General features: G+C 70.8%; 52 protein-coding genes, 5 tRNA genes and 1 pseudogene (1 of these 58 running past the window's edge). 31 read left to right on the top strand and 27 right to left on the bottom strand.

Translation table 11 applies throughout. The features are described 5' to 3' along the window. Together OQ02_RS00285 and OQ02_RS00280 are read left to right on the top strand one after the other, a co-directional pair. Positions 1–1,046 carry the 3' portion of a cysteine desulfurase-like protein gene (locus OQ02_RS00285; RefSeq protein WP_033436156.1) on the top strand. Its footprint begins 154 nt before the window's first position, so the window shows 1,046 of its 1,200 coding nt (coding positions 155–1,200); its start codon lies beyond the left edge, outside the window; it ends in the stop codon at positions 1,044–1,046. Positions 1,047–1,073: 27 nt separating this feature from the next. Further along, complete coding sequence (locus OQ02_RS00280; RefSeq protein ID WP_231499811.1) at positions 1,074–1,715, top strand: class I SAM-dependent methyltransferase; 642 nt, start codon at positions 1,074–1,076, stop codon at positions 1,713–1,715. On the opposite strand, the gene OQ02_RS00275 is transcribed toward OQ02_RS00280, so the two are convergent. Further along, positions 1,712–2,683: an NAD(P)H-quinone oxidoreductase gene (locus OQ02_RS00275; protein WP_033436154.1), complete on the bottom strand. Its 972-nt coding sequence runs from the start codon at positions 2,681–2,683 to the stop codon at positions 1,712–1,714. The genes OQ02_RS00280 and OQ02_RS00275 overlap by 4 nt on opposite strands. A gap of 175 nt (positions 2,684–2,858) precedes the next feature. Here OQ02_RS00275 and OQ02_RS00270 point away from each other — a divergent pair, with 175 nt between their 5' ends. Continuing rightward, positions 2,859–4,388 carry a M28 family metallopeptidase gene (locus OQ02_RS00270; protein ID WP_033436858.1) on the top strand — a complete coding sequence of 510 codons (1,530 nt, stop codon included), beginning with the start codon at positions 2,859–2,861 and terminating at the stop codon, positions 4,386–4,388. A 191-nt stretch (positions 4,389–4,579) separates the two neighbouring features. On the opposite strand, the gene OQ02_RS46575 is transcribed toward OQ02_RS00270, so the two are convergent. The 6 genes from OQ02_RS46575 to OQ02_RS00240 form a co-directional block, all read right to left on the bottom strand. Then, entirely contained in the window at positions 4,580–5,122 is a 543-nt protein-coding gene (locus OQ02_RS46575; protein ID WP_033436153.1) for a DapH/DapD/GlmU-related protein, read from the bottom strand. A gap of 73 nt (positions 5,123–5,195) precedes the next feature. Further along, positions 5,196–5,549 carry an HIT family protein gene (locus tag OQ02_RS00260; RefSeq protein ID WP_033436152.1) on the bottom strand — a complete coding sequence of 118 codons (354 nt, stop codon included), beginning with the start codon at positions 5,547–5,549 and terminating at the stop codon, positions 5,196–5,198. Between the two features lie 75 nt (positions 5,550–5,624). Continuing rightward, complete coding sequence (locus tag OQ02_RS00255) at positions 5,625–6,020, bottom strand: hypothetical protein (RefSeq protein WP_033436151.1); 396 nt, start codon at positions 6,018–6,020, stop codon at positions 5,625–5,627. A gap of 138 nt (positions 6,021–6,158) precedes the next feature. Beyond that, positions 6,159–6,413, bottom strand: coding sequence for a hypothetical protein (locus OQ02_RS00250; RefSeq protein WP_033436150.1), 255 nt, complete (start codon positions 6,411–6,413; stop codon positions 6,159–6,161). A gap of 292 nt (positions 6,414–6,705) precedes the next feature. Next, positions 6,706–6,790: transfer RNA gene (locus OQ02_RS00245), tRNA-Ser, on the bottom strand. A gap of 17 nt (positions 6,791–6,807) precedes the next feature. Continuing rightward, positions 6,808–7,278: a MarR family winged helix-turn-helix transcriptional regulator gene (locus OQ02_RS00240; protein WP_033436149.1), complete on the bottom strand. Its 471-nt coding sequence runs from the start codon at positions 7,276–7,278 to the stop codon at positions 6,808–6,810. 134 nt (positions 7,279–7,412) lie between these two features. Here OQ02_RS00240 and OQ02_RS00235 point away from each other — a divergent pair, with 134 nt between their 5' ends. Both OQ02_RS00235 and ypfJ read left to right on the top strand, forming a co-directional pair. Beyond that, positions 7,413–9,143, top strand: coding sequence for a bifunctional metallophosphatase/5'-nucleotidase (locus OQ02_RS00235; RefSeq protein ID WP_033436148.1), 1,731 nt, complete (start codon positions 7,413–7,415; stop codon positions 9,141–9,143). A 552-nt stretch (positions 9,144–9,695) separates the two neighbouring features. Beyond that, positions 9,696–10,598 (top strand): KPN_02809 family neutral zinc metallopeptidase, encoded by a 903-nt coding sequence (ypfJ, locus tag OQ02_RS00230; protein ID WP_033436147.1) that lies wholly within the window; start codon positions 9,696–9,698, stop codon positions 10,596–10,598. Between the two features lie 51 nt (positions 10,599–10,649). On the opposite strand, the gene OQ02_RS00225 is transcribed toward ypfJ, so the two are convergent. Continuing rightward, complete coding sequence (locus OQ02_RS00225) at positions 10,650–11,084, bottom strand: MarR family winged helix-turn-helix transcriptional regulator (RefSeq protein ID WP_231499810.1); 435 nt, start codon at positions 11,082–11,084, stop codon at positions 10,650–10,652. An 81-nt stretch (positions 11,085–11,165) separates the two neighbouring features. Here OQ02_RS00225 and OQ02_RS00220 point away from each other — a divergent pair, with 81 nt between their 5' ends. Further along, the gene (locus OQ02_RS00220) at positions 11,166–12,122 is read left to right on the top strand and encodes an SMP-30/gluconolactonase/LRE family protein (protein ID WP_051771412.1); all 957 of its coding nucleotides are present in this window, start codon (positions 11,166–11,168) and stop codon (positions 12,120–12,122) included. 178 nt (positions 12,123–12,300) lie between these two features. Beyond that, positions 12,301–13,050, top strand: coding sequence for a sulfite exporter TauE/SafE family protein (locus OQ02_RS00215; protein WP_033436855.1), 750 nt, complete (start codon positions 12,301–12,303; stop codon positions 13,048–13,050). Between the two features lie 28 nt (positions 13,051–13,078). Here OQ02_RS00215 and hisC read toward each other — a convergent pair whose 3' ends face one another. Further along, positions 13,079–14,146: a histidinol-phosphate transaminase gene (gene hisC, locus OQ02_RS00210; RefSeq protein ID WP_033436146.1), complete on the bottom strand. Its 1,068-nt coding sequence runs from the start codon at positions 14,144–14,146 to the stop codon at positions 13,079–13,081. A gap of 121 nt (positions 14,147–14,267) precedes the next feature. Between hisC and OQ02_RS00205 the strand changes: the two genes are divergently transcribed. Then, positions 14,268–14,945, top strand: a complete 678-nt coding sequence (locus OQ02_RS00205) for a dienelactone hydrolase family protein (RefSeq protein ID WP_033436145.1) — start codon at positions 14,268–14,270, stop codon at positions 14,943–14,945. Positions 14,946–15,266: 321 nt separating this feature from the next. Here OQ02_RS00205 and OQ02_RS44635 read toward each other — a convergent pair whose 3' ends face one another. Beyond that, positions 15,267–15,587 carry a hypothetical protein gene (locus OQ02_RS44635; protein ID WP_033436144.1) on the bottom strand — a complete coding sequence of 107 codons (321 nt, stop codon included), beginning with the start codon at positions 15,585–15,587 and terminating at the stop codon, positions 15,267–15,269. On the opposite strand from OQ02_RS44635, the pseudogene OQ02_RS47075 reads away from it, so the two are divergent. The 7 genes and pseudogenes from OQ02_RS47075 to OQ02_RS00170 form a co-directional block, all read left to right on the top strand. Continuing rightward, positions 15,558–15,920 (top strand): annotated as a pseudogene (locus tag OQ02_RS47075) (hypothetical protein); the annotation flags it as partial. The gene OQ02_RS44635 and the pseudogene OQ02_RS47075 overlap by 30 nt on opposite strands. Then, on the top strand, positions 15,883–16,353 hold the full coding sequence (locus tag OQ02_RS00195) for a hypothetical protein (protein ID WP_033436143.1): 471 nt from the start codon (positions 15,883–15,885) through the stop codon (positions 16,351–16,353). The pseudogene OQ02_RS47075 and the gene OQ02_RS00195, both read left to right, overlap by 38 nt. Beyond that, complete coding sequence (locus tag OQ02_RS00190) at positions 16,353–17,738, top strand: PPE domain-containing protein (protein ID WP_033436142.1); 1,386 nt, start codon at positions 16,353–16,355, stop codon at positions 17,736–17,738. The genes OQ02_RS00195 and OQ02_RS00190 overlap by 1 nt, the downstream gene beginning before the upstream one ends. Further along, a complete protein-coding gene (locus OQ02_RS00185; protein ID WP_033436141.1) occupies positions 17,735–18,499 on the top strand; it encodes an ESX secretion-associated protein EspG in 765 nt (254 codons plus the stop codon). The genes OQ02_RS00190 and OQ02_RS00185 overlap by 4 nt, the downstream gene beginning before the upstream one ends. 59 nt (positions 18,500–18,558) lie before the next feature. After that, positions 18,559–20,556: an acetoacetate--CoA ligase gene (locus tag OQ02_RS00180; RefSeq protein WP_051771409.1), complete on the top strand. Its 1,998-nt coding sequence runs from the start codon at positions 18,559–18,561 to the stop codon at positions 20,554–20,556. 128 nt (positions 20,557–20,684) lie between these two features. Further along, positions 20,685–20,774, top strand: a tRNA-Ser gene (locus OQ02_RS00175). A 38-nt stretch (positions 20,775–20,812) separates the two neighbouring features. Next, positions 20,813–20,888 (top strand) — tRNA-Arg (locus tag OQ02_RS00170). Positions 20,889–21,308: 420 nt separating this feature from the next. Here the strand turns inward: OQ02_RS00170 and OQ02_RS00165 are convergent. From OQ02_RS00165 to OQ02_RS00145, 5 genes are all read right to left on the bottom strand, one after another. Beyond that, positions 21,309–22,715 (bottom strand): DUF4407 domain-containing protein, encoded by a 1,407-nt coding sequence (locus OQ02_RS00165; protein WP_051771406.1) that lies wholly within the window; start codon positions 22,713–22,715, stop codon positions 21,309–21,311. Next, a complete protein-coding gene (locus OQ02_RS00160) occupies positions 22,712–24,109 on the bottom strand; it encodes a hypothetical protein (protein ID WP_033436140.1) in 1,398 nt (465 codons plus the stop codon). The genes OQ02_RS00165 and OQ02_RS00160 overlap by 4 nt, the downstream gene beginning before the upstream one ends. A 13-nt stretch (positions 24,110–24,122) precedes the next feature. Next, positions 24,123–26,120, bottom strand: a complete 1,998-nt coding sequence (locus OQ02_RS00155; protein ID WP_051771401.1) for a hypothetical protein — start codon at positions 26,118–26,120, stop codon at positions 24,123–24,125. Then, positions 26,117–26,866: a hypothetical protein gene (locus OQ02_RS00150; protein WP_051771399.1), complete on the bottom strand. Its 750-nt coding sequence runs from the start codon at positions 26,864–26,866 to the stop codon at positions 26,117–26,119. Before OQ02_RS00150 ends, OQ02_RS00155 begins: the two co-directional genes overlap by 4 nt. 95 nt (positions 26,867–26,961) lie before the next feature. Further along, positions 26,962–27,573, bottom strand: coding sequence for a Crp/Fnr family transcriptional regulator (locus tag OQ02_RS00145; protein ID WP_051771396.1), 612 nt, complete (start codon positions 27,571–27,573; stop codon positions 26,962–26,964). Positions 27,574–28,198: 625 nt separating this feature from the next. Between OQ02_RS00145 and OQ02_RS00140 the strand changes: the two genes are divergently transcribed. From OQ02_RS00140 to OQ02_RS00130, 3 genes are read left to right on the top strand one after another with little or no spacing between them, the layout of a single operon-like run. Continuing rightward, on the top strand, positions 28,199–28,621 hold the full coding sequence (locus OQ02_RS00140; RefSeq protein WP_033436139.1) for a hypothetical protein: 423 nt from the start codon (positions 28,199–28,201) through the stop codon (positions 28,619–28,621). Next, positions 28,622–28,846, top strand: coding sequence for a helix-turn-helix transcriptional regulator (locus OQ02_RS00135; RefSeq protein ID WP_033436138.1), 225 nt, complete (start codon positions 28,622–28,624; stop codon positions 28,844–28,846). It abuts the gene before it with no gap. Next, positions 28,843–29,805: an NAD(P)-dependent alcohol dehydrogenase gene (locus tag OQ02_RS00130; RefSeq protein WP_033436137.1), complete on the top strand. Its 963-nt coding sequence runs from the start codon at positions 28,843–28,845 to the stop codon at positions 29,803–29,805. The genes OQ02_RS00135 and OQ02_RS00130 overlap by 4 nt, the downstream gene beginning before the upstream one ends. On the opposite strand, the gene OQ02_RS00125 is transcribed toward OQ02_RS00130, so the two are convergent. Together OQ02_RS00125 and OQ02_RS00120 are read right to left on the bottom strand one after the other, a co-directional pair. Continuing rightward, positions 29,795–31,813, bottom strand: a complete 2,019-nt coding sequence (locus OQ02_RS00125) for a glycosyl hydrolase family 28-related protein (RefSeq protein WP_033436136.1) — start codon at positions 31,811–31,813, stop codon at positions 29,795–29,797. The two genes, OQ02_RS00130 and OQ02_RS00125, sit on opposite strands and share 11 nt — an antisense overlap. 149 nt (positions 31,814–31,962) lie before the next feature. Next, positions 31,963–32,781, bottom strand: a complete 819-nt coding sequence (locus OQ02_RS00120; protein ID WP_033436135.1) for a serine hydrolase domain-containing protein — start codon at positions 32,779–32,781, stop codon at positions 31,963–31,965. 17 nt (positions 32,782–32,798) lie between these two features. Here OQ02_RS00120 and OQ02_RS00115 point away from each other — a divergent pair, with 17 nt between their 5' ends. Beyond that, on the top strand, positions 32,799–33,683 hold the full coding sequence (locus tag OQ02_RS00115; protein ID WP_033436134.1) for a ribonuclease Z: 885 nt from the start codon (positions 32,799–32,801) through the stop codon (positions 33,681–33,683). 243 nt (positions 33,684–33,926) lie between these two features. On the opposite strand, the gene OQ02_RS00110 is transcribed toward OQ02_RS00115, so the two are convergent. Next, positions 33,927–34,838, bottom strand: coding sequence for an NAD-dependent epimerase/dehydratase family protein (locus tag OQ02_RS00110; RefSeq protein ID WP_231499809.1), 912 nt, complete (start codon positions 34,836–34,838; stop codon positions 33,927–33,929). Positions 34,839–34,915: 77 nt separating this feature from the next. Between OQ02_RS00110 and OQ02_RS00105 the strand changes: the two genes are divergently transcribed. Next, the gene (locus OQ02_RS00105; RefSeq protein ID WP_033436132.1) at positions 34,916–35,128 is read left to right on the top strand and encodes a hypothetical protein; all 213 of its coding nucleotides are present in this window, start codon (positions 34,916–34,918) and stop codon (positions 35,126–35,128) included. Between the two features lie 150 nt (positions 35,129–35,278). Then, complete coding sequence (locus tag OQ02_RS00100; RefSeq protein WP_033436131.1) at positions 35,279–36,709, top strand: hypothetical protein; 1,431 nt, start codon at positions 35,279–35,281, stop codon at positions 36,707–36,709. Here the strand turns inward: OQ02_RS00100 and OQ02_RS00095 are convergent. Further along, positions 36,699–37,487, bottom strand: coding sequence for a hypothetical protein (locus tag OQ02_RS00095; protein WP_033436130.1), 789 nt, complete (start codon positions 37,485–37,487; stop codon positions 36,699–36,701). The genes OQ02_RS00100 and OQ02_RS00095 overlap by 11 nt on opposite strands. Before the next feature lie 83 nt (positions 37,488–37,570). Between OQ02_RS00095 and OQ02_RS00090 the strand changes: the two genes are divergently transcribed. From OQ02_RS00090 to OQ02_RS00080, 4 genes are all read left to right on the top strand, one after another. Beyond that, positions 37,571–38,782 carry a DNA cytosine methyltransferase gene (locus OQ02_RS00090; RefSeq protein ID WP_033436129.1) on the top strand — a complete coding sequence of 404 codons (1,212 nt, stop codon included), beginning with the start codon at positions 37,571–37,573 and terminating at the stop codon, positions 38,780–38,782. A gap of 392 nt (positions 38,783–39,174) precedes the next feature. After that, positions 39,175–40,392, top strand: coding sequence for a Cys-Gln thioester bond-forming surface protein (locus tag OQ02_RS00085; RefSeq protein ID WP_033436128.1), 1,218 nt, complete (start codon positions 39,175–39,177; stop codon positions 40,390–40,392). A gap of 163 nt (positions 40,393–40,555) precedes the next feature. Continuing rightward, entirely contained in the window at positions 40,556–40,729 is a 174-nt protein-coding gene (locus OQ02_RS42060; RefSeq protein ID WP_081915302.1) for an antitoxin, read from the top strand. Then, complete coding sequence (locus tag OQ02_RS00080) at positions 40,726–41,349, top strand: putative glycolipid-binding domain-containing protein (protein ID WP_051771393.1); 624 nt, start codon at positions 40,726–40,728, stop codon at positions 41,347–41,349. The genes OQ02_RS42060 and OQ02_RS00080 overlap by 4 nt, the downstream gene beginning before the upstream one ends. Positions 41,350–41,417: 68 nt before the next feature. Here OQ02_RS00080 and OQ02_RS00075 read toward each other — a convergent pair whose 3' ends face one another. The 5 genes from OQ02_RS00075 to OQ02_RS00055 all read right to left on the bottom strand — a co-directional run bounded on the left by OQ02_RS00075 (position 41,418) and on the right by OQ02_RS00055 (position 48,982). After that, positions 41,418–42,602: a thiolase family protein gene (locus OQ02_RS00075; RefSeq protein WP_033436127.1), complete on the bottom strand. Its 1,185-nt coding sequence runs from the start codon at positions 42,600–42,602 to the stop codon at positions 41,418–41,420. A 13-nt stretch (positions 42,603–42,615) separates the two neighbouring features. Continuing rightward, on the bottom strand, positions 42,616–44,418 hold the full coding sequence (locus OQ02_RS46570; RefSeq protein WP_033436126.1) for a fibronectin type III domain-containing protein: 1,803 nt from the start codon (positions 44,416–44,418) through the stop codon (positions 42,616–42,618). 66 nt (positions 44,419–44,484) lie between these two features. Next, a complete protein-coding gene (locus OQ02_RS00065; RefSeq protein WP_033436125.1) occupies positions 44,485–46,254 on the bottom strand; it encodes a fibronectin type III domain-containing protein in 1,770 nt (589 codons plus the stop codon). A gap of 9 nt (positions 46,255–46,263) precedes the next feature. Continuing rightward, positions 46,264–47,214 carry a prephenate dehydrogenase gene (locus OQ02_RS00060; protein WP_033436848.1) on the bottom strand — a complete coding sequence of 317 codons (951 nt, stop codon included), beginning with the start codon at positions 47,212–47,214 and terminating at the stop codon, positions 46,264–46,266. A 532-nt stretch (positions 47,215–47,746) separates the two neighbouring features. Then, entirely contained in the window at positions 47,747–48,982 is a 1,236-nt protein-coding gene (locus OQ02_RS00055) for a M20 metallopeptidase family protein (RefSeq protein WP_033436124.1), read from the bottom strand. An 89-nt stretch (positions 48,983–49,071) separates the two neighbouring features. Here OQ02_RS00055 and OQ02_RS00050 point away from each other — a divergent pair, with 89 nt between their 5' ends. Together OQ02_RS00050 and OQ02_RS00045 are read left to right on the top strand one after the other, a co-directional pair. Then, on the top strand, positions 49,072–49,560 hold the full coding sequence (locus OQ02_RS00050) for a tRNA adenosine deaminase-associated protein (RefSeq protein ID WP_051771717.1): 489 nt from the start codon (positions 49,072–49,074) through the stop codon (positions 49,558–49,560). A 23-nt stretch (positions 49,561–49,583) separates the two neighbouring features. Then, complete coding sequence (locus OQ02_RS00045) at positions 49,584–50,018, top strand: nucleoside deaminase (RefSeq protein ID WP_033436846.1); 435 nt, start codon at positions 49,584–49,586, stop codon at positions 50,016–50,018. Between the two features lie 230 nt (positions 50,019–50,248). On the opposite strand, the gene OQ02_RS00040 is transcribed toward OQ02_RS00045, so the two are convergent. Further along, positions 50,249–50,333 (bottom strand) — tRNA-Ser (locus OQ02_RS00040). A gap of 281 nt (positions 50,334–50,614) precedes the next feature. Between OQ02_RS00040 and OQ02_RS00035 the strand changes: the two genes are divergently transcribed. After that, on the top strand, positions 50,615–50,866 hold the full coding sequence (locus tag OQ02_RS00035) for a WGxxGxxG family protein (protein WP_051771390.1): 252 nt from the start codon (positions 50,615–50,617) through the stop codon (positions 50,864–50,866). A gap of 547 nt (positions 50,867–51,413) precedes the next feature. After that, positions 51,414–53,864 (top strand): endonuclease/exonuclease/phosphatase family protein, encoded by a 2,451-nt coding sequence (locus OQ02_RS00030; protein WP_156076817.1) that lies wholly within the window; start codon positions 51,414–51,416, stop codon positions 53,862–53,864. A gap of 72 nt (positions 53,865–53,936) precedes the next feature. Here the strand turns inward: OQ02_RS00030 and OQ02_RS40665 are convergent, their stop codons facing one another. Then, positions 53,937–54,560, bottom strand: a complete 624-nt coding sequence (locus OQ02_RS40665; protein ID WP_156076816.1) for a hypothetical protein — start codon at positions 54,558–54,560, stop codon at positions 53,937–53,939. A 321-nt stretch (positions 54,561–54,881) separates the two neighbouring features. Here OQ02_RS40665 and OQ02_RS00015 point away from each other — a divergent pair, with 321 nt between their 5' ends. Further along, positions 54,882–55,304 carry a nuclear transport factor 2 family protein gene (locus OQ02_RS00015; RefSeq protein WP_033436123.1) on the top strand — a complete coding sequence of 141 codons (423 nt, stop codon included), beginning with the start codon at positions 54,882–54,884 and terminating at the stop codon, positions 55,302–55,304. An 80-nt stretch (positions 55,305–55,384) separates the two neighbouring features. Here the strand turns inward: OQ02_RS00015 and OQ02_RS00010 are convergent. Beyond that, positions 55,385–55,469 (bottom strand) — tRNA-Ser (locus OQ02_RS00010). A gap of 95 nt (positions 55,470–55,564) precedes the next feature. On the opposite strand from OQ02_RS00010, the gene OQ02_RS00005 reads away from it, so the two are divergent. Beyond that, positions 55,565–56,488 carry an iron-siderophore ABC transporter substrate-binding protein gene (locus tag OQ02_RS00005; RefSeq protein WP_033436122.1) on the top strand — a complete coding sequence of 308 codons (924 nt, stop codon included), beginning with the start codon at positions 55,565–55,567 and terminating at the stop codon, positions 56,486–56,488. The last annotated feature ends 115 nt before the right edge of the window (positions 56,489–56,603 follow it).

Raw genomic sequence — 56,603 nt, 5'->3', positions numbered from 1 at the left:
TATTCCCCGCTTCACAACGTGCCGAGGCGATCGTCGACGCGGCCCGCCGGGCGGTGGCGGACCTGGTCGGCGCCGATCCCGCCGGTGTCGTGCTCGGCCCGAGTTCGGCGGTGCTGCTGCAACGCCTGGCCGACGCGCTGTCCGAAGGCTGGTTCCTCGGCGACGAGGTCGTCGTGTCCCGGCTCGACCACCCGGCCAACATCGCGCCGTGGCAACGGGCCGCGCAGCGCACGGGCAGCGTGGTCCGGTGGGCCGAGGTGGACATCGAGACCTGCGAGCTGCCCGCCTGGCAGTACGACGACCTGATCACGCCCAAGTGCAAGCTGGTCGCCGTCACCGCCGCGTCCGGCTCCGTCGGCACCCGCCCCGACCTGCGCAAGATCGCCGAAGCCGCCGGTCGCACGGACGCGATGGTCGTCGTCGACGCCTCGTCCGCCGCGCCGTTCGTGCCGCTCGACATCACGTCGATGGGCGCCGACGTGGTGGCCGTGTCGGCGAACAACTGGGGCGGCCCGCCGGTCGGCGCGCTCGTGTTCCGCGACCCGTCCGTGCTCGACATGCTGCCCTCGGTGGCGGTCGAGCCCGGTGCGCGCGGCCCGGAGCGGCTGGAACTCGGCCCGCACGCCTACCCGCTGCTGGCCGGCCTGGTCGCCTCGGTGGAGTACCTGGCCGGGCTGGACGACGCCGCCGTCGGCCCGCGGCGCGAGCGCGTGCTCACTTCGCTGGGTTCGGTGAAGGCCTACCAAGCCGGACTTCTGGCTAATCTCATCAACGAACTGCGATCGCTCCGTCACGTCATGGTGATCGGCGACGCCATGCGCCGCGTGCCGGCGCTGGCGTTCACGGTGGCCGGCGTGAAGGCGACCGATGGCGTCGAGCACCTGTCCGAACGCGGTGTCTGCGCGTTCGCCGACTCGGGGCAGCACGGCGTCTTCTCGGTGCTGGGGGTGGGCGAGGTCGGCGGCGCGATCCGCGTCGGCCTGGCGCACTACACGAACGCGGTTGAAGTGGACGAGCTCGTGCGGGCGGTCGCCGAGCTCGGCTGATCGGTTGCGCTGAGACTGGGGGGTTGGGTGGACGACCTGTTATCCCGGGAGCTCGCCGACCTCGCCGCACTGCACCGCCTCGCACCCCTGATGTCGGAGTACCTGCCCAACACGGCGCACGAACTGCGGCCCGCCGCGCTCGCGGCCGTGGTGGACGAGGTGCTGCTCGGGTCGCGGACCGTGCTGGTGGAGTGCGGGTGCGGCGCGTCGTCGGTCGTGCTGGCGAGGCTGCTGGCGCGGCGCGGGTTCGGCCACCTGCTGTCCGTCGAGCACGACGAGCGCACGGCGGCGTTCGTGGCCAGCCAGCTGCGCCGGGAGGGCCTCGGGCACGTGGCGCGCGTCGTCCACGCACCCCTGACCCCGCACCCCGCCGCCCTCGGCAACGCCCACTGGTACCACCCGCAGCTCGTGCACGACGAGGTGTCGGCGTTCGTCGAGCGGTACGGCCTGGTCGACCTGCTGCTGGTCGACGGCCCCCTGCTGGGCGACGCCCGCTACCCGGCGCTGCCGGTCCTGCGCGGTGTCCTCGCGCCCGGCGCGGCGGTGCTGGTGGACGACGCCGAACGGCCGGGCGAGCAGACCGTGCTGGTGCGGTGGGCGGAGGAGTTCTCGTTGCGCTTCCGCACCACCCCGCGAACCTCCCTCGCCACCGCGAACGCGTTGGACTAGGAGACCGCGAGCACGAGCTTGCCGAACACGCCGCTGCCCTCCAGCGCGCGGTGGGCGTCGGCGGCGCGTTCGACCGGCATCACCTCGTGCACGACCGGCTTCACCTTGCCGGCGGCGATCATCGGCCACACGTGCTCGCGCACCTCGGCCACCACGCGACCCTTGCCGCTCGGCCCGTCGACGGGGCGGAACCGCAGGCCGGTCGCGCTCACGCTCGCCCGCTTCGCCAGCAGCTTGCCGATGTTCAGCTCGGCCTTCACCCCGCCCTGCATGCCGATGACGACCAGCCGGCCGTCCGGCGCGAGCACGTCGATGTTGCGGTCCAGGTAGGCGGCGCCCATGTTGTCCAGCACCACGTCCGCCCGGCCGACCTCGGCGACGAAGTCCTGCCGGTGGTAGTCCACCAGCACGTCCGCGCCCAGTTCGGCGCACCGCGCCAGCCGTTCCGCCGACCCCGCCGTGACGGCGACCCGCGCGCCCAGCGCCTTGGCGACCTGGATGGCGTGCGTGCCGATGCCGCCCGCGCCACCGTGGACGAGGAACGTCTCACCGTTCTTCAGGCCCGCCAGCATCACCACGTTCGACCACACCGTGCACGCGACCTCGGGCAGCGACGCCGCCGTCACCAGGTCGACGCCGTCGGGCAGCGGCAGGAGCTGGGCGGCCGGGACGACGACCCGTTCCGCGTAGCCGCCGCCGGCGAGCAGCGCGCACACCTCGTCACCGACTTCCCAGCCCGTGACGCCCTCGCCGAGCGCCGCGACCGTGCCCGAGCACTCCAGGCCGAGCACGTCCGACGTGCCCTTCGGCGGCGGGTAGTGGCCCTGGCGTTGCAGCAGGTCGGCGCGGTTCACCGCGGTCGCGGCCACGTCGAGCAGCACCTCGCCCGGTCCGGGTTCGGGGTCCCGAACCTCCGTCCACGCCAGCACGTCCGGGCCGCCGGGTTCACGAATGGTGATCGCGCGCATGGGTCGACGGTAATCCGGTCGCCGCGCGGACGCGTGATTCCCGCCACGAGTCGGGTGTGGGCGGTATCACACCGTGCCTGTGGCTGCTCATCAGCGAAAGACCCTCCGACTGACGGATTGCGTTCGACCCCGTGACTTGTGAGGGTGCGGCATCCGAGTGAAGGGGAACTCGCTCATGTCAGGTAGAACCCGGATTCGACGCGCGGCGATCCTCGCAGCGTCCGCATCCCTCGCGCTGGTGGCCGTTCCGGTGGGCAACGTCGCCTCGGCGGCGGGGCTCGACGGTCCGAAGCTGGCCAAGAACCTCACCAAGAACGTCACGCTGGAAGGGGTCAACCGCCACCTGATCGCGTTCCAGCGCATCGCCGACCGCAACGACGGCAACCGCGCCGCGGGCACGACCGGGTACGACGCCAGCGTCGAGTACGTGGCGGGCAAGCTGCGCGGCGCGGGGTTCGACGTGTCCACGCCGGAGTTCACCTACCCGGTGCAGATCACCGACGCGGCGACCGCGACGGTCGGCGCCACGACGTACGAGAACATCCCGCTGGAGTTCTCGCCGCTGACGCCGGCCGGCGGCGTCACCGGTCCGCTGCGCGTCGTCCCCGAGGACGCGACGCCGGGCTGCGAGGCGGAGGACTTCGCCGGGCAGGACTTCACCGGCTCGATCGCCCTGATCCGCCGCGGCTCCTGCACGTTCGACGTCAAGCACCGCAACGCGGCTGCCGCCGGCGCCATCGCGGTGATCATCTCGAACAACCGCGAGGGCACGCTGGAGGGCGTCACGCTCGGTTCGCCCGGCGTCGTCCCGACCGGTGGCGTCACGCAGGCCGACGGCACCGCGCTGGCCCAGCTCGGCGGCCAGCCGGCGACCGTGGACCTGCGGTACCACACGGAGGAGCGCCTCTCGCGCAACGTGATCGCGCAGACCCGGACCGGCCGCACGGACAACGTCGTGATGGCGGGTGCGCACCTCGACAGCGTCGAGAACGGCGCGGGCATCAACGACAACGGCACCGGTTCGGCCGGCCTGCTGGAGACCGCGCTGAAGCTGGGTGGGTCGCCGAAGGTGGAGAACGCGGTGCGGTTCGGGTGGTGGGGCGCGGAGGAGCTGGGCCTCGTCGGGTCGACGAAGTACGTGCAGTCCCTGACGTTCGAGCAGCAGCTGGACATCGCGCTGTACCTGAACTTCGACATGATCGGGTCGCCGAACGCGGCGTACTTCGTGTACGACGGCGACAACTCCGACGGTGACGGCGCGGGCGCGGGCCCCTTCGGGTCGGCGCAGATCGAGCAGGCGTTCATCGAGTACCTGACCGTCGAGAAGGGCGTGCAGACCGAGGGCACGGACTTCAGCGGGCGTTCGGACTACGGCGAGTTCATCGCGCAGGGCATCCCGGCGGGCGGCCTGTTCACCGGCGCCGAGGGCGTCAAGACGGAGGCCCAGGCGGCCAAGTGGGGCGGCACCGCGGGCGTCGCCTACGACCCCAACTACCACGGGTCGGGTGACACCCTCGGCAACGTCGACCGCACCGCGCTCGACCGGAACGCCGACGCGCTGGCGTGGGTGACCGCGTCGTACGCGATGAGCACCGAGAGCGTGAACGGCGTGCCGTCACGTGCCAACCGCGCTGAGGCGCGTGCGGCTTCGATGCGTTCACTGCACGTGGAGGAGCACGTCCACTCGCACGCCGACGTGGCGTAAACACCTGCACCTGTTCCTGTTCCGACCGGGGCCGGCCTCCCACCGCGGAGACCGGCCCCGGCTCGTCGGACCGTTCACCGGCTGTCCACGCTGGAGCAGTCCCGTTCGGTGCCCACGACCTCTTGCTCGAGATGCGGCTGATCAAGGCCGCGGCACATCCGGTCGGTCGCATCGGCGGTCCAGGGCGGTCGTCACCACTGGTGGCGCACGGCGGCCTTGGTGCCGGTCACCAGGCTCGCCGGTGGAACGTCGTCGGCCACGACCGCTCCCGCGGCGATCACGGCGTCACGGCCGATGGTGACACCGGGCAGGATCGTGGCGCCGGCGCCGATCCACACGTTCTCCGCCACGTCGATGGGCCCGCCGCTCAGCCACTCCCGTCGTTCCACCGGGTCGACCGGGTGCCCCATGGTGATGAACGTGGCCTTCGGGCCGATCATCACGCGCTCGCCGATCCGGATGCCCGCGTAGTCCAGGAACGTGCAGTTCTGGTTGATGAACACCCGTTCCGCGAGGTCCAGGTTGAGCCCGTGGTCGGTGTAGAACGGCGGGTAGATCGCCACCCGCTCCGGCAGCGGCCGGCCGAGGATCCGCTCGAACAACTCCGCCTTGCCCGCTTCGTCGTCGAAGGGGAGGACGTTGAGGCGGGACGTGAGCTCCGTGGCCCGCAGGACTCGCTCGGACATGGCCTTGAACTCGGCGCTGTGGATGCGCATGAGGCGGTCGTCGGGCATGACTTGGACCTTCTCACGCACGCTGCCGCGCCGGCCGTCCCGTGCCGGCTCACCCGTCCTGACGAATCGGTGGCTACCCCTGCGGCGGCGCGACCGTGACGAAGCGGGCAACCCCGTCACCGGCCGCGATGTGCCAGTGGAGGTGCTTGTTGTGCTGCTCGTTCCCCAGGGTCGTGAGCACCTGACAGCCCCCGTGCCGCGCAACGGCTTCGCCGCCCACTTCCTGGAGAACGGCGAGCATCTCGGCGGCCAGATCCGGCGTCAGCTCCAGCAGGGACGACACGTGGACCTTCGGGACGACGATGATGTGCTCACGGCTGAACCCCGGTCGAGGTGGCCGGAAGGCGAGCACGGTCGCCGTCTCCGCCAGCACGTCGACCACGACCTTGCCGGGAATCACCTCATCGCAGTACCAGTCCTGGCGCACCCACCGACCGTAACCACTGGATCGGCCCCAGTCCCGCCCAGGGCCTGCGGTCCATCGCCCGGAAAGCGGCTGTCACTATTCTCCGTCGCCTATTCCGATCGTTTTGAGCATCTCAAGCAGTTCGTCCACACCCGTGAGTCCCAGGAAGGTGAATAAGGCTCCGGCGATGCCGGACAATATGACCCAGTACGCTTCCCAGGACATTTTGTCCCGAATCACCTCTTTGCGGCAAAATTCACCGATCTTGTAGAAGAAGACGGGAGGGGCGAAGAGGGTGGACAGCATCAACAGGCCCTGCCCGGTCGACAGCTTTTCGTGCGGAGAGATGTCGGCTGCTTCGGCCCACTTCGCCAACAAGGCAACCCCGGCCAGACAGCCCAGAACTGCCCAGATCAAATCGATGAGGTCATTATCGCCGTCTTTGTTGCTCTCATCCGTCACGTACAGCCCCTTGTCCGCGTCGGCAACCACTGTTCCAAGCCTTGCGCAGTTCAGGTCGTCCTTGGCCGGCTGTTCAGGTCCGTCCGGTTCGAGCCGTTCCCGCAGCTCACTGCCTCGCGGCCGTCCATGCCCGTCCGCACCGGTTCACCCTCGTCGCGACACAGGTAGCTACGCCTGTGTGGTGCGGGCCTGTCCTTCCTCGGCCCGCCGCTGCTCCTCGGCCAAGGCGTGCTCGACCCAGTCGAGGAACGCGGGAAGTTGGCTGTCGGCGCTGAAGCAGTCCCGCTCGGTTCCCACGATCTCGTGTTGAAGATGCGGCCACTCCAGCCGCAATGCGTTGTAGTGGGCCTGCCCGACCCGTTCATCGGGGTGGCGGCGCATGTGCTCGTCCACCAGGTCGAGGTACCGGCTGATCATGTCCATGACACCCCTTCGCCGTGAACGCCGGCCGCCCCACCTCCGTTGGCCGCCGGCGCGGAGCGACTGCGGGCGTCGGTCGCCGTGTCCGGCCCCGCCGAAGCTGCCACGAAATGCGGATGCAGCATTCAGATGGTTCGCCGGCGCATCAACGCGAGTCGGCTTCAAGCCGGCCGGCGCGGGTGTCCGTCGTGAAGATCCGCGATTACCAGCAGGCTGGAAGGCGTTGCTACACCCGTCGCTGCACCGGGGGGGTGTGACCGACCTGCGAAGGACAGCCACACTCCCCTCTGACCAGCGGAAGCGGAGGGATTTGAACCCCCGGACGGTTGCCCGTCTCCCGCTTTCAAGGCGGGTGCATTCGGCCGCTCTGCCACGCTTCCCGGCGTGCCGGAGCAGGTTACCGGTCCACCTGCCGCAGGTGTGTGATGACCCGGGTGAACACCGTGGCCAGCACCTCCTGCTCCTCCCGCGACAACAAGTCGATCATGTGCTCCCGCACGCCCTCGACGTGCGTCGGCGCCGAGGCCTCCAGCAGCGCCATCCCCTTGTCCGTCAGCTCCGCGAACACCCCGCGCCCGTCCTCAGGGCACTCCAACCGCCGCAGCAGCCCTTCCCGCTCCATCCGCGCCACCTGGTGCGAGACCCGGCTCTTGGACGACGCCACCTCGTCCGCCAACTGCGACATCCGCATCCGCCGCCCCCGTCTCTCGGACAGCCGCACGAGCACCTCGTAATCGGGCAACGACACCCCGTGCCCGTCCTGCAACTCCCGGTGCAGCCGGTCGGCGAGCATCGACGCCCCGACCACGTAGTTGCGCCAGGCGCGCATCTCCTCATCGTCCAGCCACCGCGGCTCCTGCTCAGTCACCCCCCAAGGCTATGCCGCACATCTCCGTTAACTGACGATCCACGGGCATGTCTGGTGCCGGTCAGCTTCGGAAGGCAAACTCCTGCGCCGTACCGCGCCCTCCCCCCGGGGCGCCGCAGGAGGGAACCCACCCCATGACCTCGTTCAGACGCACCGCGCAGCGCTCCGCCGCGCTCGCGGTCACCGCGGCGGCAGCGCTGGCGGTCACGCTCGTGCAGAACCCCGCGCAGGCCGACAACGACAAGCCGGTCCGCACGGTCGACGTCCGCCTGATCGGCATCAACGACCTGCACGGCAACATCGAGCCCCCCAGCGGTTCCTCGGGCCGCGTCACGCTGTCCGACGGCACCCAGGTCGAGGCGGGCGGCGCGGCGTTCAACTCCACCCACATCAAGGGCCTGCAGGCGGAGGTGCGCAACTCGGTGATCGTCGGCCAGGGCGACCTGATCGGCGCGTCGCCGATCGTGTCCGCCCTGTTCCACGACGAGCCGACGATCGAGGTCCTGAACCACGTCGGCATGGACACGTCGGCAGCGGGCAACCACGAGTTCGACGAGGGCTACCAGGAGCTGCTGCGCATGCAGCGCGGCGGCTGCCACCCGGTCGACGGCTGCCAGTTCCGCGACAGCTACGAGGGCGCGGAGTTCCCGATCCTCGGCGCCAACGTCACCCTCGCCGCGAACGACCGCCCCGCGCTGCCCCCCTTCTGGGTGGAGTTCCGCGACGGCGTCCCGATCGGTTTCATCGGCATGCCGCTGAAGGACGTGCCGATCCTGGTCGACCCGAACGGCATCAAGGAACTCGAGTTCGGCGACGAGGTCGCCGCCGCCAACCGGTACGCGGACCTGCTGAACCGGCTCGGCGTGAAGTCGATCGTGCTGCTGATCCACCAGGGCGACAACACCTCGGGCGGCGGTCCGGACGAGTGCCGCACGGTCGCCGGCGGCCCCGGTCGCAAGATCGCCGAGCAGGTCAGCCCGAAGATCGACGCGGTGTTCTCCGGCCACAGCCACCAGCACTACAACTGCACGGTCACCGACCCGGCGGGCAACCCGCGCCCGTTCATCGAGGGCCTGGCGTTCGGCCGTGAGCTGTCCGTGGTCGACATCAAGATCGACAAGCGCACCCGCGAGGTCATCCGGTCGGCGACGGTCGCCCGCAACCACGTGGTGACCCGGACCGTCACCCCGGACCCGGAGATCCAGGCGATCATCGACCTGGCCAAGACGAAGTCCGGCCCGATCGCGAACCGCCCGGTCGGCACCATCGCGCAGGACATCCTGCGGGCGCAGAACCCGGCCGGCGAGTCCGCGCTGGGCAACCTGATCGCCGACTCGCAGCTCGCCGTCACCACGGACAACGGCGCGGTCCTCGCGCTGATGAACCCCGGCGGCGTGCGCGCCGACCTCACCTACGCCTCCTCGCCCGCGGGTGAGGGCAACGGCGTGGTGACGTACGGCGAGGCGTTCACCGTCCAGCCGTTCGGCAACATCCTCCAGACGGTGACGTTGACCGGCACGCAGATCAAGGCGGCGCTGGAGCAGCAGTGGCAGATCGTCAACGGCGCGCAGCGGCAGATCATCCTCCAGCCGTCGAAGGGCCTGACCTACACGTGGTCGGCGTCCGCGCCCATCGGCTCGAAGGTGTCGGCGATCATGCTGAACGGCGCGCCGCTCGACCCGGCCGCGAACTACCGGGTCACGATCAACAGCTTCCTCCAGGGCGGTGGTGACGGCTTCAGCACGTTCACCGGCGGCACCGACATCACCGGTGGCGGCATCGACCTGGACGGGTTCAGCGCCTACCTGACGGCGAACCCGAACACCGCGCCGCCGGCGCTCGGCCGGATCACCACGACCCCGTGATCTCCGCGCGGTGGGCGGGCGCCCGAGGTGCCCGCCCACCGCGCGCGGTCACCGTCCCGACCGGCCGGATTGATTGCGTTTCACCAGTTCAGGGGACTTGTTCTCCAGTTGTGAATCGGGCCGATCAAGCGCATGCTCGACGTAGGACCTGCCACCGGCGGAAGCCCGAGCCGAACCGCCGGCGGCACGCCCGGAAGGGGTAGGTGGTGCGGTGCAGGTAAGTCCTCGCGATGACGATTCGCGTTCGGACCGCAACCCCGCGGGCGGAGCGGTCATGAGACCGGCCCGGTCGCGAACGTGAGCGGTTGGACGAGGTTTTCGAGCGCACGGCGCCACAGGCGCCATCGCCGCGCTTGACGATGTTGACCCGGCAAGTCTGAGGGCGCCGTCTCCACCGTCGGCGCCGACCGCGGTCCACGCCGACCTCGTCACGAATGGTTTCGTCATCTCCACATGGGAATACCCCGGGTTGCGGTGCCCCGACGTCGGGTCCCGCACCCGGGGCTTGTGTATGTCCGGCTTCTGTGTGGACTTTGAGTTGGAGGACGCGCGGTGCAGTTCAACGAGAACGCCGAACTCGACACGTCACAGGTGACCGACCAGCGGGGTGTCGGCGGTCGGGTAGCCATGGGAGGTGGTGGGCTCGGCATCGTCGGCCTCATCATCTACCTGGTGCTGTCGCAGCTCGGCGGTGGTGCGCAGTTGCCGTCCGGCTCCGGGTTCGGCGACGTCGGGCAGGACCAGCAGGTCGGCTCCGAGTCCATCAAGGAGAAGTGCCGGACCGGCGCGGACGCGAACCGCGAGGCCGACTGCCGCGCGGTGGCGTTCATCAACTCGATCCAGGGCTACTGGACCGACCAGTTCGCCCGATCGGGTCGTACCTACCAGGCGGCGCAGACGAACTTCTTCTCCGGCGGCGTGCAGACCAGGTGCGGCAACGCGTCGTCCGCGGTGGGGCCGTTCTACTGCCCGGCGGACGCGCAGGTGTACATCGACCTCGGGTTCTTCCAGGAGATGCAGCAGAAGTTCGGCGCGACCGGCGGGCCGTTCGTCGAGGCGTACATCCTGGCGCACGAGTACGGGCACCACATCCAGAACCAGCTGGGCACGTCCGACCGGGTGGGCTCGGGGTCCGGGCCGACGTCGGACTCGGTGCGGCTGGAGCTGCAGGCGGACTGCTACGCGGGCGCCTGGGCCAACCACGCGCAGACCGTGCCGACGGCGTCCGGGCAGCCCCTGATCACCGGCGTGACGCAGGACGACGTGAACGCGGCGCTGGACGCGGCGGCCCGGATCGGCGACGACTTCATCCAGGGCGAGCTCGGCGGCGGTCGCATCGACACGACCCAGTTCACCCACGGCACGTCGGCGCAGCGGCAGAAGTGGTACACGACCGGCTTCGAGACCGGCGACCCGGCGCGCTGCAACACGTTCGACACGGACGACCTGGGCTGAACACCGGACCGGACGACCCCTCGCCGGCGCAGCACGGGCCGGTGAGGGGCGTCAGGACTGCTCGGTCAGCACCTTCGAACACCTCGCCAGCAACGCCCGCAGGGTCTCCCGCTCGGCCGCGCTGAACTCGTCCGCCAGCCGCCGTTCCACCGCGGACGCCCGCGCGTCGGCCACCTCGAACGCCGCGCGCCCCGCCTCGGTCAGCCGGGTCTCCAGGACGTTGCGGTGCACCTCGTGCGGCAGGCGGGCGATCAGGTCGGCGGCTTCCAGGTTGCGCAGGATCGTGGTCATCGTCTGCGGCGTCACCCGGCAGCGGCGCGCGAGCTCGGCGGCCGAGACACCGGGGTGCCCGTCCAGCACGAGCAGCGTCGCGTACTGCGCGACCGTCAGCCCCGCCGGTCGCACGGCCTGCTGCTTCACCAGCATCAACTCGTGCTCCACGCGCTTGATGTCGCCACCAAGGCGCTCCTCGACCGGCATGCCCATGGTCCGATCGTAAACGCGTTGACGGTTATCAGGAGTCTGATATAGCTTCGAGCACGTACTCGACCACGTGAACGGAGTGCTATGCGTGTCCTGATGGTATTCGTGCTGCTGATCCTCACCGCCGCGCCGGCGTCGGCCCACGCCGCACCGGAGACGATCACCGGCAGATCCGCCGAACTGCACCCCGAGGGCATCACCTGGGACCCGCTGCGGCGGACGTTCCTGCTCAGCTCGGTGCGCCACGGCACGGTGGAGGTCGTCCGGCCGGGCGGCGCCACCAAGACCCTGATCAGCGACCCGCGGATGGTGTCCACGTTCGGCGTGCACGTGGCCGGCGACCGCGTCTACGTCGCGTACGGCGACATGGGCGTGGGCCTCCGGTCCACCCCGGACACCACCTACCGGGCCTCCGGGCTCGGCGTCTTCGACCTCGCTACCGGACGTCCGCTGCACGTGGTCGACCTCGCGATCGGCCCCGGCCGGCACGCCGCCAACGACGTCGCCGTCGACCGCGCCGGCAACGCCTACGTCACCGACCCGGCCGCCGACGCGCTCTACCGGGTCGACCACCGCGGCCACGCCACCGTCCTCGCCCGCGACCCCCGGCTCGGCAGCGCCACCATCGGCCTGAACGGGATCGCCTGGCACCCCGGCGGTTTCGTGCTCGCGGTCCGCTACGACACCGGTGCGCTGTTCAAGGTCACCCGCGGTGGCCAGGTCTCCGAGGTCGCCCTCGACCGACCGCTGGTCGGCGGCGACGGCCTGGACCTGCGCCCGGACGGCTCCCTCGCCGTCGTCACCAACTCCCTCGGCGCACCAGGGGAAGCGGCCGTCAGCGTGCTGCGGTCGAACGACGGCTGGCGCACCGCCCGCACCACCCACCGCGCCGCGCCGTGGGGCGACGACGAACCGACCACGATCGCCCGGTCGCCCCACGGCAGTTTCGTGGTGGACGGCAACCTGGGCACCCTGGTCACCGGCGCGGGAGTGTCCGATGTGTACACGCTGCGACGGTTCGCCGAAAGCGCCGGGCACTGACCGGGCGAGGCACTGACTGGGCGAGGCACTGACCGGGCGAGGCACTGACCGGGCGAGGCACTCGGCGTAACGCCGGAACCGCCGTTCGGGCGGAGCCAGGTGTCGCGGGAACCACACCCCCTACCGCCTGACGCGGTGTTAGCGTCGCTGACCAACTGCGAGAACCGGGAGTGTGGTCGTGACGACGCTGGAGGCGATCCTCGTCGTCCTGGCCGGTGTGTTCGCCGGTGGGATCAACACGGTGGTCGGCTCCGGCACGCTGGTGACGTTCCCGGTGCTGCTGGCCGTCGGCTACCCGCCGGTGGTGGCGAACGTCTCCAACAGCCTCGGCCTGGTGCCCGGCTCGCTCAGCGGCGCGTTCGGCTACCGGCGTGAGCTGACCGGCCAGGCGGGCCGGGTGAAGCGGCTGCTGCCCGCGTCGGTGCTCGGCGCGGTGGTCGGCGCGATCCTGCTCGTGGTGCTGCCGGAGGACGCGTTCTCGGCGATCGTCCCGGTGCTGATCGCCATCGCGCTGGTGCTGGTGATCGCCCAGCCGTGGCTCAACCGCAAGCTGGCCGAACGGGAACGGCAGGAGCACGGCGGGCTCGCGCTGTGGGTCGGCGTGTTCCTGGCGGGCATCTACGGCGGCTACTTCGGCGCGGCCCAGGGCGTGCTGGTGATGGGGCTCATGGGCGTGCTGATGAGCGAGCACATCCAGCGGATGAACGCGCTGAAGAACGTGCTGACCGCGTTCGTGAACCTGGTCGCGGGCGTGCTGTTCATCTTCATCGCGGACGTGGCGTGGCTCGCCGTGCTGCTGCTGGCGGTCGGCTCGGTCGTCGGCGGTCAGCTCGGCGCGAAGGTCGGCCGCCGACTCCCACCAGCGGTGTTGCGCGGGGTGATCGTGCTGGTGGGAGTCGTGGCCATCGCCCAGATGCTGACCCGGTGAACGGTCAGCGGGTCAGCGGGTCAGGCGGTCAGCCGGTGAACGAGGTCGCGGCGGCGAGGAACGCGTCGTTCTCCTCCGGCTCGCCGATCGTGACGCGCGCGCCGTCGCCGACGAACGCCCGCACGACCACCTTGTGCGCCAGGCAGTGCTCGTTGAACGCCGCCGTCCGCTCACCCAGCGGCAGCCACACGAAGTTCGCCTGCGACTCCGGCACCTCGAACCCGGCGGCCAGCAGCGCGTCGCGCACCCGCGTCCGCTCGGCCACGATCGCCCGGCACCGCGTCATCAGCTCGTCCTCGGCGTCCAACGACGCCAGCGCGGCGACCTGCGCCAGCGCGTTCACGCTGAACGGCACGTAGACCTTGCGCAGGGTCTCGGCGACGGCGGGCGACGCCACCGCGTACCCGACGCGCAGCCCGGCCAGCCCGTACGCCTTGGAGAACGTGCGCAGCACGGCCACGTTGTCCCGGCCCGCCGCCCACTGCGCCTTCGCCAGCTCGACGCCGTCCGGCACCTCCGGGTCGGCCACGAACTCCTTGTACGCCTCGTCGATCACCACGAGCACGTCCGACGGCACCCGCTCGATGAACCGCTCGATGTCCGCCGCGCGCAACGCCGTACCGGTCGGGTTGTTCGGGTTGCACACGAACACCAGCCGGGTCCGCGGCGTGATCGCGGCGGCCATCGCGTCCAGGTCGTGCTCGTGACCACCGGTCAGCGGCACCCTCGTCTGCCGCGCGCCGACGACGGCGGTGACGATCGGGTACGCCTCGAACGAGCGCCACGCGAACAGCACCTCGTCCTCGCCGGTGCAGGTCGCCTGGATCAACTGCTGGCACAGCGTCACCGAGCCGCAGCCGACGGCCAACTGCTCGACGGGCACGCCCAGCTTGTCGCCCAGCCGCGCCACGAGCTCGGTGGCGGCGGTGTCCGGGTAGCGGTTCACCGCGGTGGCCGCGTCCGCGATCGCGCGCACCACGCTGGGCAGCGGTCCGGCCGACACCTCGTTGCTGGCCAGCTTGATCGCGCCGGGGATGGTCTTGCCGGGCACGTATGCGGGCAGAGCTACGAGATCGGCACGGGTTCGGACGGTCATCCAAGGACTCCCTTCGGGGTTCTGAGCTGGACGTTAGCCCGTGAAAGACCCGGATGGGGCATACCTGCCGTACGGATGCTCACGTTGACTGCCGTTTACCCCCACGTGGAAGGGTTGCCCCATGATTGCTACCCGCACCGAGACGCTCTCCCTCACCGACGGCCGTGAGCTGCGGCTGACGGTCGCCGAGCCGGAGAACGCCGTCCGCGGCGGCCTGGTCGTCCTCCACGAGGCGCGCGGCGTGACCGACACCGTTCGCGGACTGGTCAGCTCGCTCGCGGCGGAGGGGTGGCTGGCGGTGGCGCCGCACCTCTACGACGAGGTGTCCGGCGACGAGGCGCCGGCCATGGTGAGCACGCTGTCCGGTGAGGCCGTGCTGGCCGACACCGACGTCGCGTTCGTGTGGCTCGGGCAGCAGGGCGTCAGCCAGGACCGGATGGGCGTCATGGGCTTCGACCTCGGTGGAGCGGTCGCGATGGTGGTCGCGGGAAGCCGAACCATCGGCGCCGCCGTCACGGTCGGTGGCGGCGGCATCCTGGAACCGCTGGCCGAGGGGCTGCCGTCGCTGGTGGAGGTGGCGGAAGAGCTGACGTGCCCGTGGCTCGGGCTGTACGGGGACGACGACGCCGAGATCCCGTTCAGCGACGTGGAGAAGCTGCGCGACGCTGCGGCGGCTGCTCCCGTGGCGACCGACGTGGTCCGGTTCTCCGACACCAGCCACCGGTTCGACACGACGCCGGGGGCCAGTGCCGAGGCGTGGCAGCGCGCGTTGAACTGGTTCGACTCACATCTTCGCTAAGCAACTGGTCGGAGGCTTGGAACCGAACGTGCTTACCGGTACATCTAAGGAAGGCGTCCGGAAGCGTGATTCGGTCGACGTCGGCTAACGCGCGGTGGGCCTGCGGCGAAGCGCAGTGCAGGGGGTAGTGATGAGCGACGGGAACACGGTCTCATTCACGGCGGGTGCACCCACGGTGCAGATACCGCCGGGCTTCACGCTGTCCGGGGCGGGCCAGCCGGCCTTCGGCGCGCACGCGCCGGTGGCCGACGTGCCGGTCCCCGGGCCGCCGGTCGCCGAGGCTCCTGCTGCCGAGGCTCCTGCTGCCGAGTCACCGGCTGCTCAGGCGCCGGCTGTTGAGGCGCCGGTTCCCGATGTCCCGGTCGTTGAGGCACCGCTCGCGAACGTGCCGGTCGCTGAGGCACCGGTTGTGGACGTCCCGGTCGCTGAGGCGCCGGTCGCGAACGCGCCGGTCTCCGACTCGCCGGTCGCGGAGGTGCCGGCTGTGAGCACGCCGAGCTCTGAGCTGCCGATCTCTGCGATGCCGGTTCCCGGGACGCCTCTTCCCGAGGTGCCGGTGGCGAACGCGCCGGTTGCCGAGGTCCCGATCTCCGGCACGCCGATCTCCGGCACGCCGATCTCCGGCACGCCGATCTCCGGCACGCCGGTCGTGGACGGCCCCGTCGCCGGTGTTCCGGTCGCGGGTGCGCCGGTCGCCGATCTGGGCGCTGCCGCGCCGCTCCCCGCGCCGCCGGTTGCCGCCATGCCTGCCACCGCACCAGTTGCCACCGCACCAGGTGCCGGCGCACCGGTTGCCACGGCACCAGGTGCCGGCGCACCGGTTGCCACGGCACCAGTTGCCGGCGCACCTCTCGCCGGCGCGCCGGCGGTCACCGATCCCAACGCCACCGTCACCCTGCCGGCCGGGTTCACCGGAGCACCGGTCCCTCCCGCACCCGTGGCGACCGCACCCGCGGCTGCCGCGCCGCCGGCTGAGGAACCCGCGGCGACGGCGCCCGTCAAGGACAGCTTCACGGAGGCCGCGCAGACCGACCTGGCCAAGGCCACCACGGCGCTCGGCGCGGTCGACAAGGAGTCCGTCCAGCTCGACCTGGACAAGCAGGGCGTCGAGGACCTGCTCAAGCTCGTCTCCCAGGCCCGGAGCCTGGTCGACAACGTGCACGGCCGGGCGGTCAACAACCTCGACGTCGAGCTGAAGTTCGGCAACAACTGGGTGAGCGACGCGATCAGCCGTCGGCTGCGCGAGGTCGCGGTGGGCCACGAGGAGTCCGCGGTCCACGTGATCGGTGACTTCATGCAGGTGCTCTTCGAGGTCGAGGAGACCATCCGCGAAGCGGCGCGGAACCTGGAGCGCGCCGACGACGAAGCAGCGGACGCGTTCGGGGCGGCTGGGGAGGCCAAGGGCTGATGGGCGACAACAAGCACGGCGGCAATCACGGCGGCCAAGGCAACCAGGGCAGTCACGGCGGCCAGGGTCACGGCGGTCAGGGCAACGGCGGCCAGAACATCGGCCACCACGGCGGCCAAGGTGGCCAGGGCCAGGGCGGCGGTCATGGTGGCGGTCACGGCGGCGGTCACGGCCACCAGAAGCACACCGACCTCGGCCAGAAGGTCGACTGGATGACCTACAGCCACCAGCAGCTGTGGGAGATGATCAACACCGGCGTCGACCTCAAGGCCGCGGGCAGTGCCCAGACCGACTGGGCGACCGTCGGCAAGGCGCTCGGCGAGGTGCAGGAGCTGCTGGCCAAGGCGATCAGTCGGTCCACCCAGGCTTGGGAGGGCGAGTCGGCCGAACGCGCCCGCGAGGCGCTGGAGTCGGTCGAGAAGTGGGCGCTGCACACCAGCGAGCACGCCGACAACGTGGCGAAGTGCATCGCCACCGAGATCGACCACGTGCAGACGGCGCGCGAGATGATGCCGCCGCCCGCGCCCGCGCCGCCGGTCGTCACGCCCGTCGCCGACGTTCCGTCCACGCCGGTGGCCACCCCGACCCCGATCGCCACGCCGAGGTCGCCGCTGATCGGACGTCGCGCGGAGGACTTCGGCTACCGGGCGGTGTCCCCGATCGCCGAGGAGAGCCTCGTCACGAACCCGCGGCTGACCACGCGGACGCCCGGCGCGTTCACCGGCATCGACACCATCGCCGCGCCCGCGGTCGACTCGGTGCTGACCGCCGACGCCACGCACCGCCAGGCCGCCGAGGTCATGGCGATGTTCCAGCTGAACTCGTACGAGGTCGACCGGACGGTGCCGTCGTTCAGCCCGCCGACCAACCCGGTCGCACCCACCCCTCCGCCGCAGCCGCCCGTGACGCCGACGACCCCGCCCGTGACCGACGGCGGCGGCGGCGGCGCCGCCAACCCGGTCGTGACGAACCCCGGCGGCCAACGCCCCGGCGGCACGTCCCCGCAGTCCGGTCGTTCCGGCTTCGGCGGACGTGGCACCTTCACCGGTTTCGGTGGCGGCGGTCGCGGCCCCGTGTCCATGCCGACGCCCGTCGGCTCGGCCGGCGGTGGCTCCGGCCCGCTGGCCGGTCCCGGCTCGGCGACGGGTGCGCTCGGCGACCGCGGCGGCTCGGCCAACCCCGGCAGCGTGACCAGCCAGTTCCAGGCGCCGAAGTCGGTGACGCCGCAGGCGGGCATGATCGGCGCCGCGCCGATGGCCGCACCGCCGCCCGTCGCCGGTGGCGGCGCCGACGACCGCGACCGCAGCCGTCCCAACTACCTGGAGGACGACGACAACGTCTTCGGCGTCGACCGCAAGGCCGCACCCCCGGTGATCGGCCTGTGACCGAGCGCGTCTTCCGGCTCACCGAAGTGGAGTTCTTCCTGCTCTGGCAGGCCGTCCACCGGGACGCCCACCCGGTGCCGCTCGGCACCAGGCACTTCGGGCACACCCAGCAGGAACGGGCCAGGCTGGTCGAAACCGCGTCCCGCGACCTGGCGGCACGCGGTTTCGGCACGGTCGAGCGGCCCGACGAGGAGCTGTACGGGCTGCTGCGCGGCCTGGCCGAGTTCGAGATCGGCCTGGAGGTGTTCTTCACGCTGCGCGGTGAACAGGCACGCGGCCTGGCCACCGCCGCGTGGCACGGCGCGTTCGCGGGCCGGCTCGGCAGCCAGGTGCAGGTCGCCGGGTTCCGGCCGACCGCGCTGGCCGCGACCACGGTCAACACCCTGCCACCCGCGCGACCAGGCGGCGGCCGTTCGGTGAACGTGCGCTGGGACGACTACCTGGCCGCGGGCCGGGCGGGCGAGAACGACGGCAGCGAGGGTTTCCTCGACGTGCTGCGCGGCGTCGGCCTGCGCGAGCCGGAGGCCAACACCCTGATGCGCGCCGTGACGACCCGCAGCGGCGGCGGCCAGGTCGGCGTGATCGCCCGCAACCGGGCGGGGTACCTGCACCCGACGGGAGCCGTGGTGTCGTGGCTGGACACCACCGAGGGCCGCTACCTGGTCCGGCGGGACGACGGGTGGCTCGTCATGGCGCCCGCGGACGCCCAGCGGTTGATCTCGGCGGTCGAGGGACTGGTGGCGGGCGCCGGCCGGAACTGACCCGGTGTGTGGATGCCTACTGTGGTTCCGGGCCGTCCGATCGGCTAGGAACTTCAGGTATGACCGAGATGCGTGCCGGCGCCGCCGCCGGCGAGGCGGAAGTCCTGTGGCGCCCGGACCCCGATCGGGTCCAGGACAGCCGGATGACCGCGTTCCGCTCCTGGCTGGCCACCGCCAAGGAGCTGGACTTCCCCGACTACGAGTCGCTGTGGGAGTGGTCCACGACCGACCTGGAGGGGTTCTGGGGCGCGATCGCGGAGTTCTTCGAGGTGGTGTTCCACAGCCCGCCCACGGGCGTGCTGGAGGCTCCGGTGATGCCCGGGGCGTCCTGGTTCCCCGGCGCCACGCTGAACTACGCCGAGCACGCCCTGAGGGGCGCGGACGGTGACCTGGCGGTGGTCTTCCACCGCGAGGACGGCTTGTCGTCGCAGTTGACGTACGGCGAGTTGCGTCACCGGGTGGCGGCCGTGCGCGCCGGGTTCGTGGAGATCGGCGTTCGTCCGGGCGACCGGGTGGTGGCGCTGGTGCCGAACTCGCCGGAGGCGCTGATCGCGTTCCTGGCGGCGGCGTCGCTCGGTGCGACCTGGTCGTCGTGCTCGCCGGACTTCGGCGCGCGGGCGATCGCGGACCGGTTCACCCAGATCACGCCGACGGTGCTGGTGACCGTGGACGGGTACCGGTACAACGGGCGGGCGTTCGACGTGCGGTCGACGGTGGAGAAGCTGCGGGCGGAGATCCCGTCCCTGCGCGCCACCGTGATGATCGACTACGTCGGCGGCACCCCGCTTCCCGGAGTCGTCACCTGGGACTCCCTGCTGGCTGCGCACGCCGACGCCGAACTGGCGTTCGAGCCGGTGCCGTTCGACCACCCGTTGTGGGTCCTGTACTCGTCCGGGACGACGGGGCTGCCCAAGGGGATCGTCCAGGGGCACGGCGGCATCGTCGTGGAACACCTCAAGATGCTGGCGCTGCACAGCGACCTCGGCCCGGGGGACCGGTTCTTCTGGTTCACCACCACCGGCTGGATGATGTGGAACTTCCTCGTCTCCGGCCTGCTGGTCGGGTCGACGATCGTGCTGTACGACGGCAGTCCGGCGCACCCCGACCTGAACGTCCTCTGGCACCTGGCCGAACAGCACCGCGTGACGTACTTCGGCACGTCCGCGCCGTACATCCAGTCGTGCCTGAAGGAAGACCTCCACCCAGCGGCTCGCTACGACCTCACCGGGCTCCGCGTCGTCGGCTCGACCGGTGCGCCGCTGACCCCCGAGGGCTTCCGCTGGATCGCGTCGGCCGTCGGGTCGGAGGTCCAGATCGCCTCGGTGTCCGGCGGAACGGACCTCTGCACCGCCTTCGTGGCCGCGGCCCCCGACCGTCCCGTGTGGCTGGGCGAACTGTCCTGCCGTGCCCTGGGTGCCGCGGTCGAGTCGTACGACGAGTCGGGCAAGCCGGTGATCGAGGAGGTGGGCGAACTGGTGATCACGAAGCCCATGCCGTCGATGCCGGTGTTCTTCTGGGACGACGAGGACGGCTCGAAGCTCCACGACGCGTACTTCGACACGTTCGAGGGCGTCTGGCGGCACGGCGACTGGATCCGCGTCACCCGCAGGGGTTCGGCGGTCATCTACGGCCGCAGCGATTCCACCCTGAACCGGGGTGGGGTCCGGATGGGCACGAGCGAGTTCTACCGTGTGGTCGAAGGCCTGCCCGGCGTGGCGGACTCGTTGGTGATCGACACATCGGGTGCGGGTCAAGCAGACGGTGAGCTGCTGTGCTTCCTGGTCCTCGACCCGGGGGTGACGTTGGACACCCTCGAGCCGCGCCTGCGGGCGGAGCTGCGGACCAACCTGTCGCCGCGGCACGTGCCGAACAGATTCGTGGCCGTCGAGGAGATCCCCAGGACGCTGAACGGGAAGAAGTGCGAGGTGCCCGTGAAGAAGATCCTGGCCGGCACCCCGCCGGAGCGCGCGGTGAGCCTCGACGCCCTCCGGAACCCGGCCTCACTGCGCCCATTTTTGGATCTGGCACGAGACCTACCTCACCCCGCCGGCTCCTGACCTGGCGTTGAACGCACCCCCAACCCTTGCCGCATGCCTCCTGACCAGGGAGGATGCGGCAAGGAGGGGGGCGTTTTGCCAGTGCGGTGGGGTCATGTGTAATCTATGCGTCGTAGCCGAGGGCTCCGGGAGGCTTCGCCTAGTCTGGTCTATGGCGCCGCACTGCTAATGCGGTTTGGGTTTATCGCCCATCCCGGGTTCAAATCCCGGAGCCTCCGCAACACCCGACTTCGGTCGGGTGACAACTGAATACGACGCGCTCGTAGCTCAACGGATAGAGCATCTGACTACGGATCAGAAGGTTGCAGGTTCGAATCCTGCCGAGCGCACCAGAGTCAGAGGCCCTGTGGAGAAAGTTCCACAGGGCCTCTGAACGCATTGTCACTGAGGTTCACCTCCTGGCAGCGGCTGAGCCTCAGCGTCCTCTCTCCCAGATCAGGCCGACGACCTCGCCGTCCACCTGACCGACGGCCCCGTCGCCGCACACCACGACACCGCCACCTCTTTCGCCGAGGCGTGGCAGCGGCACAGGTGCGTTGTGCAGGCACGCACCTGCGGTTCGTCGCTATCGCCTCGGCACGCTTACCCCGCCGGAACCGATCCCAGAGGGCCGAAGTCGCGTTGCGGGTACGGAGGACTGTGAGCGAGTCGTCGACGGGTCAAGCGATCGGCCCTCGGGTTCACCTGACGGCCTACGACTGGCGGGCTGACGCCGGTCCGGTGGAGTGCCTGTTCGGACCGGCGTCAGGACGTCACCGCGGGACGAGGCTGGTTCGCTCCTCCAGCGTTGCCGCCAAGCGGTCGATCTGCGCGTCCATCTCCATCCTCCGGCGGGCTTTGGCGGTTCGGTCCTCGCCCCCGATCTCCTCGACCCCCGTCCGCAGCTTCTGCCGGAACCGGAGTTCCTGGAGCTCGAAGTCGACCGAGTCACGTTTCTCGCTGGCCCTCAACTGCAAATCGTGCAGACGGCCGGAGACCGCGAGTTGTTGACGCAGCCGCGCGTCGTACTCGGTGCTGGTACTCATCATCTTGCTGAGTACCGGCAGGCAGTCCAGCGCGATCAGCAGCAACGCCAGCAACAGGTGTGCCATGAGGACCGTGAAGTGCTTGGCCGACAAGCTGCCCAACGCCTCGAACTCGTCCAGGATGCCGCGTTCGGTGAGGTTCCCGCGTTTCTCCTCGATCTTCGCGCTGATCGCGGAGTTGACCTCGCGTTCGGTTCGGCTCGCGGCGTCGGAGACCTTCGCGGTGAGGTCGGAGACTTGGCGATCGGCGGTGACGAGGTCCGCGTGCAGCTGGTCGACCTGGTTGTCACGGCGGAACTGGTCGGCCTTCTCCCGGTTTCTCGTGCACTCAGGGCCTTCGCCGGGCACCGCCGTCAGGCCCGGACCACCGCGGCCCGCGCACTCGTCCCGGGCCAACCCCTCCAACTCGGCCAACCGGGCGTCGACGTCGCGCACCTTCACCGCCAGCGCGTCGCGGTTCGACGTGGCACGCATCAGCTCGTCCACCACGCTCTGCGGTCGCTCGCTGATCACCACGAGGAACCCGGTGCACGACGCGTCGGTCAGGATCTCTCCCGACGGCGGGTTGCAGCGCTTCAACGTGCTCCCGTAGGCGTCGATCTCCGCCTTGCGCGTCTCCCGGATCTCGTTGTCGATCGACTGGTGGAACACGGCCAGTACCAGCGGCTCGGCGATGACGGCGCCAAGCAACACGGAGAGCAGCAGGCGGGGCAGGTAGGTGCCGAGCAGCGACGTGCGCGCCGCGCCGTGCGTGCTGGAGATCAGCCAGCTGTCGACCGTCACGATGATCACCGCCCACATCACGTCGGCGAACAGCAGCCACCAGTGGTTGCCCAGCACACTCGTGAGCGCCAGGTGCATCGACACGGCCGCCAGTAGACCGGTGTTAAGCACGATCAGACCCAGGCGCGTGTAGCGGGGCCGCTCCTCCGGCACCCAGTCGAGCACGTCCTCGTTGATGCCGATCATCCGCCGCAGCAACCTGGGCAGGCCGCGCTGCGGCATCACCGGGCGCAACGCGCCGATCGCGACGTCGTTCGGCAGCGACGCCCGCACCGGCCGGTCGACCGGAGGCGGTTCCAAGCCGACCCGACCGAGCTCTGCGACGGACGGACGCTCGTCCAGGGCCGTCATGCCTCCACCTTCGTGCTGCGGTCGTCGTCGACGAAGTCCGGGTCGTCGGGGAGATCGGGCTGGTCCGGCGGTGCGGTGATCGCCCGGTCGTCGTCGGACGTCCCGACCGCCGTCGGTCGGGTGCCGAGGAGATCGGTGACCAGCCGGTTGAGCCCGGGCCCTAGATTCGCCGTGTCGAGGTGGCCCTGAGCGGCCAGCGCTTTGACCACGTCGAGCTGCGCGTCCAGCTCCTTCATCGCGACCGCGTTCTCCAGGTGCCGGTCCTCGCGCTTCCACTCCGCCTTCCGCAGCGCGTCCGCACGCTCGGTTTCCCGCTTCGCGCGGTACTCCTCCAGGGCGAAATCACGTTGGGCCTCGTCGCGTCGCGCCTGCGCCTCGATCTCCCACCGGCGGTCCTCACGGGACCAGGACTCGTGGCGCAGTTCGGCCTGCTGCCGGTGCAGCACGTCGGCCCGCTCCGCTTCCCACCGGAGCCGTTCCTGCGACCGTTCGTGATCGACTGCCAGCCGCAGGTCGTCGCGGTCCTGCCCGATCTCGCGCTCCTGCCTCCTGCGCAGCTCGTCCGCGACCTCCCGCGTGGTCACCTCGCCCGCGGCGTGGGCCAGGTACAGCGCGGCGATCGGGTCCGACCCCACCACCTCGGCGGTCCGCATGAGCTCCCGGCGGATGTGCTCGCGCCGCATCGCGTCAAGCGAACGACTGTGCTCGGTGTCGTGGACCTCGGCCGACTGGCGGTGCACCTGCTCCAGTTCGTGCAGCCGGTGGTCGTGACTGAGCTGGGTCGTCTTCACGGTGTGCGTCTGCTGCGCCTCGCGCAGCTTCGCCACCAGTTCGGCCACCTGCGTGGGCGTCATGACCTCGACGCTGGCCAGGGTGACGGTCAGACCGGCGAAATCCGGCGGCTCGATGGTGTTGTAGGCCCGGATCTGGGCGTCGAGCTTGCGGCGCAGGTCGTTGATGTCCTTGAGGTCGTAGTCCAAGCCCAGCTGGAAGATCCGCTGGTGGCCCTTGAGATAGCTGGACAGCATGGCGGCGGCGTCGCTGCCACCGGTGTGCACGACCGCCACCGGATCCACCACGGTGCACAGGAACGCCACGCGGAGCGTGAAGTTCGCCGCGTCCCGCGACGGGATGACGAGCTCGGCGACCACTTCGGTGTCCGCGGTGACGTCCACCACCGACACGTGCGAGGCGTCCGCCACCGTGGGCGAGTCGAGGGGCAGGTCGGTCGTGTCCAACACGTACTGGTTGCGCGTGCGGTACACGCGCTGGTGACCGGCGAGCACCAGCGGCACCTCCTCCCGCAGGCGGCCTCGGCTGCGGCTGAACACCCGCTTCGGGGGTAGCGGTTCGAGCACGCGCTCGGTGATCACCGGATACGGCTGCTTCTCCATGGAGTGCTCCCAGTCAGGAGACGCGTCCTTTGAGCGCGTCGAGAACGGCGTCCACCAGGGACTTGATGTCGGTGTCCTTCTTGCGCGCGGCCACGACTCGGAAGTCGGTGTCCAACGCGTCGTGCTCCCCCGGAGGCAGGGCGGCGCGCAGCACCGCACCCAACGTCCGTGCGCTCCTGCGCGCGTCGGGGTCGTTGTGGGCCATGTCTTCGAGCAACCGGCGCAGCGCGTTGATCGCCCGCAACCGCAGGGGCCGGAAGACCAGCACGCTCGCCAACAGGCGGATCACCACGTTGGCGTGCTCCGGGTGTTCTTCGAGGTGGAGCAGCACCGCGGACCGCTTCGTGCCGGGTTTGCGCGACTCCAGCAAGGCGAGCGCGGTACGCATGGCCACCGCGCGGCTCGCCGGCCGTGCCTCCGGACCGGTGAAGCGCTCCACCTTGTCCCGCAGGTAGTGCAGGACGAGGTGCGCGTTGTCCGTGTCACGGACGAGAGTGGCGAACAGCTCGCCGAACACATGCTCGACGTCGCCGTCCACGGCGTGCGATTGGGTGCACACCGTCCAGAGGCGGCGGCGCGCGTCATGCGGGTAGCGGATGCCGAGCCCGCCGATGAACGCCATCGCCGCCACCCACCGCTGCTGCGGCTTGCCGCGGTCGATCCAACCGACCGCGATCTTCAACGCCGCGGGCGCCAAGACCTCGTCGTAAGCCATCAGGTGCAGGACGTAGACGGCCACGCGTTGACCCGCCGCACGCCGTGCACCGCGTGCCCAGCGGTCCAGCACGCGCACCACCTCGTCCAAGGCGACGGCGGCGAGTTCGGCGAGCCCGACCGCGACCGGCACCTCGTAGCGGAGGTCGGTGACGATCTCGTCCAGCCACTCGACCACCGCGTCCCAGAACACGACGTCCATGCGCTGCCACAGCTGCGCCAGCACGTGCCGGTGGTACTCGCGCTTGGCGAACACCAACGCGCCCCGCGTGCCAAGCTCGGTGTGCAGCGTCTCGGTGGTCACCAGCTTGTTGGTCAACAGGCTTTGCCGCAGCTGCGGCAGCCGGTCGGGCTCCAGCACGTCGTCCGACGCGCTAGGCATGTCGCGGTCCAGCACCTCTTGGAGCAGCCGCAGCGCCGCCTCGAACGTCCGCTCGTCGACACCGACGGCGAACCCGAGCGTGGTGACCTCCAACGCCCCACGCCGGTCGGCCACCTCGAACCACTCGTCGACCTCGACCCGCACCCGTGTGTCGAGGTGCTCCAGCGCCAGGTCGAGAGGCAAGCCGCGGTTGAGCCGCTCGGCCAGTCCGACCACGTCGCGCACGCTGTCGATCGACGCCAGGGCCTCCCTCAACACCGGCTCTTCTTCGGCGGGCAGCGTGCCGTTCCAGTACGCCCGCAGCACGTGCTCGACGGCGGGTGCCCGCCAGGCGACGTGGCAAGTCCGTTCCGCGGTGGCCATCGGCGGCCCGGTGATCACGAGGTAGCACTCGCGCTCCCGCACGCGGTCGCGCACGACCCGCCACTCGAAATCGGACTCCCCACTGTGCTCGGCGACGCGGTCGACCACGAGGTAGCCGCAGTGGCGGTCGTAGTCGTACTCGGCGAGTTCGGCCGGAGAGACGTGCGGCGACATCAGGTAGAACGGTTGGTCGGTGACCTCGCGCAGCAACTTGAGCGCGGACGAGCGCTTGCCCGTGCCGGAAGCGCCGCACAGGACGAGCAGGTGGTCCTTGGCGAGCCGCTCCACGGCGCGTCCGAAGCCGTCCGGGCTGACGAACCGGCTGAGCGCGGAGATGTCGCTTTCGTCCACCCGGCCCGTCGCCCGGGTGAGAGGTCTGCCGGACCACCCGCCGCCCACGGTCTGCGCGCCCAGCACGGCGCGGTCGAACCGGGGGTTGTAGAGGTTGACCTGGACCTTGTTCAAGGTTTCCCGGTCGTACCCGGAGACCGGGCTCTCGCCGGACTCCTCGGCGGGTGCCGGGTCCACTGTGTCCACTTGCTCGGCGATCACCGCTCGAACCTGTTCTGCACGCCGATGACGACGTTGCGGCCCCGGACGTCGCCGTGCACGGTGGTGTTGTGGCTGCCCGGCACGGCGGCACCCGGCACGGGGACCGCAGTGGGTTCACGCTCGGGCTCGCTTCCAGGGGAGGCGGTCTGGTCGAGGGTGATCGCGTGCACGTCGAAGCCCGGCAAGTGCAGCCAGGCCGTGCTGTCGAACGTCTTGGTGACCACGGGCACCTCGCGGAAGTCGTCGGGGGCCAGCCGGGTGTGGCCCTGCACCACCAGATCCGCGTACAGCAGCGGTGACAGCAGGACGACCAGGACGGCGTCCGGGCAGGCCTTGAGCGCCTTGCGGCCGGGTGCGCTGTCGACCATGCGGCTCACGGTCACCACGCCCGCGCCGGCGTAGCCGTTCGGCGTCGCGCGGACGAGTCCTTGGTGGACGGCCACACGCAGCCGTAACCTGAGCTCACGCCGTGCCGTGCCGTTGTGGGCGGCCAGCGCGACCGCCAACGCCGAGGGCAGGTCGTCGACGACCCGCTTCTCGGCCGTCTCGGCGGGCAGCACGGCCAGTTGGCCGTCACCGGAACCCTGGACCTGCCAACGGGCCAGGTCGAAGCCGGCCCGCGCGGCGGCGTCTTCCACGACGTCGACCAAGGCCCGTTGCACCAGGTCCTGGTCGACGTCGGTGCGTGCGCTGTAGTTCTCCACGTCCAGGTTGAGCAGGACGCGGCGGGTGAAGTCGTCGTCCACGGGGCTTCCTCCACGTCGTGGGGGTATGGCGAAAGTCTGTGTGCCGATCAGGCCGAAGACTTCGGATAAATCAGGAGTTCGGAGAACCCGTCGGGTCAGTCGCCGTCGGCGAGGTGGCGCAACGCCTCCAGGTCACGGATGCGGACTCCTCGGTAGCGCGCCGTCACCAGTCCCTTGGACTTGAGAGCTTTCAGCGCGACGCCCACCGCGTCCGGCTTGGCACCGATGAGCCTGCCGAGTTCTTCCTGCGACACGTCGACGCCGAGGTCGATCCCGAGCGGACCGGGCACGCCGTGCGATCCGGCCAGGTCCACCAGCACCCGCACGAGTCGGTTCTCAACGTGGTAGGAGGCGAAGTCGGCGCGCCTGCGGTTGGCCCAGTCCAGGCGGTCGAAGATCAGCGCGCACAACGCGTGCCACGCCTGGGGGTTCCGGTCGAGGTAGGCCAGGAACTGTCGCCGTTCCACGGCCTGCACGAGGAGGTCGGCGCAGGCCGTCACGGTGGCCGAGCGCGTCGGGGCCTGGCCCAGCGCCGCGCCCTCGCCGATCACGTCCCCGGTGACGCGGACGCCGAGCAGTGCTTCGGAGCCGTTCTGCGCGAGCCGGGTGACCTTCGCGCACACCGTGCCGCCCGAGGTCGCCGACCTGAGCAGGAACACGTCCGTCTCGTGGTCTCCTTGGCGGGTGAGGTGCTCGTTGGCGCGCACGACGCGTTGTCCGCCGAGGCGGAGCAGTCGGTCTCGCGCGCTTGGGTCGAGCCGGGAGAGGTAGGTTCCCGGAAGCCACTCGGGTCGGGTCGGTGCTTGTGACAACGTTGGTCTCCCGTCGCCGTTGTGCAGCGAGAACCGCACCTCAAGATCGACTCTGAGAGTGACGGTTCGTAGCTGGGAAGCTCCCCACTCGTACAGCCGATTCGGTACTTATCTAGATGGTGTTGCCGCTGTGGGTGATGCGGAAGGTTACCTTGCCCTCGGCAGTGCCTGCTTCCGGGTGGCGACAACTGCTTTACCGGATGAAGATCATCTTCGCTCGGTGTCATGTTGCGCTCTTAGTGGCTTGTTTCGGCTGTTCAGACGGCCTTGAAGGGCATCTCCGAGGATTGTTCGTATTCCTGTCGACAACGAATGTCGAGGGCTGTCGCGACGATTTGACGCGCGGTAGGGAAGCGCTGTGGGGAATTGACTGTGCAATGCCTGTCGTGTGTCGGTGTGCCGATCGTAGGCGTTCGTCCCGGTCTGGAGGGCCGCAGGACTCGATGTCAAAGATCCTTGACATCGAGTCAAGTAGAGCCGACACTAGCCATGTCAAAGTTTTTTAACATGGGGGTGTGGGATGTCGTACGAGGAGAGGGGGACCTGGGTGTACCTGGTGGTCAGCGCGCTGACCTACCTCGGGTACGTCTGGGTCGTCCTCAGTCGGGCCGGTGGCGGGGCGGCAATCACGGACGTCGAGTACGTGGCCCCTCTGCTGTGGTCCATCGGGATCTCGATCGGGCTGGCCATCGTCGGTCGGATCGCCGTTGAAGTGGCACGGCCGAGTGAGAGCCACAAGGCCGACGCGCGTGACCGGGACATCCACCGGTTCGGCGAGCACGTGGCGGGCGGTGTGCTCGGTACCGGCATGGTGTTGCCGTTGGGGCTCGCCCTGGCCGAAGCGCCGCACTTCTGGATCGCCAACGCTATCTACGCCGTCTTCACGTCGTGGGCCGTGTTTGGCGCAGCGGTCAAGTTGGTCGCCTACCGGCGGGGTTTCTGAATGGGCAAGCCGACCAGGATCACCAATTCGATCCGCGCCCTCCGCTTCGCGCACGGCGAGATGACGCAGGCGGAACTCGCCAGGCGCATCGACGTCACGCGCCAGACCGTCATCGCCATCGAGCAGGGTCGCTACTCGCCCTCACTGGAAATGGCGTTCCAGATCGCCCGGGTCTTCAAGGTCCCGCTAGGCGACGTGTTCCAGTACCCGGAGGACGAGACATGAGAGCGATCATCCAGGACTCGTACGGCGCACCCGAAGACGTGCTGAGGGTCGCCGAGATCGAGAAGCCCGCGATCGGGGACGGCGAAGTGCTGGTGCACGTCCGGGCCGCCGCCGTCACCGGGACCGACTGGCACCTGCTGCGCGGCCTGCCCTACGCGGCGCGGTTGGTGGTCGGGTTGCGGCGTCCGCGGAACCGGGTGCCGGGGTTGGAGTTGGCCGGCACGGTCCAGGCCGTCGGACCGGGCGTCACGACCGTCGAGGTCGGTGACGAGGTGTTCGGCTGGTGTGACGGCGCGTTCTGCGAGTACGTCGCCGTGCCCGAGAACCAGGTGACGGCCAAGCCCTCGAACCTCACGCCCGAACAGGCCGCGGCGGTGCCGATCGCCGGGTTCACGGCACTCCAGGCGGTCCGGGACAAGGGGAGGGTCGGCACCGGCGACAAGGTGCTGATCACCGGCGCTTCGGGGTGTGTCGGCACGTACGCGGTCCAGTTGGCGAAGCACTACGGCGCCGAGGTGACGGCGGTGTGCAGCGCGGGGAAGGCGGCGATGGTCCGGGACCTCGGCGCGGACCACGTGCTCGACTACGCGGCCGGCCCGGTGACCGCGACCGGTTTCGACGTCGTCGTCGACCTCTACGGCAACCCGCCGCTGCGCACGCTCAAGCGCGTGCTCAAGCCGGGCGGCACGGTCGTCCTCGTCGGCGGCACGGGCGGGCGGTGGTTGATGGGCATGGACCGGTGGGTCCGCGCGGCGTTCGCGGCGCCGTTCCTCCGCATCAAGACCCGGCCGCTCGTGCACAAGGACCGCCTCGACGACCTCGTGCTGCTCCGTGAGCTCATCGAAGCCGGCGCCGTCACCCCGGTGCTGGACCGGACGTACCCGCTGGCCGAGGCCGCCGCCGCGGTCGAGGACGTCCGGCAGGGCCGCGTGCGCGGTCAGGCCGTCGTCACCCCGTAGGCCACGTCGACGGTGCCGGCGGGAGCACGACCGGTGGGCGGTCGTCGCACGTGATCGTGTTCGGCAGCAGCCACGGCGCGAGCCAGCCGTCGTTGCCGCCGAGATCGCCCACCGCGAACTCCGACCCCGCCGGCGTGAAGTGGAACGAACCGCAGTTGTTCACCGGCACCGCGCCGACGTTGCGCGCGTCCACGTTCTCGAACGTCGCCGACCCGGCCGACCGCGCGCTCAGCACCGACGTGCCGGTCCCGTCCACCCGGACGTCCTTGAAGTGCACGTTGTCGATCGAGTGCAAGTCCTTCACCGACCACTCGCTGACGAACATGATCGCGTTGTAGGTGTTGTCCAGGAAGTGGTTCCCCACCACCCGCACGTCCGCGTCGATGTCCCGCTCCAACGCGTAGAACCAGATCGCGCCGAGCCCGATCCTCCAGTTCAGCTCGAACGTCCCGGCCCGCACGGTCGTGTTGTCCGTGACGAGGACCTGCCCGGTGAACGGCTGCGCCCCGAACCGCGACCCGAGCTGGATACCGCTGCCCTCCCGCACCGGGTCCGCCACGAGGTTGCCCACGACCGCGTTGTCCGCGCCGCCGTACAGGGCGATCCCGTTGGCCAGCACGGGCGACTGCACGGTGTTCCGCTCGAACCGGTTCCCGGCGTTCTGCTGGTGCTCCGACCACATCGCGAGCCCGTCGTCGCCGGTGTTGCGGATGAAGTTGCCGCGCACCGACGACCCGGTGACGCCGGTGTGGAAGTTCAGCGCGTCGGCGATCTGGTCGACGACGATGTTGTCGGTCACCCGGACGTTCGACATCGGCCCGTCGAACCACAACCCGACTTTGGTGTGGTGGATGTGGAGCCCGGAGATCGTGGAATCGCTCAGGGCGCCGCCGATCCCGTTGACCTGATCGGTGTCGATGCGCTCCCGCACGTCGCCTTCCAGCGCGAACCCGCGCAGGTGGACGTTGCGGCTGCCGCCCTCCGCCGCGGGCCGGCCGTAGAAGCCGACCCCGGTGTGCGTCGAGCCGTCCGGCGCGGGTGTCGGGAGCGCGACCGAGCGGCCCTTGATCACGGTGTGCCAGTTGCCCGCGCCTTCGACGGTCACGTCGTCCACCACGATGTGCCGGTCGACCTGGAACGTGCCCGGCGGCACGTACACCGGCAGCCCGCGCCGCTTGGCGAACGCGATGGCCCGGTCGAACGCGTCGGCCGAGTCGCGTCGGCCCGTCGGGTCCGCGCCGAACAGCAGCACGTTCGACGCGACGGGGTTCACGTGCGGCGCGCCCACCAGTTCCGAGTCGAGCAGGTCGATCACGGTCCACGCGGCGTTCGTGCCGGCGGGCGCGGTGAGCCGGACGCGGTCGCCCGCGCGGTGCGTGCGACCGAGCTTCAGGCGCTGCTCGTCGTAGAAGTGGCTGGGGCGGAACGGTTTCTGCACGACCGGCGTGGGCGTGGTCTGGGACGGCACGCACGCGCACTCGGTGATCCACCAGTCCGGGTGCAGCAGGTCGGCGTTCGGGTCGTTGGAGAACGGGTACTGGTTGTACAGCCACGCGTACTGCGAGGTGAGCGTCATGGTCTTGCGGTGCTTGCCGTTCACCGTCACGTCGAGCGGCGCGGTGATGCCGCCGCCGGTCGGCGCGTCCGGGATGCTGTAGCGCACGGTGATCCCGTTGGCGGCCTTCGGCAGGGTGAACTCGACGTGCTCGCCGGGCGCGAGCCGGACCGCCATCCGGCCGGACGCCTCGGACGGCAGCGAGTAGGCGGTGCGGTCGGGGCCGATGACCGTGCCGGTGGTCGGCACGTTCTCCGCTTCCTGCTCCAGGAACGCCACGTCCGCTCCCCGGCCCGCGACCAGCGCCGGGTCCAGCGCGGCCCTGGTCACCACCGGTGCCGGCGCGGCGTGGGCGGTGCCGCCCACGACACCCGAGCCGACGACACCCGCGCCGATGACGACCGCCGCGCAGACCGCGGACCACCGTCCGACCCCGCTGGAGCTCCACGACATCGCCGACTCGTTTCTCTCGCGCTGGCAGGCGTCGTGACCCTAGGTGGGCTGTGCGCCGCATCACAAGAGCTTGGCGGGAATTTTCGTGGAACTGTCGACTGCTTGCGCAGATGAGCCGCTGACTTGCGCTTCTTTACCGCAAACCGGTGTCAACGACCTGCCAGCTCGGCCAACACGCCGTCGGTGAACGGCGGCCACGCCGTCACGGCCCACTTGCCGAACGGCCGGTCGGTCAGCACGACGCACGCCACCCCGGCGTCCGGGTCGACCCACAGGAACGTCCCGCTCTGCCCGAAGTGCCCGAACGTCCGCGGCGAACTCGTCGCGCCGGTCCAGTGCGGCGACTTGGCCGCCCGGACCTCGAACCCGAGGCCCCAGTCGTTGTTGTTCTGCAGCCCGTACCCCGGCAGCACCCCGCGCAGCCCCGGGTACGCCACCGACGTCGCCTCCGCCACCAGCTCGGCGGACACCAGCTTCGGCGCCTGCACCTCGGCCGCGAACCGGACCAGGTCCGACGCGGTCGACCACGCGCCCGCCCCGGCGTGTCCGTCCAACGTGGACGACGTCATGCCCAGCGGCCCGAACACCGCCTCCGCCAAATACTCCGCGAAGGGGATCTCGGTCGCCGCCTCCACGAAATCCGCCAGCACCCGGAAACCGGTGTTGGAGTAGAGCCGCCTGGTGCCCGGCGCGGCCAGCAGGTCGTCCGAGTCGAACGCCAGCCCGGACGTGTGCGCGATCAGGTGCCGCACCGTCGACCCCTCGGGCCCTGCCGGCTGGTCCCACTCGACCGCGCCCTCCTCCACCGCCACCAGCACGGCGTAGGAGGTCAGCAGCTTGGTCACCGACGCCAGCGCGAACCGGCGGTCGACCGGCCCGTGCGCGCCCAACACCTCGCCCCGCGCGTCGACCACGGCCGTCGCCACGGTCTCGACCGGCCACGATGACACCGCCTTCAAGCTCTCCATGCCGCAGACTCTGCCATGTGTCACCACGTGAGCTGGTCGTGCTGGGTACCTCCAGCCAGGTGCCGACCCGGACCCGCAACCACAACGGCTACCTGCTGCGCTGGGACGCCGAAGGCTTCCTGTTCGACCCCGGCGACGGCACCCAGCGGCAGATGGTGCGCGCCGGCGTCGCGGCGACCGACATCACCAGGCTGTTCGTCACGCACTTCCACGGTGACCACTGCCTCGGCGTTCCCGGCGTGGTGCAGCGCATGTCGCTCGACCGCGTACCGCACGCCGTGCACGCGCACTTCCCGGCCGAGGGCGCGGAGTACTTCGCCCGGCTGCGGCACGCCACCGCGTTCCACGACGTGGCCGACCTCCGCGAGCACCCCGTCACCGGACCGGGCGTGATCGCGGAGGGCGCGTTCGGCCGGCTCGAAGCCCGGCGGCTCGACCACACGCTGCCCGCGTACGGCTACCGCCTGGTCGAGCCGGACGGCCGCACGATGGTCCCCGAACTGCTGGCCGCGCACCGCATCCACGGTCCGGCGATCCGCGAGCTGCGACCACCGCTGCTGGACGAGGTGAGCGTGCCGCGCCGGGGCCAGCGGTTCGCGTTCGTCATGGACACCCGGCTGTGCGACGGGGTGTTCGAGCTGGCCGACGGCGCGGACCTGCTGGTCATCGAGTCGACCTATCTGCACGTCGACGAACCTCTCGCGGTGGAGTACGGGCACCTCACCGCGCGCCAGGCGGCGAAGGTCGCGGCCGAGTGCGGCGTGCGCAAGCTCGTCCTCACCCACTTCTCGCAGCGCTACACCGATCCGCGCCTGTTCCACGACGAGGCGGCGGAGGTGTTCGGCGGAGAGATCGCGGTGGCCGCGGACCTCGACCGCGTCACGGTGCCGAAGCGCAGGTGAGCGCCGGCGCCGGCTTGGCGTGGTGCACGACCACGATCGCGACCACGATCGCGAACGACGACCCCGACCTCGATCCGCACGTCACCGAGGAAGCGCAGCGCGCCGGTGCGGATCAAGGCCGTGACGGCGACGCCACGAGCAGTCGCAGCAGCGTGGCCCAGTCGGGAACCGAGCCGGGATCGGAGACCGAACCGGAGTCGGAGTCGGAGTCGGGGCCTGCCGAGGAGGACTCCGCTCGGCGCATCACTCGGCGCTCTTCTCGGCGGCCCACTTCTCGGCGGCCCACTGGTCGCCGATCAGGGCGTCGAGGTCCGAGCACACCGGTCGCCAGCCCAACGCCCGCAACCGGGTCGTGTCCGCACGCTGCTCGCGCACCTCACCGGGGTGCGCCGCCCGCCGCACGACCGGCACCGGCCGGCCGGTCACCCGCTCCACCGCCTCCAGCACGTCGGCCACGCTCGCCGGCGTCGCACCGACGTTGAGCGCCGCATACCCCTCACCGCAGTGCTCCACCGCCGTCACGAACGCCCGCGCCACGTCCCGCACGTGCACGAAGTCCCGCACCGCCGACCCGTCCCCGAACACCTCCATCGACGGCACCCGCCCGGCCGCCACCCCGCACGCCTTGGTGATCACGCGCGTGTCGTCCCGGTCCCCACCACCCGCGACGTTGAACAACCGCAGCGCGACCGCGCCGACCCGGCCCGTGGCGGCGGCCCACGCCAGCACGTCCTCGGCGGCGGCCTTGGAAGCCGCATAGGGGTTGACCGGGGCACGCGGGCAGTCCTCGCCGACCACCGCAACCCCGGTCGACCCGTACACACCGGCCGTGGACGCCAGCACGAACCGGGGCGGCGGCGACCGCAAGAGGTTCACCGTCCCGCCCACGTTCACGTCGTAGTACCGCACCGGGTCGTCGAACGACTCGCGCACGCGCGCGACGGCCGCCAAGTGCACGACCGCGTCGACATCGCCGAACCCCGCGAGCCCGTCACGCGACTCGTCGCGCGACCGGACATCACCAGTGAAGGGGAGAGCGGTGTGACCAGCGGCCAACAGTTCGGCCATGACCACTCGTCCGACGTAACCGGTGGCTCCGGTGACCAGCACGCGCATGGCGACATCCCACCACCCGGCCACTCGATCGACGGTCATCAACTGGGTGCAAATTGCCCCTAAAGGTGTGGACCGGTGGGGCCGATACAACCCAAGTGAGTTACCCGCATCCAGCCGTGCACTCGAGCATCGAGGGCGTTCTCGCCGAGTACGCCGTGCGTGAGGCCAAGCGGCAGCGCTTCCTGGAAACCGCCGCGGCCATCGTGGCCGCCGCGCCGCAGTCGGTCGACGACACCCTCTTCGGCCTCACGCTGCCGTTCCCCAAGGCCAAGGGGCCGCGTGCTTTCCTGAGCCGGGTTGACCTGGTACTTCGCGACGCCGCTCGATGATCTCGCGCGCCCGTCCCTGAACCCATCGGCAAACTTCATCCGGAAGTTGCCAGACCGTGCTAGGCCGATCCCCTCGCCTGCCTCTACAGTGCGTGACACCCGGCGCTCGCCGGCTGTCTCGTCTGCTTCTCATAAAGCGAGTTCTCGGCGATGGATCATGTCCTCTCCGCGCTTCAAGCGCGCCTCGGCACCCTGTTCGGCGACCGGCTGGTCGTGCTCGCGGGCGGCACCCGGCTGAGTAGTCGCGCCGGCGAGCTGCACCAGCTCGGCGCACGCCACACACTCGTGCTGTCGACGGACGACCATGCGCCGCTGCACGACTCGGAAGTGGCCCGCTGGGTGCCGCTCGGCATCGCCGGCGGTTTCGTCGCGGTCGAGCAGAACCGGCTCACCAGGCTGCTGACCTCGCCCAACCGCAAGGTGCGCGAGGTGCTGGAGGACTTCGACCCGGCTGGCGAGGCGGTGGTGATCAGCACCCCGTACGTGCACACCCCGGAGTTCGCGGGCCGGCCGGTGCTCAACGCCCGCCGCCCGGAATGGGTGGAGCTGGAGAACAAGACCACCATCGACGGGCTGTGGGACGAGCTGTCGGCCCCGCGCGCGCCGGCCATCGTGCTCGACCTCGACTTCGAGGGCCTGTGGGCGGCGACCACCCGGCTCGACCGCGGCGCGGGCGTCGTCTGGTCCGGTGACGGCCCGGCGATCAACGGCGGCGCGAACTTCGTCCGCCGCGTGCGCGACCGGCAGGAGGCGCTGGACGCGTTCGAGGTGCTCGCGCCCAAGTGCGATTTCGTCCGGGTGATGCCGTTCCTGGAGGGCATCCCGGTGAGCGTGCACGGGATCGTGTTCCCGGACGGCACGGCGGTGCTGCGCCCGATCGAGATGGTCGTGCCGCGCCGCGCCGGCCAGGCCCGTTTCCTGTACGCGGGCTGCGCGTCCTACTACGACCCGCCCGCGTGGATCCGCGAGGAGATGCGGAACCTGGCCCGCCGGGTCGGCGAGCGGCTGCGCGAGACGGTCGACTACCGCGGCACGTTCACCCTCGACGGGATCGCCACCGCGGACGGCTTCCTGCCCACCGAGATCAACACCCGGTACGGCGGCGCGATGGTGTGCTTCGAGGACGCCCTCCCGCAGCTGCCGCTGGCCCTGGTGCAGGTCGCCCTGGTCGCCGGGCACGACCTCGGCGTGTCGTCCATCGAGTTCGAGGAGCTGCTCGTCTCGGCGGCCGACGACTACCGGCACGGCTCGGTCGGAGCGAACGTGCGCGCGGTTCAGCCGACCGAGGTCGTGGAACGCCCGATCGTGTTCACCGAGTGGTCGTGCCGGTTCGCGCACCCCGAGGAGGCGCCGCACGGCGCGCTGCGGCTGCGCCCGTCACCGCTCGGCGCCCGGCTGGAGCTCGACTTCTACGCCGACCAGCTGCCGTTCGGCCGCCCGGTGGTGGCGCTGACCGTCGCCGCGTTCGCCCTCGCCGACCAGGAGTGGGGCACCGCGCTGGGTCCGCTGGAGCCGGCCGTGCCCGTCACCGACGAGCAGGCCGTCGCCGCGGTCGTGGAGCCCACCGCCGTCACCGCGTGATCGTCACGCCTTCCTGGTCGTCGCCGTACGCGGCCAGGAAGGCGTACCGGTAGCCCATGATCTGCAACGTCACCTCGGGCGGCTGGTTGGGCGGGTACGCCTTGTCCCGGTAGGCGCGCAGCAGCTCCGGGTGGCACTGCGCGGTGGCGCGCAGCAGCGCGGGCGTGACCTGGGCGTCGGCCACCAGGTGCAGCAGCACCCGCGCGGCCAGTGCCAGCAGCCGCGGTGAGCGGTCCGCGGACGCGAGGGCGTCCGCGACGTCCACCAGGTGCCGCGGCACGACCTCGGGCACCGCGATGGCCAACGCCATGGAGCACGCGACCTTCGCGCCCGCCAACGCCTCGAAGACCTTGTGCGAGCCCTTGGCGACCTCGTACCGGGTCTGGGTGATCCAGTCCGGGGGACGGCGCGGCAGCTCGCGCCCGAGCGCGTTCCACCGCCGCCGGGTGCGCTTGCCGTCGTCGGTGAAGCCCGCGCCGGCCAGGGCCATGGCGGCCAACATGAAAATCACCCGATCGCGGCTATCTGCGGGCACCCGGTAACTCGCGCCCATCTCGATCAGGAACGGCACCGCCCACACGCTCGCCTCGGACACCGTGCCGTCCACCAGCAACCTGTCGGCCAGCGCTTGACAGGCGACCTCCCGGGTCACGCGTTCGCCGTGCACGACCCGGCGCATGAGGTCGTCCACGCCGGCCCCGTGCGCCAGCACCGACCAGGGCATGTCCTCCAGTCCACGCAACGGGTCCGGCCGTTGCCACGCAGGTGGGAGATCCATGGCGGGCAACGTACGCGATTCCGCGCCTCGGTACCGGTGGGATCACTCGCCGGTGGATCACGCGACCGCCGTACGATCACGCGGTGCCCCGACCCGCCTTCACCGTCGTCGACCTGTTCTCCGGCGCCGGTGGCATGAGCATGGGCTTCCAAGCGCACCGTGACTTCACCATCGTCGGCGCGGCCGACGCGCAGATCGGCAAGCCGTCGTCCAGGCTGGGTTCGTTGCGCTGCAACGGCATCTACCGGGACAACATCGGCGTCGACCCGCTGCAGGTGGACCTGGGCCGGCTCGACCCGGCCGTGCTGCGGCAGGTGTGGGGCCTGCGTCGCGGTGAGCTGGACGTGCTGGTGGCCTGCCCGCCGTGCTCGGGCTTCACCCGGATCGCCCCGGCGAACCACCTGCGGGACGACCCGCGCAACTCGCTGGTCGGCCGGGTCGCGGCGTACGTGGCCGAGTTCCGGCCGCGGGTGCTGGTGCTGGAGAACGCGCGCGAACTGGTCAAGGGCAAGCAGCGGCACCACCTGGAGGGGTTGGCCGAGCAGCTGCTGGAGCTCGGGTACGAAGTGGACGCGAGCACGCACATGCTGTCGCGCTTCGGCCTGCCGCAGCTGCGCGAGCGGGCGCTGGTGGTGGCGGTCGACGACGGAGTGCCGCTGCGCACGCTGGAGGACCTGTGGGAGGGCTGGGAGGTCCGGCCGGGTGCGGTGACGGTGCGGCGCGCGATCGGCAAGCTGCCGCCGGTGGCCGCGGGGGAGGTGCACCCGGACGACGGGATGCACGTGTCGCCGTCGTTCCGGCGTGACCGCTCGCTGGACCGGATGCGGGCCATCCCGGCCGACGGTGGTTCGTGGGGCGACCTGGTCGGGTCGGCGTCGGAGCTGCTGCTGAACCCGGCCCAGCGCAAGATCATCGAAGAGGGCAAGTGGGGATCCCACCCGGACGTGTACGGCCGGATGTGGTGGGACGAGCCGGCGCGCACGATCAAGCGCGAGTGCGGCCACGTCGGCAACGGCCGTTACGCGCACCCCGAGCAGCACCGGTTGTGCACGGTGCGGGAGATGGCGTTGCTCCAGGGCTTCCCGCGCCGGTTCCGGTTCGACGTGTCGGTGATCGGCAACGCCTACCGGCACCTGGGTGACGCCGTGCCGCCGTTGATCTCGTTCCAGCTCGCCTCGTTGGTGAGGTGGATGCTGACCGGTCAGCCGCCGACGGCGCGCGACCTGTGCCTGCCGGGGACGTCGTTGCGGGTGGGCGACATCAGGCCGGTCACGTCGTCCGCCCTGGTCGCGTAGATCACCGTTCTACAACGGTGTGGCGTCGAAAGAGGACTTGAGCTTATTACGTGTCTTTTGTGGACCCGACCGTTGAAGTGCGGAAACCGAGTTGTCCACAGGTGAGTGACGTTCCGTTTCGTCTTGGGTCGAAACGGGTAACCGCAGCGCTTCGTCGTCGGAATGGGCGGGGTTAAGACGTCCACAGTGGACCGCCTGGTGTTATTTCCGCTGGTCAGGGCAGATTTCCGCACATTGTGGCCCGGGTGTGTGTCGCTGTCGCCCAATCGGATAGTGTTCCGCCGATTCTGTCGACTCGATGTCGGAACCCCACGCGGAGGCGTTCCATCGTTCGGCAGTCCGCCGCCTTGAACTACACCAAACGGGCTACCTAGCGAGCCTCAAGGAGACACATGGCATCCCGGTTGACTCCGAAGCGCCTCGGGGCAGCAATTCTCGGCGCCTCGATCGTCCTGCTGACCGCGGCGCTCCCCGCCGCTGCCGACGCCGTCATCGTGAAGCCGCACCCCGGCGCGGACATCAACGGCATGGGGATCTTCCTCGAAGGCAAGGACAAAGAGGTTCACACCGAGCTGATCGGTCTGAAGATCATCGAGAACGGCAAGGACCAGACCGCCACGGCGTACTGCGTCGAGCTGCCGACGGCGCTCGAGGACAACACGCCGCTCGAAGAGGTGCCGTGGGGCGAGCACCCGAACGAGGACACCGACTTCAAGGCGAACGCCAAGTTCGTCAACTGGATCCTGCACAACAGCTACCCCACGCTCGACGTCGAGGCCGCGCAGGACGCGTTCGACCTGCCGACCATCGAGGAGAGCGCGCTGATCGCCGGCACCCAGGCCGCGATCTGGCACTACAGCGACGGCGCCAAGCTGAACGAGGGCAACGCCACCGTCGAGGGTGACAACGTGGACGCCCAGGTGCTCGCCGTCTACAAGAAGCTGACCGGTGAGGCCAACGTCGGCCTCGACCAGGAGCCCGCGCCGACGCTGGACATCAAGCAGGAGCTGCTGGAAGGCACGGCCGGTGGTGCGCTGATCGGCCCGTTCGAGGTCGTCACCACCTCTGACAAGGGTCTGACCCTCACCGCCGAGGTGCCCGAGGGCGTCACCTTCACCGACAAGGACGGCAACCCGCTCCAGGTCGCCGCTGACGGTCAGCTGGGCGCGCAGGCCGAGACCCGCGTCAGCGAGGTGTTCGTCAAGGTCGCCGAGGGCACCGAGCCCGGCGAGGTCGAGTTCACCGTCGCGGCCACCGCGAAGCTCCACCACGGCCGGTTGTTCGTGGCCCAGGACAAGAGCAAGAAGACCCAGTCGCTGGTGATCGCCAAGCCGGCTGATGTCGACGTCAAGGACAAGGCGAAGGTCAAGTGGGCCGAGGGTGTCACCCCGACCACGACGACCACGGTGCCGACGACCACGACCGAGACCACGACGACCACGACCGAGGCGCCGACGACCACCACCACCGAGGCCCCGGCTGCCGGTGGCGGTGACGACGACCTGGCCAACACCGGTGCGTCGATCTTCGTGCCGCTGCTGATCGGCCTCGGCCTGCTGGGCGCGGGTGCCGCCGCACTGCTGATCCTGCGTCGCAAGCGCGCCGCCTGATCACGCTGATCGACGGTGAACGGCCCCTCGGGACTCCCGAGGGGCCGTTCCCTCTTCCGGGGGATGTCGTGGTGGTCCGCCCGCGAACGCCGCAGGTACCGTTTGCCGCTGGGGACGCGAGGTCGATTCGGGTAGCCTGCGTCAGGAGTGCGAAGGAGCACCTGTGAACTTCGACGAGATCAAGAACAAGGCGTCCGAGTTGCTCGAGGAGAACCACGAGAAGGTCGACGCGGGCATCGACCAGGCCGCCGAGTTCGTCGCCGGCAGGTTCGGCCACGAGGACCAGGTCAAAATGGTGGCCGAGAAGGCCAAGGACATCCTTCCGGGTGGAGAGTGAACTCGTTCAACACGGCTGAGCGGGCCACTCCCTCGGGGGAGACCCGCTCGCCCGCCGCGCAGATGGTGACCTGGCAGGGTTACGACGTCCCCAGGCTGGAGCAGGTCCGCTTCCTGCTCTCGGAGCGCAAGCTCCGCGCCTCGGGCCGCTTGGTGACCGCCGGTCCGGCCGAGCAGTTCAGCGGGTCGTTCGAGGTGTCGGTGGGTGAGACCGGTGCGGTCACCCGCCTGCTGCTGCGGACGTCCACGGTGTCGGAGGAGCGGCAGATCTCGGTCAGCCGTTCGTCGGAGGGCCTGTGGCTGGTCGATTCCGGCCAGGGCGCGGAGCGCGCGGACTTCGACGGCGCGGTGGACGTGGACGTGCAGTTCGCGGTCCTGTTCAACGCCATCCCGATCCGCCGGCTCAACCTCCAGCAGGAGGAGGGCGACCACGAGATCCCGGTCGTCTACGTGACCCTGCCCGACCTGTCGGTGCAACTGGTCCGCCAGCGCTACCGCACGGTGTCCGTCGGCGAGGACCGCGCGGTCGTCTCCTTCACGCACGGCGAGTTCGAACAGGACATCACCGTCGACCGCACCGGCCTGGTCGTCGACTACCCCCGCATCGCCTACCGCATCTAGCGGCTCCCGGCCCGCTGTCGCTCGATCGGGCGACAGCGGCGACCCCAGGCCTCGAGAGCCTCAGGTCCTCAGACCCGGACGGCGATCGCCATCCCCTGGCCGACCCCCACGCACGCCGCCGCCACGCCGAGGCCGCCGCCGCGGGCCCGCAAGTGCCGGCACAGGTCGACCACCACCCGCGGCAGGGAAGCGCCCAGCGGGTGGCCGTACGCGATGGCCCCACCGTGCACGTTCACCTTGTCCCGGTCCACCTCCGGCAGGTGGTGCAGCACCGACAGCGCCATCGCGGCGAACGCCTCGTTGATCTCCCACAGCCCGACGTCGGCCGCGTCGATCCGCAACCGCGCCAGCAGCTTCCGGATCGCGGACACCGGGGCGAGGGTGAAGCGCTGCGGCTCCTCCGCCGTCACGGCCGATCCGAGGAATTCACCCAATGGTGTGATGCCCAACGAGGACGCCGTCGCCTCCGTCCCCATCAGCACCGCCGCCGCACCGTCGTTCAACGGCGACGAGTTGCCCGCCGTCACCGGCCCGCTCTCCGAGAACGCCGACTTCAGCTTCCCCAACCGCTCCACCGACGTCTCCGGCCGCACGGACTCGTCCCGCCGCACGGGCGAGTCGTCCGGCAGCTGCACCGGGAACGCGAACCCGTCGTGCACCCCCGCGTCCCACGCCGCCGACGCCCGCCGGTGCGACCGCAGCGCGAAGTGGTCCATCTGCTCCCGCGTGATCCCCAACGCCACCGCGACGTCCTCCGCCGCACGCCCCAGCGGCACGGTCCACTCGGCCTTCATCCGCGGGTTCACCAGCCGCCAGCCCAGCGCCGTCGACACCGACTCCAACCGGTCGGCGAACGGCCTGTCCGGCCGCGGCACGACGAAGGGCGCGCGGGTCATCCCCTCCACACCACCGGCGACCAGCAGCGAAGCGTCACCCATCGCCAACGCCCGCGCGGCCTGCACGATCGCCTCGCCACCCGAAGCGCACAGCCGGTTGATCGCCACCCCCGGCACCGACGTGGGCAGCCCGGCCAGCAGCGCCGCCATCCGGCCGATGTTCCGGTTCTCCTCGCCCGCGCCGTTCGTGTTGCCCAGCAGCACGTCGTCGATCAACGCCGGGTCGATCGTCGGGTGCCGCCGCAACAGCTCCACGATCGGCAACGCGGCCAGGTCGTCCACGCGCACGCCGGACAACCCACCGCGGTAACGGCCGAACGGGGTGCGGGCGGCGTCGAGGATGAGGGGGCGCGACATGCGTCCCATCTTGTCACCGGCCGACGAAGAACGGGATGTAAGCCGAGGTGGAACGCGTCTCACCGGACGTGCCGAACATCCGCACCTCGATCATGTGCGGCCCGAGCGACAGGTCCGAGGTGGTCAGCGCGAACCGGTACCGCCCCGCGATCCCGGGCCCGCCGGACGCGGTCGGCACCATGGCCACCCGCTCGTCGTCCACCCGCACGCTGAACCCGGCCAGCCCGGCCAACGCCTCACCCGGCCGCCCCTCCAGCACGAGGTCGAACACCATCCGCCCGCGCTGCACCGCCGCACCCTCCGGTACGGTCCGCCCGCTCGCGTCGAGCACCGTGCCGCTCGCCCGCGCCAACTCGCGCTCCCGCCCGTTCAGCGGCTCCCGCTCCACCTCGGGCCGCTCACCCGAGGACGTGCCGGTCAGCTCCAGGTCCACGTGCGTCGCCTGCACCCGCAGCCCGGTCACCAACGTCACGGCCAGCTTCCCCGACGACCTCACCCGCAACGCCTCCGCCGGCAGGTCCGCCACCACCGGGTACGCCGCCGCCGGCCGCCACGGCGCACCCGGCGACGCGGGACGCAGCGGCACCGTCACGCCGGCCACCGACAACGTGAACGGCGGCGCCTCCGGTGACGAGTCGGTGTGCAGCAACGCCATCCGCAACTGCCCACCCGTGACGCCCGGCAACGCCTCCAACGGCTCGGTCGCGGGGGGTTCGACCGCCACCGCGACTTCCACCTGCGGGCCGGGCACCCAGGCCGGAGCCGAAGCGGGTGCCGCGTCGAACGCGATCAGGCTGACCGCCGCCCGCTGCCCGGTCGGACCGGCGACGGACACCAGCGCCGTCGCCTCCCGCCACGCCGGCACGGCCGGGCTCGTCGCCACCACTTCACCGTCGAACACGACCCGGGCGCCGTCACGCCGCAGCACCAGCTCCCACCGGTGGCTGATCCCCGGCTCCATCGCGGGCAGCGCGCGCAGCACCGACGTCGGCGTGCCGGCGGGCACGACCACCTGCACGGACGTCGTACCGGCACTCGTCGCCACCCGCAGCCGCACCGCGTCCGGCGGCAACGCGTCACCGCTGATCAGCGACACCGGCCCCGGCACGAGGTCCAGGACCAGCTCGCCGTCGCCGCCGGGCGCGTCGGTCTCCACCACGAACCGGCCGAGGTCGTCCGCGTCGCGCAGCACGAACGGCGTCCGCGACCGCAACGTCGCCGGAGCCGCCGCGCAGTTGCTGCTCAGCACCAACCGCCGCCCGTCGTCCTCCTGCCCGGGAGTGGCCCGCGCGCAGTTACCCCGCGACGCCAACCGCCACCGCGTCGGATCGGGCGCGTCGGGCTGGTCGAACAGGTCCTCCAACGCGAAGTCACCGGAACGCACCGCCCGCGTCGTGCCGGAGCCCTTCGCGGGTGACGACCGCTGCCCGAACGCGTCCACGGCGGACACCTCGACCTGGTAGTCCCGCTCTTCTTCCAGCCCGTCGAGCTGGACCACGTGGTCCGTGACCAGCCTGCTCCGGTCGAGCCGGTCGGTGCCCCACTTCACCTCGTAGCCGGGCGAGTCGCCGGTCCACCGCAGCTGCAACCGGCGAGGTCCGGACGTCACGGTCAACCCGTTCGGCTGCTCCGGCGGCGGGCCGGCCGCGGGCACCAGCACGCCTTCGGCCGCGTACGGCTCCAGGGACGTCGGCGGCGGCGCGGACACGCTCGTCGCGGCGACCGGATCACCGGCACCGGTGGTCCGCAGCACCGCGATCACCCCGGCGAACAGCACCAAGCCCGCGGCGATGAAGGCGATCCGGCGACGGTCCATTGAGTCAAGCTAGGTGCCGGGGTGACCGGCGTCACCACGTCGTTGCGGACCCGAGACCAACGAGCACTACAACGGCCGGATCTCGAACGTCTGCTCCTGCGATCGCGTGCCCCACCGCTGGTCCACCGGGAGCACCCGCACCACCAGGTCGTGGCGGCCCGTGGACACGTCGGTCAGGTCGACCAGGAACTCGTGCCGCCCGCCGGCCGACCCGTTCGTGGGCAGCGTGACGACCTTCTCGCCGTCGAGGTCCACCTCCAGGCCCTTGATCGGGGCGATCTCGTGCGCCCTGGGGTCGGGCAGCTCGACCGTCACGCGCACCTTGCCGCCGCGCGGGAACGTGACGCCGCCCGCGGACTCGTGCAGCACGGAGACGGCCGGCGCGGGCACCCCCGGGTCGGGGCGTGCGCGGTCGGTGAGCCGGGGCAGCGGGCGGCGGGCGTCCTGCCCGTCGGCGACGACCAGGTGCGATGCGTACACCGTGAGGTTGCCGTCCGACCGGAGCCGCACCTTCGGGTTCGGGTCGGGTGACGGCAGCGGGAAGTCGGCGTAGACGACGGACGCGCGGGTCGGGTGGAGCCCCCGGTCCGGCGGCATGAACACGGCCGGCGCGGACCGCGTGCCCAGCTCCACGGTGATCGGCGCGGCTCGTTCGGCGACCACGGACGCGACCACGCGCACCGACGACGCGCCGTCCAGCCGCGGGCTCGGGACGTTGCCGAGGGAGGCCGCGCCGTCCTCGCGGACGCCCGGCCCGAGCGGCACCACGGACGCGGGGACCGGGCTGCCGGGCGCGCCGCCGATGCCGAACATGTCCAGCCGGGTGTGCTGCGCCAGCCGGAACGCCAGCCGCGGCCAGGCCTCCGTCCAGGGCACGACCACCGGCGCTCGAGCCACTTCGACGCCGTCGCGGAACGCCGCCACCGCGTCGGGCAGCACGCGCAGTTCCCAGCGGTGCCGGACGCCCGGCGTCGGCGGCGGGAACGTGCCGGACCCCGGCGGCAGCGGGTTGTCGGCGGACGGCACGCCACCGGGGAGGTCGAAACGCGCGCCGAACGGGGAGATGCGCAGGACGACGGCGCCCGGCGGGAACGGTTCGGCCAGGTGGCCGAGGTCGTCGAACGGCTCGGGCAGCAGGGCGATCACCAGCTCGCTCTCACCCGGCCGGACGGTCGCCGGACCATCGGTGGCGAGCACGACCCGGCCGATCGCGCCGTCAGGATGCGGCATGCCGAACCGCAGCGGAACGTTCGACTGCAGGTCGACGCGGTCGCAGCTGATCTCCAGCCGCTTGCCGTTGAGCGGGCGCAGGCCGAGGCAGTCGGTGTCGCCGCCGTCCAGCACCCGCCACCGGCGCGGGTTCAGCGCCTCCGGGCCGTCGAACACGTCGGTCGGCACCACCAGCCCGTCCATCCACGTGTCGTCGTAGGCGAGGCGGGGCACGGCGCTCGCGGTGGCCGGCTCGGACCGGTTGCCGAGCCCGTCCAGCGCGCGGACCTCGACCAGGACGTCGGCGTTCGCGTCGAGGTCGGTCAGTTCGGTCTCGGTGCCCTGGACCAGGCGGGTGTTGCCGTTCCAGCGCACTTCGAAGCCGCCGTAGCCGAGGCCTTCGGTGGCGGTCCAGTTCGCGCGCAGGCTGGTGCGGTCCAGCGCGGTGAGGGTCAGGTCGGAGGGGCGGGTCGGCCGTTGGGTGTCCGGGACGTACTCGACGCCGTCGGCCAGGAACCGCTCGAACGCGTTGGGCGCCGGGGGAGCGGATTCGTTGCGCAGCAACACGACCGCGCCGCCGAGGAGGACCAGCCCCCCGACCAGCGCGATGAGTTTGCTCCGCTCCACTGGAGCACCCTATGGCGTGCGCGCGCGTGCGGTTGTGCCGTTCAGCCCAACGATCCGGCCTCCGCGTGAACCCAGCCGCCGCAGGGTCGCGCGGGCGTCGGGGGCGGTCAGGTCGATGGTCAGGTCGGTGAGCGGCGGCGGGTTCTGGAGGGCCAGGCGGGCGGTGTGACCGGCTTCGATGGTCTTGGCGAGGCCGCCGGTGGAGGCGAGGGAACCGCGGGCCGCGCCGAGCCTGCCGAGTGCGTCGTCCACGGCGTCCAGCAGGGCGCTCCGGTTGCCCTCGCACATCGCGCGGACGAGTTCGGGACGGCTGCCGGCGACGCGCGTTCCGTCGCCGAACGAGCCCGCGGCCAGTGACAGGGCCAGCGGTCCGCCGTCCGCGCCGACGCTGGCGAGCACGGCGGCGAGCAGGTGCGGCAGGTGGGAGATGCGGGCGACGGCCGCGTCGTGCTCGGCGGCGGAGGTGGGGACGACGTGGGCTTTCGCGGCGAGGGCGAGGTCGATGACGTCGGTGAGGACGTCCAGGTCGGCCTCGTCCTCGGTGGTGACGACCCAGGCGGCGTCCTCGAACAGGTTCCCGCGGCCCGCGGCCCAGCCGGAGGCGGCGGCACCGGCCATGGGGTGGCCGCCGACGTACCGGGCGTGTGGTGCGACCCGTTCGACCAGGTCGGCCACCGGGCCCTTGACGCTGACCACGTCGGTGAGGCGGACGCCTTGGGGCAGCGCGCGCAGCACTTCTTCCACCGCCGGCATCGGCACGGCGACGACGACCAGCGCGTCCTGCGCGTGCGCGCGATCGAGGGCTTCGGCGAGGTCGACCACGTCGTAGCCGTCCTGCCGGGCGGCCTCGGCGTCCGCCGCCGAAGCGGTCGCACCCCAAGCCACACACCCCGCAGCCACTGCCGCGCGCAACACCGAACCACCGATCAACCCGAGCCCGACCACGCAGACGCTTCGCACACCGCCCATCCTGCCGGCGCGGACCGCGGTTCCCCGCCACCTGTCCACAGGCCCCGCAGTTGTCCACAGATCAACGAACGCCCATCGCGCCCCTACCCCGGACTGGGCAAGGTCGAGGCCATGAACCCCACAGCCCCGACCCAGCCCCTCCACAACACCCGGACCAGCCCTCCAACCCCACCGCCCGGTATCTCCACGCCACCAACCGCAGCGCCTGTGACCGCAGCGCCTGTGACCGCAGCGCCTGTAGCCCGAGCGCCTGTCACCGCAGCGCCTGTAGCCCCAGCGCCTCCAACCACAGCGCCTTTCACCACAGCGCCTCCAGCCCAAGCGTCTCCGGCCCGAGCGCTGAGAGCCCCAGTGCCTAGAGCCCCTGCGCCTTCAGCCCGAGCGCCTGTCACCGCATCGACTCCAGCCACAGTGCCCCGTACCGCAGCGCCACCAACCGCAGCGCCTGTAGCCCGTGCGCCTGCAGCCCCAGCGCTTCCAACCCCAGCGACTCCAGCTCCCGCTCCATCTACCTCAGGGCCGGTTACCTCAGGGCGTCCAACGCGAACGCGGTGTAGACGACGACTCCGTGCTCCATGGCGGCTTCGTCGAAGAGCACCCGGTTGGAGTGGTTCGGCTCGGCCTGGGCCAGTTCGACCCCGCGCGGGCAGGCGCCCAGGAACGCAATCGCGCCCGGCACCCGCTGCAGCACGTAGGAGAAGTCCTCCGCGCCCATCAGCGGGTCGTCCATGTGGGCTGCCCATCGCGCGCCGAGGGCCGCCGCCGTGACGTCGATGACGTGCGGGCCGACGACGTCGTCGTTCACCGTCACGGGGTAGCCGGCCACGATCTCCACCTGTGCCGTGCAACCGTGCGCGGCGGCGACGTGCGTGGCGACCTGCTGGAGCTCGCGGTGCACCAGTGACCTGGTGTCCTCCGACAGCGCCCGGATGGTGCCCTCGACCAGGGCGGTCTCCGGGATGATGTTGGTGGTCGTGCCCGCGGCGATCCGCGCGATGGTGACCACGGCGGGGTGGTGCACGCTGACCCGCCGGGCGACCATCGTCTGGAGCGCGCCGACCATGGCGGCGGCGGGCGGCACGGGGTCGATCGCGTCGTGCGGCATGCCGCCGTGACCGCCCCGGCCCTTGACGGTGATGTGGAAGGTGTCCATCGAGGCCATCGTCGGGCCGGACCGGGAGATGACGACGCCCGACTGGAGCGTCGAGGTGATGTGCAGGGCGAACGCCTTCTCCACCGGGGTGCCCGCCGCGTCGAGCACGCCCTCGTCGAGCATGTGCCGCGCGCCGTGCTGACCCTCCTCACCAGGTTGGAACATGAACACGACCTGGCCGGCCAGCGCGTCCCGGCGGGACGACAGGAGGCGAGCGGAGGAGGCGAGCATCGCGACGTGCGTGTCGTGACCACAGGCGTGCATGGCGCCGTCGATCTCGGAGGAGTAGGCCAGGCCGGTCTCCTCCTGGAGCGGGAGGGCGTCCATGTCACCGCGCAGCAGGACGGTCGGTCCGGGCTTTCCGCCGCGCAGCACCGCGGTGACCGAGCTACTCGACTTGCCGGTGGTCACCTCGACGGGCAGGCCGGACAGCGCGTGCTGGATCGCGGCCTGGGTCTCGGGCAGGTCCAAGCCCCGCTCCGGGTGCCGGTGCACTTGCCGTCGCAGCGCCACTGTCCTGGGCTGAAGGGCTCGGGCGGCCTCCACCAACCCGGTGAACCGGGGCTCGGGGACGGTCGTCTGGGCGTTCGGCAGAGTTGTGCTCATCCCACGATAGTGGCATCGCTCGGCCCCCCATGCCCGTGGCCGAGGCCCCCGTGCTACCGGGTACCCGGGTGTGGCCCTACGGTGTGCACATGGCACACGAGGAGCCGGTCAACGGCTTCGCTGTCGCAGTGGTCCGTGAAGACGGACGCTGGCGGTGCAGCAAGATGGACAGCTCAGCCCTGTCCGAGCTCGACGCGGCCATCACGGAACTGCGCCAACTGAGGTCGACCGGCGCCGTCTTCGGGTTGCTGGCGGTGGACGACGAGTTCTTCATCGTCCTGCGCCCGGTGCCCGGCGGTGTGTCACTGCTCCTGTCCGACGCGGCAGCGGCGCTCGACTACGACATCGCCGCCGACGTCCTGGACCTGCTCCGGGTGGACCCGCCCGACGAGGAGGACGACGAGCTGTGGCCGGAGGGCGACCTCGCGGTGCTCGCCGACCTCGGCATGCCGCAGCACGAGATGCAGGTGATCGTGGACGAGGTCGACCTGTACCCGGACGAGCAGTTGCAGATGATCGCGCAGCGGTGCGGCTTCGGCGACGAGTTCACCAAGATGCTGGACAGCATCCAGGCGTGACGGCTCACGTGCCGGACGAGGCCATGGTCGAAGCCGCCCTCGACATCGCCGCTCAGGCGCCGAGGACCGGCGACATCCCGATCGGCGCCGTCGTCTACGCACCCGACGGCACCGAACTGGCCAGGGCCTGCAACGCCCGAGAAGCCCTCGGCGACCCGACCGCGCACGCCGAAGTCCTCGCCCTCCGCGCCGCCGCGGCGGCCTACGGCGACGGCTGGCGGCTGACCGGCTGCACGCTCGCCGTGACGATCGAGCCGTGCACGATGTGCGCCGGAGCCCTGGTCCTGGCCCGGGTGTCGCGCGTCGTGTTCGGAGCCTGGGAACCGCGCACCGGAGCCGTCGGCTCCCTCTGGGACGTGGTCCGCGACCGACGCCTCAACCACCGGCCCGAAGTGATCGGCGGTGTCCTGGAGGACCGGTGCGCGGCACTGATGGAGTCGTTCTTCGCCGACATGTGAGCGGGCACGGACTGGGCGTGCGACCCGACATGCGACCCGACCCCTGACTGACCCGACCTTTGACTGACCCGACCTGCGACCCGACCTCTGACCTGACCGGCGACGCGGATCAGGTCCGCTGCCGGTCCATGCCGGTCCATGCCGGTCCATGCCGGTTCTGGGCGATCGCGCCCGCCCCGCCGAACGTCAAAGCCCCGGTTGCCATGATCGGCAACCGGGGCTCTGAGCAGCGGTGGCGGTGGGATTTGAACCCACGGAGGCTTTCACCTCACACGCTTTCGAGGCGTGCTCCTTCGGCCGCTCGGACACGCCACCGCCGAGAACAATACAAGACCGCCGCAGCCGGACCTAACGGGGGTCTGGGTGGGCGGTTCGGGGTGGGTGCGGCACCCGGTACTCCCTGGTCGACGGCGTCGCCGGCCCGGCGGAGATCGCCAGTGGAGATCGCCGGTGGAGATCGCCGGCGGAGATCGCACCGTCGGGGGATTTTGCTCATTCAGACGGGTGAGCCGCGGTGGCGGGAGGTTCGACGGGCGGCGTGAAGGTATCCGCGTGCTCTGGCAGAAGTCGGACCTGTGAAGGAAGAAGGACGGCACATGAAGACGGCGAAGACTCTCGTCGTGGCGGCGGTGCTCGGCACGGTGCTGGCGGGTTCCCCGGCGATGGCGGACACGAGCGGGGCAGTGGTGCCCGCCGGTGTCGCGGCAGCGCAAGAGCAGCAGAACGACGACGGCGGCGGCAGCGGCAACTGGGGCCTGCTCGGCCTCCTCGGGCTTCTGGGCCTGGCCGGTCTCGCCCGTCGCAAGCAGCACGTCGAGCCCTACCGCACGACCGCCACCGACCGCTGAGCCGACCGTCTGACCGACTGTTCAACCGGTCGTCGACAAAACCGTCGACAAGACCGTCGACAAGACCGTCGAGAAGTCCGGCGAGACGACCGTCGAGCGTGACCGGTGGTGGACCATGCGTTTCGGGAACACGGAAGTGCGGTTCCTGGGTGGCGGCGCCGGCTGCCTCACGATGCTGCTGGTGTCCGTCGTGATCTCCGTCCTCCTCACGGTGCTGTTGAACGTCCTGCTGTGACGTGCGCGTGGGGTGGTGACGGCCGCCGCGCACCGAGCACACGCACCGGTAGACGCGCACCGGGTGGCAACACACCGGTAGACGCACACGGGCGCCGATCCGAGCCTCGTCAGGCCGGGTCGGCGCCCCTGTCGTGCGTTCCGTGCCCCGGGCCGGCGCTGGGAGGGCCACCGGGAGGCACGGCCATGACCCTACCTTATTCTCGAACACACGTTCGATTCACTGGCAAGGGTCAACAGTTAGTGACGGTGTCTTCCGCCGTTCACTCGATCCGGGGAGGATGCGCGCACCCGCCAAATACCGGAGGACCCGTTGAGACCTACCCCGCTCCGCGTCGGACTGGCGGTCACCGCCGCCTCGGCCGTCACGCTCGCCCTGGCGACGCCGATCCTCGCGGCACCCAGTCCGGACGCGCTCATCGCCGAGGTCTACGGCGGTGGCGGCAACTCCGGCGCGACGCTGACCCGGGACTTCGTCGAGCTGGCCAACGCCGGCACGGCGCCGGTGGACGTCTCCGGCTGGAGCGTGCAGTACCTGCCGGCCAGTGCGAGCGCGACCAGCCAGTGGCAGGTCACCCCGCTGACCGGTTCGATCACCCCCGCCGGCCGCTTCCTGGTCGCCCAGGCCAAGGGCACCGGCGGCACCGTCGAACTGCCCACCCCGGACGTCACCGGCACCACCGCCATGGGCGGCTCCGGCGGCACGATCGCCCTCGTCACCGAGACCACCGCGTTGACCTGCAAGACCGCCGCGGACTGCGCCGCCGACACGCGCGTGCGCGACCTGGTCGGTTACGGCTCGTCCACCGTCGTCCGGGAGACCGCGCCGACCGCCAACCCCGGCAACGCGACCTCCGTCGCCCGCGCCGCGCTGACCGACACCGACAACAACTCGGTCGACTTCACCGTCGGCGCGCCGACCCCGGTCAACGCCGCGGGCCAGGGGCCGGGCAACCCCGATCCCGACCCCGAGCCGGAGCCCGGCGACAAGCGCATCCGCGACATCCAGGGCACCACCCGCATCTCGCCGCTGGTCGGCCAGAAGGTCACCGGCGTCCCCGGCGTCGTCACCGCGACCCGCTCGTTCGGCGACCGCGGCTTCTGGATCCAGGACACCGCCCCGGACGCCGACCCGCGCACCAGCGAGGGCGTGTTCGTCTACACCGCCGCCCTCGCCCCGACCGTGGAGCCCGGTGACGAGGTGCTGGTCTCCGGCGCCGTCGCCGAGTACCGGCCCGGTGGTGACGCGGCGAGCAACTCCAACCAGACGCTCACCGAGATCACCGGCGCCACCGTCACCGTGAAGTCCAAGGGCAACGCCCTGCCGGCGCCGGAGGCCCTGACCCCGCCGGCCGGCTACCTGCCCTCGGCGGGCGGCGGCAGCATCGAGTCGCTCCCGCTCGACCCGGCGACCTACGGCCAGGACTACTACGAGTCCCGCGAGGGCATGTACGTCAAGGTGGACGACGCCCGCGTGGTCGGCCCGTCGAACAGCTTCGGCGAGAGCTGGATCACCGCCAACCCGACCCAGAACCCGACTCCGCGCGGCGGCACGGTCTACCTCGGCTACGACCAGCCCAACAGCGGCCGGATCAAGGTCAAGCCCGCCGCCGCCACCCCGCAGACCAGCAACGTCGGCGACGTGTGGCGCGGCGCGACGGTCGGCAACGTCGAGTACACCAACTTCGGCGGCTACACCCTGGCCACGAAGACGGTCGGCGAGCACGTGTCCGGCGGCATCACGCCGGAGGTCACGGACGGCCAGCGCGCTCACGAGCTGTCGGTGGCCACGTACAACGTGGAGAACCTGGCCGCCACCAACGACCAGGCCAAGTTCGACCGCCTCGCCGCCGCCGTGGTGGGCAACCTGAAGAACCCGGACGTGGTGGTGCTGGAGGAGATCCAGGACGACAACGGCCCGACCGACGACGGCACCGTGGCGGCGGACGCGACGTACGCCAAGTTCACCGAGGCCATCGCGGCGGCCGGCGGCCCGCGGTACCAGTGGCGTCAGATCGACCCGCAGAACAAGCAGGACGGCGGCCAGCCGGGCGGCAACATCCGGGTGGCGTTCCTGTTCAACCCGGCGCGGGTGTCCTTCGTGGACCGTCCGGGCGGCGACGCCACCACGGCGGTGTCGGTGGTGCGCGAGCACGGCCGGGCCGCGCTGTCCGTGTCACCGGGCCGCATCGCGCCCGCCGACCCGGCGTGGGAGTCCAGCCGCAAGCCGCTGGCCGGCGAGTTCAAGTTCCGCGGTCGCACGGTGTTCGTGGTCGCGAACCACTTCGCCTCCAAGGGTGGCGACCAGGCCATGCACGGTCGTTACCAGGAGCCCGTGCGCGGTTCCGAGGTGCAGCGCGCCGAGCAGGCCGCTCTGCTGCGCGGTTTCGTGGACCAGGTGAAGGCGGTCGACCGGGGCGCCAACGTGGTCCTCGCGGGTGACATCAACGACTACCAGTTCTCGCCGGCCGTCCGGACCCTGACCGGCGGGGGCGACGTGGTGGCCCTGATCGACACCCTGCCCGCGGCCGAGCGGTACAGCTACGTGTTCGAGGGCAACTCGCAGACCCTCGACCACATCCTGATCAGCGCGAACATCACCCGGTACCGCTACGACGTGGTGCACATCAACGCCGAGTTCGCCGACCAGGCGAGCGACCACGACCCGCAGGTCGTGAAGGTGCGGCCGAGCACCGGCAACGCGAACGTCGACCGGCTGCTGTTCCAGCTGGAGGACTTCGTCGAACACCTCCCCCGGTCGTAGACCAGGACGGTGGAACGGCCCCCTCGGACGCGAAGTCCGAGGGGGCCGTTTTCCGTTGTGCGCGCCGGTGCGTCAGTTGCGAACGGGCGCGGGCGCGGCGGTCGTCGTGGGCTCGAGCCTGGTGGTGGTCGTGGGCTCGGGCTTGGTCGTGGTGGTCGGGTCGGGCTTGGTGGTCGTGGTGGGCCGAGGCGTGGTCGTGGTGGTGGGCTCGGGCTTGGTCGTGGTGGTCGGGTTCGGCTTGGTGGTGGTCGTGGGTTCAGGCTTGGTGGTCGTGGTCGGGACCGGCTTCGTGGTGGTGGTCGGCGGTGCGGGAGCGTCCGAGCACTGCGCCTCCGCGGGCAGGTTGGCGTAGTCGTCGCCGACGAAGTAGATGGCGCTGGACCACTGGGTGCCGCCGTCCTGCCTGCCGACGTTCAACCAGACGTCGTTGGTGTAGCCGAAGTCCGTGACCGATTCGCCGTGCACCCAGCAGTAGACCCCCGCGGTCGTGCCTTCGGGGATGTAGACGCCCGCCGCGGGCAGGCACGCCGTCGACGGGCAGATCCGGACGTTGACGTTGTGCCACGTGGTGGCGGAGTACGACGGTCCGCCACTCGCGACCACCTCGGCCGCGGGCTGGGCCAGTGCCAGGGCGGTGCCGGCGAGCAACCCCGCAACGGCCAGTGACGCGGTGGCAGCCGACTTGACGATCCTCATGAGCATGTCCTCCCAGTGGTCACAGTTGATCACTGGTTACACGCGTTCGGTGATGCTCCGCGTTGCACTGGGCCAGAAAACGAGCCGGGCCCCGGCACCTGAACGTCGCCGTGCCGAGACCGGCTTCGAACCCCGCGACGCACGGGAGGCGGCAACCGGCTGTGCCGGAGCGGGCGAGGGAAGCGCCCTGACGGCCCGTCTGCTTCCCCTCGGGGTGCCTCCCACGGGTAGCCGCCAGGTAGGCCCGGTGGCTCGAGCCCGCTCCCCCGAGTCCATGTGGAACAGTGGTGGCGTACCAAGCACTTCTGGGGGAGGAACCGCATGTCGACGCTTGCCGTCGTGGAGGAGTTGTTGAGCCGCATCGGCGAAGGGGATGCCGACCGCATCGCCGAGATGTACGCCGACGGGGCGGATTGGAAGCTGGACTGGCCGGAGCGGGAGCACGGCCGTGCCGCAACGCCGTGGATCCGCCACCGATCCACTCGTGCCGACGCCGCCGCCCACTTCCGCGAGATCGCCGAGCACCACGTCCCGGACCGGGTGGGGACCGTGATCGAGCGCATCCTGATCGACGGTGAGCACGCGGTCGTCTTGGGTGAGATCCGCCAGACGGCCCGGCCCACCGGTCGTGAGTACCGGTCGCGGTTCGCCCTGCACCTGACCGTCGAGAACGGACTCGTGACGCGGCACCACGTCTACGAGGACAGCCTCGCGGTCGCGCAAGCCTTCCAGGCGGACCTCTAGGTCCAGAGGCCACCTCCGGCCCCGGAGCCCCGCGAACGACAGAGCCCCGGTCACCTGACGGTGACCGGGGCTCTGGTCTGCGGAGGATACGGGATTTGAACCCGTGAGGGGGTTAACCCAACACGATTTCCAGTCGTGCGCACTAGGCCACTATGCGAATCCTCCGCCGCAGAGACTACCGGAGGGCCGGCGCGCGACCCAAAACGGGTGGTCGGCGGGACGGTGCGCCCGTCACCGGCTGGTTCGGTTAGGCTTGCCTAATGAAGCGTGCTCTGGTGGTCGCCCTGTCCGCTCTGCTGCTGGCCGCCTGCGGTGGTGGCGGTGACAGCGGGGGCACCGAGCCGGCGGCGGCCGGGGTCACGGTCGACACCCGGTTCGGGCCCGTGACGATCGACAAGCCGCCGACGCGGGTCGTCGCGCTGGGCTGGTCGGACGCCGAGACCGCGCTGGCGCTGGGGGTGCGACCGGTGGGGGCGAGCGACTGGCTGGCGTTCGGCGGCAAGGGCGTCGGCCCGTGGGCGGAAGGGCTGTACCAGGAGGCCCCGAAGCTGCTCGGCACCACCGAGATCGACTACGAGGCCGTCGCGGCGCTCCAGCCGGACCTCATCCTCAACACCCGGTCGGACAACGACCAGAAGAAGCACGAGACGCTGTCCCGGATCGCGCCCACCATCGCCGCGCCGAAGGACGTCATCCCGTACGGCACGACGTGGCGGCAGCAGGTCGAGTCGGTGGCGAAGGCCCTGGGCAAGGTCGCCGAGGGCGAGAAGATCATCGCCGACCTGGACGCGAAGTTCGCCGCCAACAAGAAGTTCGACGGCAAGACCACCGTGGTCGGCGCGTACTTCGACGGCAAGTTCGGCGCGTACGTCTCCGGTGACGCCCGCACGGACTTCATGAAGGCCATCGGCTTCACCCCGCGCAAGGACGTCGAAGACCTGGCGTCGGGCACGTTCTACGTGGACATCTCGGCCGAGCGGCTGGACCTGCTCGACGCCGACCTGACCGTGCTGTTCCCCATCGGCGGTGACGCGTCGGCGCTCAAGGCCAACCCGCTGGTGAACGAGAAGGCGCTGATCCTGGAGGACAAGAGCCTGGTCAACGCCTTCTCCAGCGGCTCGTCGCTCGGCATGGCCTACGCGCTCGACCACGCCGTGCCGCTGTTCACCACCGCACTCGGCTAGGCAGGGGTCGGGCCGGCTAGATGATTGATTCCAAGGGGTAGGCACCTGGAGATATGGGGCGAGGGTGTCGATGTACGGGTTGTGACGACCGACATTGACACCCTCGCGACCGCAC

This window comes from Saccharothrix sp. NRRL B-16314 (assembly GCF_000716595.1).
Classification (GTDB): domain Bacteria; phylum Actinomycetota; class Actinomycetes; order Mycobacteriales; family Pseudonocardiaceae; genus Actinosynnema.
The sequence above is the reverse complement of the archived record's forward strand: the minus strand, read 5'-3'. Positions and strand labels throughout refer to the sequence as shown.

Bases quoted from the DNA above. Each gene is read 5' to 3' on its own strand.
- OQ02_RS46575 (WP_033436153.1), bottom strand. From the start codon at position 5,122: ATGCCCGACGACCGCCTCATGCGCATCCACAGCGCCGAGTTCAAGGCC.
- OQ02_RS00055 (WP_033436124.1), bottom strand. From the start codon at position 48,982: ATGAGCACAACTCTGCCGAACGCCCAGACGACCGTCCCCGAGCCCCGG.
- OQ02_RS00120 (WP_033436135.1), bottom strand. From the start codon at position 32,781: ATGGAGAGCTTGAAGGCGGTGTCATCGTGGCCGGTCGAGACCGTGGCG.
- OQ02_RS00130 (WP_033436137.1), top strand. From the start codon at position 28,843: ATGAGAGCGATCATCCAGGACTCGTACGGCGCACCCGAAGACGTGCTG.
- OQ02_RS00045 (WP_033436846.1), top strand. From the start codon at position 49,584: ATGGTCGAAGCCGCCCTCGACATCGCCGCTCAGGCGCCGAGGACCGGC.
- OQ02_RS00095 (WP_033436130.1), bottom strand. From the start codon at position 37,487: ATGGATCTCCCACCTGCGTGGCAACGGCCGGACCCGTTGCGTGGACTG.
- OQ02_RS00190 (WP_033436142.1), top strand. From the start codon at position 16,353: ATGGGCGACAACAAGCACGGCGGCAATCACGGCGGCCAAGGCAACCAG.
- OQ02_RS40665 (WP_156076816.1), bottom strand. From the start codon at position 54,560: ATGAGGATCGTCAAGTCGGCTGCCACCGCGTCACTGGCCGTTGCGGGG.
- OQ02_RS00110 (WP_231499809.1), bottom strand. From the start codon at position 34,838: ATGACCGTCGATCGAGTGGCCGGGTGGTGGGATGTCGCCATGCGCGTG.
- OQ02_RS00100 (WP_033436131.1), top strand. From the start codon at position 35,279: ATGGATCATGTCCTCTCCGCGCTTCAAGCGCGCCTCGGCACCCTGTTC.
- OQ02_RS00235 (WP_033436148.1), top strand. From the start codon at position 7,413: ATGACCTCGTTCAGACGCACCGCGCAGCGCTCCGCCGCGCTCGCGGTC.
- OQ02_RS00140 (WP_033436139.1), top strand. From the start codon at position 28,199: ATGTCGTACGAGGAGAGGGGGACCTGGGTGTACCTGGTGGTCAGCGCG.
- OQ02_RS46570 (WP_033436126.1), bottom strand. From the start codon at position 44,418: ATGGACCGTCGCCGGATCGCCTTCATCGCCGCGGGCTTGGTGCTGTTC.
- OQ02_RS00035 (WP_051771390.1), top strand. From the start codon at position 50,615: ATGAAGACGGCGAAGACTCTCGTCGTGGCGGCGGTGCTCGGCACGGTG.
- OQ02_RS00225 (WP_231499810.1), bottom strand. From the start codon at position 11,084: ATGGGCATGCCGGTCGAGGAGCGCCTTGGTGGCGACATCAAGCGCGTG.
- OQ02_RS00075 (WP_033436127.1), bottom strand. From the start codon at position 42,602: ATGTCGCGCCCCCTCATCCTCGACGCCGCCCGCACCCCGTTCGGCCGT.
- OQ02_RS00050 (WP_051771717.1), top strand. From the start codon at position 49,072: ATGGCACACGAGGAGCCGGTCAACGGCTTCGCTGTCGCAGTGGTCCGT.
- OQ02_RS00135 (WP_033436138.1), top strand. From the start codon at position 28,622: ATGGGCAAGCCGACCAGGATCACCAATTCGATCCGCGCCCTCCGCTTC.
- OQ02_RS00275 (WP_033436154.1), bottom strand. From the start codon at position 2,683: ATGCGCGCGATCACCATTCGTGAACCCGGCGGCCCGGACGTGCTGGCG.
- hisC (WP_033436146.1), bottom strand. From the start codon at position 14,146: ATGACCGTCCGAACCCGTGCCGATCTCGTAGCTCTGCCCGCATACGTG.
- OQ02_RS00015 (WP_033436123.1), top strand. From the start codon at position 54,882: ATGTCGACGCTTGCCGTCGTGGAGGAGTTGTTGAGCCGCATCGGCGAA.
- OQ02_RS00125 (WP_033436136.1), bottom strand. From the start codon at position 31,813: ATGTCGTGGAGCTCCAGCGGGGTCGGACGGTGGTCCGCGGTCTGCGCG.
- OQ02_RS00220 (WP_051771412.1), top strand. From the start codon at position 11,166: ATGCGTGTCCTGATGGTATTCGTGCTGCTGATCCTCACCGCCGCGCCG.
- OQ02_RS00085 (WP_033436128.1), top strand. From the start codon at position 39,175: ATGGCATCCCGGTTGACTCCGAAGCGCCTCGGGGCAGCAATTCTCGGC.
- OQ02_RS00250 (WP_033436150.1), bottom strand. From the start codon at position 6,413: ATGGACATGATCAGCCGGTACCTCGACCTGGTGGACGAGCACATGCGC.
- OQ02_RS00165 (WP_051771406.1), bottom strand. From the start codon at position 22,715: ATGACGGCCCTGGACGAGCGTCCGTCCGTCGCAGAGCTCGGTCGGGTC.
- OQ02_RS00180 (WP_051771409.1), top strand. From the start codon at position 18,559: ATGACCGAGATGCGTGCCGGCGCCGCCGCCGGCGAGGCGGAAGTCCTG.
- OQ02_RS00270 (WP_033436858.1), top strand. From the start codon at position 2,859: ATGTCAGGTAGAACCCGGATTCGACGCGCGGCGATCCTCGCAGCGTCC.
- OQ02_RS00005 (WP_033436122.1), top strand. From the start codon at position 55,565: ATGAAGCGTGCTCTGGTGGTCGCCCTGTCCGCTCTGCTGCTGGCCGCC.
- OQ02_RS00205 (WP_033436145.1), top strand. From the start codon at position 14,268: ATGATTGCTACCCGCACCGAGACGCTCTCCCTCACCGACGGCCGTGAG.
- OQ02_RS00160 (WP_033436140.1), bottom strand. From the start codon at position 24,109: ATGGAGAAGCAGCCGTATCCGGTGATCACCGAGCGCGTGCTCGAACCG.